At 52.8% G+C, this 57,671-nt stretch carries 50 protein-coding genes and 2 pseudogenes (1 of these 52 running past the window's edge); 30 read left to right on the forward strand and 22 right to left on the reverse strand.

Translation table 11 applies throughout. The features are described 5' to 3' along the window. The 4 genes from FCN15_RS08310 to FCN15_RS08325 all read left to right on the forward strand — a co-directional run. Positions 1-596, forward strand: a 596-nt coding sequence (locus FCN15_RS08310; RefSeq protein WP_203232108.1) for an IS256 family transposase, incomplete at its 5' end; no start/stop codon positions are given. 208 nt (positions 597-804) lie between these two features. Further along, positions 805-2,130, forward strand: a complete 1,326-nt coding sequence (locus FCN15_RS08315; RefSeq protein WP_138494552.1) for a hypothetical protein — start codon at positions 805-807, stop codon at positions 2,128-2,130. A 4-nt stretch (positions 2,131-2,134) separates the two neighbouring features. Continuing rightward, the gene (locus FCN15_RS08320) at positions 2,135-4,159 is read left to right on the forward strand and encodes an McrB family protein (protein ID WP_138494553.1); all 2,025 of its coding nucleotides are present in this window, start codon (positions 2,135-2,137) and stop codon (positions 4,157-4,159) included. Next, positions 4,143-5,990: a DUF2357 domain-containing protein gene (locus FCN15_RS08325; RefSeq protein ID WP_138494554.1), complete on the forward strand. Its 1,848-nt coding sequence runs from the start codon at positions 4,143-4,145 to the stop codon at positions 5,988-5,990. Before FCN15_RS08320 ends, FCN15_RS08325 begins: the two co-directional genes overlap by 17 nt. A 270-nt stretch (positions 5,991-6,260) precedes the next feature. Here FCN15_RS08325 and FCN15_RS08330 read toward each other — a convergent pair whose 3' ends face one another. After that, on the reverse strand, positions 6,261-6,458 hold the full coding sequence (locus FCN15_RS08330) for an IS3 family transposase (protein WP_138494555.1): 198 nt from the start codon (positions 6,456-6,458) through the stop codon (positions 6,261-6,263). Positions 6,459-6,568: 110 nt separating this feature from the next. Between FCN15_RS08330 and FCN15_RS08335 the strand changes: the two are divergent. The 3 genes and pseudogenes from FCN15_RS08335 to FCN15_RS08345 form a co-directional block, all read left to right on the forward strand. Further along, a pseudogene (locus tag FCN15_RS08335) lies at positions 6,569-6,880 on the forward strand (RNA 2'-phosphotransferase); the annotation flags it as partial. A gap of 266 nt (positions 6,881-7,146) precedes the next feature. Continuing rightward, on the forward strand, positions 7,147-8,430 hold the full coding sequence (locus FCN15_RS08340) for a carbohydrate-binding domain-containing protein (RefSeq protein ID WP_138494557.1): 1,284 nt from the start codon (positions 7,147-7,149) through the stop codon (positions 8,428-8,430). A gap of 245 nt (positions 8,431-8,675) precedes the next feature. After that, positions 8,676-9,497, forward strand: coding sequence for a nuclease-related domain-containing protein (locus FCN15_RS08345; RefSeq protein WP_138494558.1), 822 nt, complete (start codon positions 8,676-8,678; stop codon positions 9,495-9,497). A gap of 163 nt (positions 9,498-9,660) precedes the next feature. Here FCN15_RS08345 and FCN15_RS08350 read toward each other — a convergent pair whose 3' ends face one another. The 8 genes from FCN15_RS08350 to FCN15_RS08385 form a co-directional block, all read right to left on the reverse strand. Continuing rightward, on the reverse strand, positions 9,661-9,864 hold the full coding sequence (locus FCN15_RS08350) for a DUF2536 family protein (protein WP_138494559.1): 204 nt from the start codon (positions 9,862-9,864) through the stop codon (positions 9,661-9,663). Positions 9,865-9,948: 84 nt separating this feature from the next. Then, a complete protein-coding gene (locus FCN15_RS08355) occupies positions 9,949-10,629 on the reverse strand; it encodes a DUF4956 domain-containing protein (RefSeq protein WP_138494560.1) in 681 nt (226 codons plus the stop codon). Positions 10,630-10,645: 16 nt separating this feature from the next. Further along, a complete protein-coding gene (locus FCN15_RS08360) occupies positions 10,646-11,356 on the reverse strand; it encodes a polyphosphate polymerase domain-containing protein (protein ID WP_138494561.1) in 711 nt (236 codons plus the stop codon). Between the two features lies 1 nt (position 11,357). Then, entirely contained in the window at positions 11,358-14,504 is a 3,147-nt protein-coding gene (pelG, locus tag FCN15_RS08365; protein WP_138494562.1) for an exopolysaccharide Pel transporter PelG, read from the reverse strand. Then, a complete protein-coding gene (pelF, locus tag FCN15_RS08370; protein ID WP_138494563.1) occupies positions 14,480-15,922 on the reverse strand; it encodes a GT4 family glycosyltransferase PelF in 1,443 nt (480 codons plus the stop codon). Before pelF ends, pelG begins: the two co-directional genes overlap by 25 nt. A 4-nt stretch (positions 15,923-15,926) precedes the next feature. Further along, the gene (locus tag FCN15_RS08375; RefSeq protein WP_162515324.1) at positions 15,927-17,744 is read right to left on the reverse strand and encodes a DUF2194 domain-containing protein; all 1,818 of its coding nucleotides are present in this window, start codon (positions 17,742-17,744) and stop codon (positions 15,927-15,929) included. Positions 17,745-17,769: 25 nt separating this feature from the next. Further along, positions 17,770-18,660 (reverse strand): hypothetical protein, encoded by an 891-nt coding sequence (locus tag FCN15_RS08380; RefSeq protein WP_138494565.1) that lies wholly within the window; start codon positions 18,658-18,660, stop codon positions 17,770-17,772. After that, positions 18,653-20,836, reverse strand: coding sequence for an NAD-dependent epimerase/dehydratase family protein (locus FCN15_RS08385; RefSeq protein WP_138494566.1), 2,184 nt, complete (start codon positions 20,834-20,836; stop codon positions 18,653-18,655). The genes FCN15_RS08380 and FCN15_RS08385 overlap by 8 nt, the downstream gene beginning before the upstream one ends. A gap of 128 nt (positions 20,837-20,964) precedes the next feature. On the opposite strand from FCN15_RS08385, the gene FCN15_RS08390 reads away from it, so the two are divergent. Continuing rightward, positions 20,965-22,365, forward strand: coding sequence for a DUF4832 domain-containing protein (locus FCN15_RS08390; RefSeq protein WP_138494567.1), 1,401 nt, complete (start codon positions 20,965-20,967; stop codon positions 22,363-22,365). A 179-nt stretch (positions 22,366-22,544) separates the two neighbouring features. On the opposite strand, the gene FCN15_RS08395 is transcribed toward FCN15_RS08390, so the two are convergent. The 7 genes from FCN15_RS08395 to FCN15_RS08425 form a co-directional block, all read right to left on the reverse strand. After that, a complete protein-coding gene (locus tag FCN15_RS08395; protein WP_138494568.1) occupies positions 22,545-23,438 on the reverse strand; it encodes a carbohydrate ABC transporter permease in 894 nt (297 codons plus the stop codon). An 18-nt stretch (positions 23,439-23,456) separates the two neighbouring features. Beyond that, positions 23,457-24,347 (reverse strand): ABC transporter permease, encoded by an 891-nt coding sequence (locus FCN15_RS08400; RefSeq protein ID WP_138494569.1) that lies wholly within the window; start codon positions 24,345-24,347, stop codon positions 23,457-23,459. A gap of 103 nt (positions 24,348-24,450) precedes the next feature. Then, a complete protein-coding gene (locus FCN15_RS08405; protein WP_138494570.1) occupies positions 24,451-26,196 on the reverse strand; it encodes an extracellular solute-binding protein in 1,746 nt (581 codons plus the stop codon). Between the two features lie 200 nt (positions 26,197-26,396). Further along, positions 26,397-27,977: a response regulator gene (locus tag FCN15_RS08410; RefSeq protein WP_138494571.1), complete on the reverse strand. Its 1,581-nt coding sequence runs from the start codon at positions 27,975-27,977 to the stop codon at positions 26,397-26,399. Continuing rightward, positions 27,974-29,743 carry a sensor histidine kinase gene (locus FCN15_RS08415; RefSeq protein WP_138494572.1) on the reverse strand — a complete coding sequence of 590 codons (1,770 nt, stop codon included), beginning with the start codon at positions 29,741-29,743 and terminating at the stop codon, positions 27,974-27,976. The genes FCN15_RS08410 and FCN15_RS08415 overlap by 4 nt, the downstream gene beginning before the upstream one ends. A gap of 209 nt (positions 29,744-29,952) precedes the next feature. Further along, a complete protein-coding gene (locus tag FCN15_RS08420) occupies positions 29,953-30,813 on the reverse strand; it encodes a WYL domain-containing protein (RefSeq protein WP_138494573.1) in 861 nt (286 codons plus the stop codon). After that, positions 30,800-32,110: a helix-turn-helix transcriptional regulator gene (locus tag FCN15_RS08425; RefSeq protein WP_138494574.1), complete on the reverse strand. Its 1,311-nt coding sequence runs from the start codon at positions 32,108-32,110 to the stop codon at positions 30,800-30,802. The genes FCN15_RS08420 and FCN15_RS08425 overlap by 14 nt, the downstream gene beginning before the upstream one ends. Before the next feature lie 611 nt (positions 32,111-32,721). Here FCN15_RS08425 and FCN15_RS08430 point away from each other — a divergent pair. Further along, the gene (locus tag FCN15_RS08430; protein WP_138494575.1) at positions 32,722-33,837 is read left to right on the forward strand and encodes a slipin family protein; all 1,116 of its coding nucleotides are present in this window, start codon (positions 32,722-32,724) and stop codon (positions 33,835-33,837) included. A 64-nt stretch (positions 33,838-33,901) separates the two neighbouring features. After that, positions 33,902-34,696, forward strand: coding sequence for a nucleotidyltransferase domain-containing protein (locus FCN15_RS08435; RefSeq protein WP_138494576.1), 795 nt, complete (start codon positions 33,902-33,904; stop codon positions 34,694-34,696). Between the two features lie 187 nt (positions 34,697-34,883). On the opposite strand, the gene FCN15_RS08440 is transcribed toward FCN15_RS08435, so the two are convergent. After that, positions 34,884-35,687: a PaaX family transcriptional regulator C-terminal domain-containing protein gene (locus FCN15_RS08440; RefSeq protein ID WP_138494577.1), complete on the reverse strand. Its 804-nt coding sequence runs from the start codon at positions 35,685-35,687 to the stop codon at positions 34,884-34,886. A gap of 121 nt (positions 35,688-35,808) precedes the next feature. Between FCN15_RS08440 and FCN15_RS08445 the strand changes: the two genes are divergently transcribed. Both FCN15_RS08445 and FCN15_RS08450 read left to right on the forward strand, forming a co-directional pair. Next, complete coding sequence (locus tag FCN15_RS08445; protein WP_138494578.1) at positions 35,809-36,318, forward strand: MBL fold metallo-hydrolase; 510 nt, start codon at positions 35,809-35,811, stop codon at positions 36,316-36,318. A 30-nt stretch (positions 36,319-36,348) separates the two neighbouring features. After that, positions 36,349-37,275 (forward strand): AEC family transporter, encoded by a 927-nt coding sequence (locus FCN15_RS08450; protein WP_138494579.1) that lies wholly within the window; start codon positions 36,349-36,351, stop codon positions 37,273-37,275. 74 nt (positions 37,276-37,349) lie between these two features. On the opposite strand, the gene tlp is transcribed toward FCN15_RS08450, so the two are convergent. Then, positions 37,350-37,562 carry a small acid-soluble spore protein Tlp gene (gene tlp / locus FCN15_RS08455; protein WP_138494580.1) on the reverse strand — a complete coding sequence of 71 codons (213 nt, stop codon included), beginning with the start codon at positions 37,560-37,562 and terminating at the stop codon, positions 37,350-37,352. Positions 37,563-37,719: 157 nt separating this feature from the next. Between tlp and FCN15_RS08460 the strand changes: the two genes are divergently transcribed. The 12 genes from FCN15_RS08460 (at position 37,720) to FCN15_RS08515 (ending at position 50,268) form a co-directional block, all read left to right on the forward strand. Next, complete coding sequence (locus tag FCN15_RS08460; protein WP_138494581.1) at positions 37,720-38,172, forward strand: HEAT repeat domain-containing protein; 453 nt, start codon at positions 37,720-37,722, stop codon at positions 38,170-38,172. Positions 38,173-38,388: 216 nt separating this feature from the next. Then, complete coding sequence (locus FCN15_RS08465; RefSeq protein ID WP_138494582.1) at positions 38,389-40,221, forward strand: PAS domain-containing protein; 1,833 nt, start codon at positions 38,389-38,391, stop codon at positions 40,219-40,221. Between the two features lie 217 nt (positions 40,222-40,438). Continuing rightward, complete coding sequence (locus FCN15_RS08470) at positions 40,439-41,326, forward strand: LysR family transcriptional regulator (protein WP_138494583.1); 888 nt, start codon at positions 40,439-40,441, stop codon at positions 41,324-41,326. Positions 41,327-41,481: 155 nt separating this feature from the next. Next, the gene (locus FCN15_RS08475; RefSeq protein ID WP_138494719.1) at positions 41,482-42,330 is read left to right on the forward strand and encodes a transporter substrate-binding domain-containing protein; all 849 of its coding nucleotides are present in this window, start codon (positions 41,482-41,484) and stop codon (positions 42,328-42,330) included. Positions 42,331-42,446: 116 nt separating this feature from the next. After that, the gene (locus tag FCN15_RS08480; RefSeq protein WP_138494584.1) at positions 42,447-43,244 is read left to right on the forward strand and encodes an amino acid ABC transporter permease; all 798 of its coding nucleotides are present in this window, start codon (positions 42,447-42,449) and stop codon (positions 43,242-43,244) included. Next, positions 43,241-43,951, forward strand: a complete 711-nt coding sequence (locus FCN15_RS08485; RefSeq protein WP_138494585.1) for an amino acid ABC transporter permease — start codon at positions 43,241-43,243, stop codon at positions 43,949-43,951. Before FCN15_RS08480 ends, FCN15_RS08485 begins: the two co-directional genes overlap by 4 nt. Beyond that, entirely contained in the window at positions 43,948-44,700 is a 753-nt protein-coding gene (locus FCN15_RS08490) for an amino acid ABC transporter ATP-binding protein (protein ID WP_138494586.1), read from the forward strand. The genes FCN15_RS08485 and FCN15_RS08490 overlap by 4 nt, the downstream gene beginning before the upstream one ends. 36 nt (positions 44,701-44,736) lie before the next feature. Then, positions 44,737-45,771 carry an LLM class flavin-dependent oxidoreductase gene (locus FCN15_RS08495; protein WP_138494587.1) on the forward strand — a complete coding sequence of 345 codons (1,035 nt, stop codon included), beginning with the start codon at positions 44,737-44,739 and terminating at the stop codon, positions 45,769-45,771. A gap of 68 nt (positions 45,772-45,839) precedes the next feature. Further along, complete coding sequence (locus FCN15_RS08500) at positions 45,840-47,027, forward strand: amidohydrolase (protein ID WP_138494588.1); 1,188 nt, start codon at positions 45,840-45,842, stop codon at positions 47,025-47,027. 157 nt (positions 47,028-47,184) lie between these two features. Beyond that, positions 47,185-47,658: a DinB family protein gene (locus FCN15_RS08505; protein WP_138494589.1), complete on the forward strand. Its 474-nt coding sequence runs from the start codon at positions 47,185-47,187 to the stop codon at positions 47,656-47,658. Between the two features lie 82 nt (positions 47,659-47,740). After that, positions 47,741-49,099 (forward strand): LLM class flavin-dependent oxidoreductase, encoded by a 1,359-nt coding sequence (locus FCN15_RS08510; RefSeq protein WP_138494590.1) that lies wholly within the window; start codon positions 47,741-47,743, stop codon positions 49,097-49,099. Positions 49,100-49,413: 314 nt separating this feature from the next. After that, positions 49,414-50,268: a sugar phosphate isomerase/epimerase family protein gene (locus tag FCN15_RS08515; RefSeq protein ID WP_138494591.1), complete on the forward strand. Its 855-nt coding sequence runs from the start codon at positions 49,414-49,416 to the stop codon at positions 50,266-50,268. Between the two features lie 141 nt (positions 50,269-50,409). Here FCN15_RS08515 and FCN15_RS08520 read toward each other — a convergent pair whose 3' ends face one another. Next, positions 50,410-51,267, reverse strand: a complete 858-nt coding sequence (locus tag FCN15_RS08520) for a sugar phosphate isomerase/epimerase family protein (RefSeq protein WP_138494592.1) — start codon at positions 51,265-51,267, stop codon at positions 50,410-50,412. Continuing rightward, a complete protein-coding gene (locus FCN15_RS08525; RefSeq protein ID WP_138494593.1) occupies positions 51,264-52,322 on the reverse strand; it encodes a Gfo/Idh/MocA family protein in 1,059 nt (352 codons plus the stop codon). The genes FCN15_RS08520 and FCN15_RS08525 overlap by 4 nt, the downstream gene beginning before the upstream one ends. 124 nt (positions 52,323-52,446) lie before the next feature. Between FCN15_RS08525 and FCN15_RS08530 the strand changes: the two genes are divergently transcribed. The 4 genes from FCN15_RS08530 (at position 52,447) to bshB2 (ending at position 54,869) form a co-directional block, all read left to right on the forward strand. After that, positions 52,447-53,373, forward strand: coding sequence for an AraC family transcriptional regulator (locus FCN15_RS08530; RefSeq protein WP_138494594.1), 927 nt, complete (start codon positions 52,447-52,449; stop codon positions 53,371-53,373). A 46-nt stretch (positions 53,374-53,419) separates the two neighbouring features. Continuing rightward, positions 53,420-53,596, forward strand: coding sequence for a YjfB family protein (locus tag FCN15_RS08535; protein ID WP_138494595.1), 177 nt, complete (start codon positions 53,420-53,422; stop codon positions 53,594-53,596). 203 nt (positions 53,597-53,799) lie between these two features. After that, positions 53,800-54,150, forward strand: coding sequence for a YojF family protein (locus FCN15_RS08540; RefSeq protein ID WP_138494596.1), 351 nt, complete (start codon positions 53,800-53,802; stop codon positions 54,148-54,150). A 59-nt stretch (positions 54,151-54,209) separates the two neighbouring features. Continuing rightward, positions 54,210-54,869 (forward strand): bacillithiol biosynthesis deacetylase BshB2, encoded by a 660-nt coding sequence (gene bshB2, locus FCN15_RS08545; protein WP_138494720.1) that lies wholly within the window; start codon positions 54,210-54,212, stop codon positions 54,867-54,869. A gap of 108 nt (positions 54,870-54,977) precedes the next feature. On the opposite strand, the gene FCN15_RS08550 is transcribed toward bshB2, so the two are convergent. Further along, the gene (locus FCN15_RS08550; RefSeq protein ID WP_138494597.1) at positions 54,978-55,814 is read right to left on the reverse strand and encodes a YitT family protein; all 837 of its coding nucleotides are present in this window, start codon (positions 55,812-55,814) and stop codon (positions 54,978-54,980) included. A 258-nt stretch (positions 55,815-56,072) separates the two neighbouring features. Between FCN15_RS08550 and FCN15_RS08555 the strand changes: the two are divergent. Both FCN15_RS08555 and map read left to right on the forward strand, forming a co-directional pair. Beyond that, a pseudogene (locus tag FCN15_RS08555) lies at positions 56,073-56,318 on the forward strand (helix-turn-helix domain-containing protein); the annotation flags it as partial. 417 nt (positions 56,319-56,735) lie between these two features. Next, entirely contained in the window at positions 56,736-57,482 is a 747-nt protein-coding gene (gene map / locus FCN15_RS08560; protein ID WP_138494598.1) for a type I methionyl aminopeptidase, read from the forward strand. A 91-nt stretch (positions 57,483-57,573) separates the two neighbouring features. Here map and FCN15_RS08565 read toward each other — a convergent pair whose 3' ends face one another. Next, positions 57,574-57,671: the 3' portion of an alpha-L-fucosidase gene (locus tag FCN15_RS08565; protein WP_138494599.1), read on the reverse strand. The gene runs 1,402 nt beyond the window's last position; only the last 98 of its 1,500 coding nucleotides appear in the window; its start codon lies beyond the right edge, outside the window; it ends in the stop codon at positions 57,574-57,576.

Here is a 57,671-nt window from a genome sequence, read left to right on the forward strand (position 1 = left end):
CCATTGCTCCAACAGAGTCTGCTTACCTATGGAATGATCTCCTTCAAGATGTGAAAGCACGCGGCACCGAAGAGGTTTTGCTCTTTATCTCCGATGGTTTAAAGGGCATTGTGTCTGCCATTGAGCAAGTTTATCCTAAAGCGAAATACCAGTCTTGCTGTGTCCATGTATCACGCAGCATCGCCCACAAAGTACGTGTAACGGACCGGCTTGAGATCTGCCATGATTTTAAAGCCGTATACCGTGCGGAGAGTGAAGAACAAGGAAAGGCCGCTCTAGAAGAGTTCTGTACCAAGTGGAAATCCAGCTATCCCAAGGTTGTAAAATCTCTGCAGGAAAACCCCTATATCTTCACATTCTACCGCTTTCCAAAGTCCATATGGAGAAGCATTTACTCTACGAATCTCATCGAGTCGTTTAATAAGCAGATTAAGAAGTACACCAAGCGCAAAGAGCAATTTCCACACGAAGAATCACTGGAGAAGTTCTTAGTTGCTCAGTTTGAAGATTACAACCAGCAATTTGCAACTCGTTGCCATACCGGCTTTGACCAGGCACGCGCTGAACTTCTAGCAATGTTCACAACCACCGACTAAACAACGGCATCTACAAGAAATGGTTTTTCTATTTACACAAATTTCTTGACGCTACCCCAGCTCGTATGGAGATTTAAGTTTTTTCTTATAAATAGAATGGTTAAATTTACCCATAAGAAGAGGTATACTAGTCTAAGGAGATGATTAATTTGAGTTAATATATTTTAAGAAGAAAAAAAACGAGGTGGAATTGAAAGGGTGGTATTCGTTGTCAGAAGCAATAGATTTTTATGTTAGCCTCTTGGATGATAAAAGTGCAGATGAAATTCTTCAGAAATTCAAGGAAACAGTTCCGGGGTTTTCAAAGCAACCTCCATTAAAATTGAAAAAGAATCACATTATTCAAATATTTAAACGTCAAACACTTAAATCAAAAAGACGAAAAGTCGATCCATTTTTACAACACTTTTATAATGGACAAGATCTTAATGATTTATCAGAAGCTACTTCAAATGAAGACTTTTTAGCAAGATTATCTTGTAAGAATATACCTGATCATTTGAAAGTAGCTTTGATTATTAAATATGATATCAAGCTCGCTGAAGAGATATTACCGGAGTTACAAAGGAAATTAGAAAACAATGAAAAACTCTTCGATTATACTTTAGAGATTCAGACAGATGAGGAGGCGCTTAGGTTATTAAACCAAAATCTTTATCTTTATGCTCACCAAAAAGAGTCTCTTTTTAAATCAGCATTATTATTACTATCTAATGAACAAATTAAACAATTCAAGATAGAACATAATAAAGTGAAAACATTATCACCCAAGGAATTCTACGTTTACTATCAGAGTGCTCTGGAGTATGGTTTATCCTCACTTGCTTATGCAATTCAACGTGACAATTTAGACTACACTACAAGGTACGGGTTAGTATTAAATTTCCTATATGATTTAGCTAGAAAAGGAAAAGCAGCAGTAGATGAATTAGAGAAATCACAAATTCATAAAGTTAAACTTCAGGAGGTAGAAGGTTCATTAAAGGAACTTAAATTAAAACTTAAATCAGCGGAAGAAAGTAGCAAAGAATTGGCTGCCGCACAAAGATCAGTTAACAACCTTCAAAAAGAGATTAGGGATATAAAAGTTACGCTTACAAATAAAGAACTGGAAAATCGGAAGTTAGGTGAAATAAATACGTCAAAAATTGAGGAACAAAAGACTTTATATCAGACCATAATCCGAGAAAAAGATCAAGAAATTCTTAATCTTCGTCATCAATTAGAGAGCTGGAAGGTCGATATAACAGAAAAAATTAATAGCTTTTGCGTGCTATATGAGTCCTCTGACGTATCACTCGCCCAATATCTATTTCCAGAAGTAATATTTGTTACCTTTAAGGATTGGGAAAAACAAAAAGATTCTCTTATTAAGAACGGACTCACCAGAATATATATTCAGCAAAATGGCATATCTTCGAAAAAATTATTTGCATTACAAAAGTCGCTAAATGGAATTCAGTATTCAACTTTTGTAATGCATGATCATAAATCTTTAATTGAACTTTTATCTATTTGGAAGCGGGGAGAATAATCGAATGTTTAGACTAGATCCAGAAGAGAAAAAAATATATGCGAATATATCACAATGCTTAATGCTGGGTACATTGACAAGTAAAGATAACTTGAATGGTTCAATAGACGAACCAGTCGTGCCAAGAGGACAATCTAACAATCCGCAATTTTTTATTAAACCAGTATCTCCAGAACCTGTCCCTTTACTAGAATTAAATGTAATGTTACTAGAACGTAACATAAATCCTTTATATATCGGGTTGACTGATAATAACCTCAGGTTTCCACGTAATTTTTATCCAGCAGGATATACCTATACTTATGATTTAGATAAACGCATTGAGGCTTTAAGAAATCGATTAGAAAACAAATTAATTGTATTCCGGCCCCAGGTTAATTACATGATGGCTGCGGATGGGTACTCCGAGAAAATATTCAAGAATCTAGAGATAAAAAATATAGATGATGGATATAAAGAAGGTTCCGAGTATATATCCGTTCCTAAGTTAACAATGGGCGTAAGCTCTTGGGAATCGTCTCTTCAGTCAGGCAAGGCCCTTCGCTTTCAGGATTATTACTATCATGCAGAAGGACCAAAGTATGTTATTTGTGGAGAGTATCTATATAAGCTAAATGGTTCTTGGAAAGATTCAGTGGATCAAGGATGGGCTTACGAATCTTCACTAGAAACCGTAGAAAGAGTTAAAATTGATCCTGATGCAATTTCTGAGTATCAGATTTACGGTAGTGATTATTTAGTTTTCCTTGATAAGCAGTATTTACATGAAGCAAACTTTAGTTTCACTCAAGTTGGAAACTCAGATAAGGAACGCCTAGAAGTAAAACAAGACATCATAATTAGCACTTCCCCTCAACAAAATAATGAGGATGAGGTTGATCAAGATGAAATTAACTATGATGACTTAGAAAGTCAGTTTCTAGAGCACTTAAAAACATTAGGAGAGTCAAAGGGACTATTCTATCAAATGAATGACCTTGTTAATTTCCATGTAAGTGTGAAAACTAACCCTATAACCGTTCTTGCCGGCATGTCAGGGACAGGGAAATCTCAATTAGCTTTACTTTATGCAGAAGCCATGGGACTTAAACAAGAGAAGAATACCCTTCTGGTCTTACCTATTAGTCCGAGTTATACAGAACCCAGTGATTTACTAGGATACCTTAACTCTTCTACAGGTCTTTATGTTCCTTCAGACACAGGTTTTGTAGAATTTTTGAAACATGCTAAAGATTATCCTGAACAAATGCACATGATTGCTTTTGACGAAATGAATTTGAGTCAAGTAGAATACTGGTTTGCCCCATTTATTAGTATTTTGGAATTGCCAGAAAACCAAGAACGAAAGTTGAGATTGTATAATAAAGAAACAGCTACCTGTCACAATCGCTCATATTATCCTGATTCAATTGAAATAGGGGATAACATTGTATTTATCGGTACTGCTAATATAGATGAAACAACGAAAAACTTTTCAGATAGATTTCTAGATCGAGCTAATGTAGTAACACTGCAAAAACTATCCTTTAGTTCTTTATTGGCAAGAGAACTTGTCGAACCTACTAAACCTCTTATTTCATTTGGTTCAAAAGATGTTTTTACTAAATGGAGTAGTAAAGATCCAGCGATAAGTGCGTTTAGTTTGGAAGAGCTAAAATTTTTCGACGAGCTTCACGAAACAATACAACAGTATGATTATCAAAAAGGAGTTTCTCACCGTGTTATTCGAAAAATGGGGGAATATTTAAACTCTATTCCACTAAATCAACTAGGTAAACCATACCTTGACCGTAAAATAGTAATTGATCTTCAAGTTAAACAACGTATTCTTACTAAGATCCGGGGTTCTTCCGAACAATTTCAAGAATTAGTCGGAATTGCGAGTGACAACCAAGAGGATGTAAAACAAAGTAAGCTATTTGATCTATTTACTAGCAATAGGGCAAGGGAAATTAGTGACTTCGAATTTACTCTATTGGAAATACATCGTAAAGCTCGGGAGATGGCAATCCATGATTATGCATCCTAAAGTATTCATTGGTAGACGATTTAATCATGAAAATTGGATAGATGCTGAACTTACACTGGTAAAGTATGATTCCCAGAAGTTATTTCCTTCGGTGGAAGTTAGTGAATATCAAGCAATTCGAATTAGCTTCGACTCTTATAGTAGTTCTGACCGATTGTATGTTGATCAATTTGATAGCGATGATATATTAGTTCTTGAACCAGGGAGTGTAAAAGAGCTTGTTCAAATTCGGGATATTGATCATATGCCCGCCCCTGGACATTACATGGTTCGCCTTGAAACACAGCAAGGAATTTATCAAGGTATGTATACAATTAAAGGCAGTAACTTCGACGAAGACCGTTTGTTTTATCTCAGAAGTTATTTAGAACAAAAGGTTTCTGGGCTGTCTTATGATCTTGTAACAAGGCGATTTGGTGCATACATAGACGATGGTCAATCTTCTGTTCATGTACTGAATGTGTACAGGCATATACAAGCGAATTATTCGAAATTAAAGCATGCCCTTGAATCAATAATTGAGACCCCCTCTGAACATATAATGCAGCAGTATAATATACGGTCAGTGTCTAAAAAGCCAGATATAAAAAGTCAACGTTGGCTTGCTATGAAGGGTGGAAGGAATAACACAAACCTAGACCGTCCAGAACATTATTATGAAAGACATGCAGTATTAACAACCAATGTTGTTGAAAATCAGTGGATTAAATGGTTCCTTGTTTTCCTAAAACGCAACCTAAAGGGCTTAGAAAATGGATTTAGAAATCGACTTGAAGGGCAACTGAATAAAGTCAATTACTCGAAAAGTCGCCTTTCCCAAGTAGATGACAGTTTATTTCGGTACGATCAAGCTTTTATAAAATATGGGAATGAGAAAGTGGTGAAACAACTTAGGATTGAACGGGATGGAATTACAAGAACTTTACAACAACAGGAAGATGAAGCTGTAAAAATCCAGAATGAGTTTCATAAAATACTGAAAATGATCGGTATGTTTTCAAGGTATCTAGAAGAAACCTGGTTAAAAGATATAAAGTATAAGCCAGTTTTTAAAAGACCACCGACCTTCGTACTCCGAGATCAACGTTATTCAGTTTTGTATCGTTTATACAAAGAAATCAATCTTCAGATGAAGCGAAACTCCTCAAATAAGCACAGCACATATCCCTACAATCGCTCTTCTAAATTGATGGAAGTTTATTCGACTTGCTTAATAATTGATGTGTTGACTGATTTAGGGTTTAGTTGGGATACCGGATGGCTTGCTGACCATTCACAAGAGAGATTTATTGGTGAATTGTTAACGGGAGAGAAGATGAGCTTTATACAAGATGGTTACAGATTGGATCTAACATATGACCAAGAGTTACCAAGACGTTTGAATGAAGATGAGTATGGTTTTATCGCGAATATCCATAATAGACCTGACATTCGATTGGATATATATGATACTACAGGCAAGCTAGTTCAGGCTTTAGTTGTCGAAGTTAAATATCGTAAGTATAGGTATTTATGGAATACTCAGTTCAACAGGGAGACAGATGATTTTATTCAAATAAGCGATTATAACCGCATTCTGTATCGTTGCCCAATTGATATGAATCGTACGAGTAAAATAAATAAGGTTATTGCGCTATATCCCAGACAATCAAATAGTGTTGCTTTTGAACATAAGCATGATGGAAGTGTAACTTTTATTCAAATTGAACCGGTTGACCCTACTACAAAAGAAGTACCTTTTGGATATGAACATCTAAAGAATGAGATTAGTCAATTTATTAATCAAAATATTTCTTTGCACAAAAATGAAGAGGCGGAAAGGGTTCTATAGTAGTTTTTACTTCAAATTGCAGGGGAAATTAATGGTTTAATATTTGTTTAATGAATTAGATATAAAATAAAGCACATATATAAGAAGTTCCTTAGAGGAATAATGAAAGAACTATTATTGTATATAATTGTTTTGGCGCTAATGAGCTCGTTTATCAGATTATTGCAACACCTCCACTCCAGTGAAGTACCATCAATAATCGTTAGAAGAAGAACTGGAGTTGTCAAATAAAGAGCAGTTTGAAAACACACTCATCCAGAAATCTCATTACTAAGCTGCTTGTGACAGCATTTTCTCACGATAAATAGCTGGCGGCCAGCCACCTGGATTAGAGGTGTAGATCCGCCGCCTGTTGTAGTAGACCATGATGTATCTGAAAATGACCGATTTTACATAGGCCATTGGATAGTGCTCTGTGTGGATCTTGTACAGCTTTTCTTTCTTTAGCGTAGCAAAAAAACTTTCCATTCTTGCGTTATCATAGCAACGGCCTGTGCCACTCATGCTCTGGCAGTCAGGGTAGTCAGGGTAGCAGCGCGGGGCTGAATCCATTGGGATTCAAGCCCTCTTTTTATATTCAAACGAGATGGGCATGGGTAGGGCAGAAGGATATCGAGCAGGTGGTCTGCAATTCGGAGAAACAGCGGTTTGAAATTAAAGGTGATCATATAAGCGCAAGATACGGCCACAGCCATGATAAAGTACAGTATCCGGCAGGCGAACCTCCGGCTGTTTTATATCACGGTACGAATAACAAGGCCCTGGCGGCAATCCTGAAGGAAGGCTTGAAGCCGATGGGCCGGCAGTACGTGCATTTGTCGGAAGGCACTCATTTTGCATCGTTTGCGGGAAGCCGCAGAGGAGAGCTGGTTCTGCTGAGGATCGACACCTCTATAGAGCTGAGCTCAAAGTTCGTGCAGATTTCTTGATCAGCCTTAAAAATTTGCTTCATATTGCATTTCATATTGCGCTTCATATTTCTTGCATGTTCCCTCAAACGGGTCGTTTGGGGGATTTTTTTATTCCTGACTTTAAAAATTTCTCCACCATCCATTCTTTAAGTTTGATTTAAGCTCCAGCCCTCATGATGTAACTATCAGGAAGACATCATGCTAACCATTCAACAATAAATACCAATCATTTAAGGAGTGTTCATATGAAATCCAAAAAACTTATCAACGTAAGCGCCATTATGATGGCCTTATTACTCAGCGTATCTGCTGTGGGGTGCTCTAGTTCACAGGACAGCAGCGGGGCTGCAGCGACTCAAACTTCAAGTACAGCAGTGACATCAAGCGCTGCAGCAGCTTCAACAGACACAGCGGCTTCAAGCACTGCAACGGATTCAACTACTGCTGCAGCGGGTTCCACAAACGGAACTTCAACTGAAACTGCTGCTCTGGACACCACAGACATGTTCAGTGACCGGGATTTGGAGCAGACGGCGGACCTGACAGCGGCCACACAAGTTACATTGGAGAGCAATAAGGATGTGACGCTGAGCAAGGAAGGTGTCTATGTTTTGAGCGGTGATGTAACCAACACAACCGTTGTGGTCGATGCTCCTGAGGATGCTAAAGTTCAAATCGTCCTGGACGGCGCCAGCATTACGAATGAGGATTCGCCGGCCATTTATGTGAAGGCTGCGGATAAAGTGTTTGTGACCTCTACGGACAGTGAGAACCATATGGAAGTTACCGGAAGCTACGTTGCGGATGGGGATACCAATCTGGATGCGGTTATTTATTCCAAAGCGGATCTGACTCTGAACGGAAAAGGAACCTTGGAGATTGTATCTAAAGCAGGGAACGGGATCTCTTCCAAGGATGATCTAAAAATCACTGGAGGCGTCTATACGATCAACTCTTCTTCAGATGCTATTGAAGCAAATGACGCCATTCTGATCAATGAGGGGACGGTTACCATAGATTCGGGTAAAGACGCCCTGCAAAGCGAGAACGATGAAGATTCCTCTCTGGGATACATCTACATTAAAGGCGGCACCTTAAATATCTCTGCTGCAGATGATGCGATCCGGGCGAACAGCACTGTGCAGATCGATGGCGGCACGATTAACATCAAGACCTGTGAAGAGGGCATCGAGGCAACGAATATCAAGATCAATGACGGCAAGATTACGATGTATGCGAACAATGACGGCATCAACGCCGCACCAAAAGTCAATTCGACGGTGGCTATTGAAGTGAACGGCGGTACGATTGATGTAAGCATGGCCAGCGGCGATACGGACGCCTTCGACTCGGACGGCGATCTGTATGTCAACGGCGGCACGATTAACGTAGAAGCTTCCTCTTCCTTTGATGCTGACGGTACGGCGCAGCTGAATGGCGGCGACGTCACGGTCAACGGGGAGAAAATCACCGAAATTACCCAGTCACGCGGCGGCGGTGGCGGCGGAGGCCGGGGCAAGCGCGGATAAGGAAGGATAGGAGTTAACGTGAATTAAGGAGTGCAAGTGTGGAAAAAGGAGTTTAATTGTGGAAAAGTATCCCTCAAACGAGTTTGTTTGGGGGATTTTTTTTGTGAGGGCGGAGCGAGGGCTGTCTGGGTATGGCCCCACTAACGGTCCAGAATTGACGCGGGAACGCGGAGTTAAACGAGCGGGAGAAGCTGCCGATAAAGAAGGTAGAGTTAAAATTATCCAAAAGGGAACGGAGAATCTCTATGCTGAGCAAACTATTTTCCTTATTTAACAAGCCCAAACCTGGCAGCCCGCCGCAGAACATGAATACAGCCTTCCCGCAGCCCCGCAACCAAACTGCACCCGCCTCTCAGCACACGCAGCCCCGCAAAAAAATCGAAGCCTCACGCATTGGCGAACTGGGCGAGTATAAGATCAATATCCAGCTCGATCAGCTGCCGAAGGAATGCAGGTCCTTGAGCGATCTGATGCTGAGAAACCCGAAGTCCCGCACCGGCTATTCCCAGATTGACCATTTGGTGATCACGCCTTATGCCCTCTTTGTGATTGAAACGAAGAACTACAACGGCGAAATCAAAGGCGGGCGGTCTGACAAGCAGTGGTCGGTCAGCAGCCGGTTTAAGATGTACAATCCTTTGATGCAGAATTACGGGCATATCAAAGCTGTTGAAGGTGTACTTGCGGATGGGCCGAATGGACCGGACGCGTTGCAAGTGCCGCAATTGCAGCAGGTGCCGCAATTGCAGCAGGTGCCGAAGCTGCGGTTTGTGTCGATGGTTTCTTTTACGATGAGATGCCGGTTCAGCATTGACCCCGAGCTCCGCAAAATCCATTCGGACGAGCTGGTCGTCTACGATACCGAGCTTTCCGAGTTTATTAGCAGGAAGCTGGTCCGGCTGAAGACGGAGCACCCGGAACCGCTGTTCTCTCAAGAAGCGATGCAGCGCATTTATGATAAGCTGAGCCAGGCGAATATTACCGATCCGGCTCTGCGGGCCGAGCATATTGATGGAATTAAGACGGCTCAGAAGCCTTCCGGACATGGTCAGAAAAATATCAAATAGGCGTCTCAAAATAGAGCCTTATTAAAGAACACAAGAAGACCGCTCCCTCCCGGGGCGGTCTCCTGATTTTTCCGGCGTTATACCGGGCAGCGCCTTGCCTATCATCTATCATCTATCATCTTTCATCTATCATCTATCATCTATCATCACGCCCGCCCAGCCCTCAAGCCTTAAAATGAACCGCCGCGCTGTACTGCAGCTGGTTGCGGACCGGATCAAAGACGGCCTGATGCTGAACGGAATGCACTTTGAGCAGTAGCGCTTTGTTGATCTCGATCCGCTCCTCGATGGTTCTCTCCAGAGTCTTGAGATCATAAGCCTGGAAGAACTCTACTTTATCCTGAATCGTATCCAGTGTAATGCCCACACGATCACCTCCTGCACGAAATTATTTAAAAAAAAATTCCCCAGCCGGATTGGCCGGGCCGGGGAAGCAAAGCTCATTGTACAATTACTGCGCGTAATCGCCTGTATAGTTGAGCAGCGAAACGTCCATGACGCCTTCGATGGCCGAAAGGTCATGGAGAAAGGCCGTGTTGTCGTCCCGCAGGCGGAGTTCGACGGTCATTTCCACGTAATCCTTGCGCACAGTCTTGGACTTCAAATTGAACTTCAGGTGCTGCAGCTGGCTGCGCACGGCAGAAGTAGCGCTCTCCGCGTGGCGGATGATGAGCAGAAACGGCTGCTCGCGCATTTTGCGGCGGGCGAGCAGGACCAGCACAGCGCCGATCACCAGCGAACCGAGGACAGCCATCGGATACAGCTTGGCTCCGGCAGCGATGCCGGCGGCGATGGACCAGAACATGTACACAATGTCCAGCGGGTCTTTGACCGCAGTCCGGAATCGCACGATGCTGAGCGCGCCGACCATGCCGAGCGACAGCACGATGTTGGAGCTGATCGTCATAATGATCATACTGGTAATCATGCACATGAGGACGAAAGCGGCATTGTAATTGTAGCTGTAGACGACCCCGCGGAACGTCTTACGGTAGATGTAGAAGATAAACAGGCCGATGCCGAGCGACACGGCCAGGCCGATCAGCACATCGACATACGACACGCTTCCAAAGATGTCCAGGCGGGTGACGCTGTTTTTAAATAAGTCCTGAAAATTAAGATTTTCGTTCATGTCTCGGTGAATCCCCTTATCGTTTGAAATGAAGCATGGCTGCTTCTCGGCAAATTACGTATTTCGAAATGGTCGAACGGTTGCTGGCAGCCGGGGTGGCCGCAAGGCGGATGTCCTCGGCGAGGAATTCGTTGTACTTGATTTCAAGGATGGTCAGAGCCGGGTCCAGCATTTCCGTCAGGATGAGCCCGGGCGCGAACAGGTCTACGCCGTTCACTCCGGCGGCCAGCCGCTTATCAAAGGTGATGCGCACATCGCCGCGGTCGTACACATAAGCTTCACGCAGGTAATCGACAATCGTCACCGGGCGGAAGCCCTTATGGACAAGCGCCAGATAAAAATCCCTCACTAACGGATAGCTGGAGCCGTCAACGGCCGTATATTCCCCGTGGAGCACGGCGTCGTACTGCTCTCTGGTCAGAGGGGCGCTTTCTTTGCTGACGTAATTGCCGTACTTGCTCTTGCGTTCCAGCTTGATCGTTTGGTCCCCGCCGTTATAGATGCGGATCCGGAACTTGTCCCGGGCGAATACGCCGTTGACCTTATCGTACAGCGCATGGTCGGCAGGACTGTCAAAATAAAGGCTGCGGATGCCGTAGCCGTCCGGGCCCGTTGAATTCGGGTCCAGCGGCAGCAGGGACGACACGCGCTGGCGGATCGATAAATAGTCGAAAGCGTGCAGGTAATATTTGTGCTCATGCCGGAGAGGGCGGCCCATAAATTCCATATTAGTTCACCTTAACCTCTCTAACCCCGTAGTAAGGCGTGTTCTCCGAATCGTAGTAAATATCAAACGCGATTTGGGAGTGCCCGTTACCGTCGCTGGCGGTCACCTTCCAGTAATAAGTCCCGGAAGCCAGGCCGGCCACCGTGAGGCTTGTATTTGCCGTGCTGGTCTGCTTGACGATTTTGGTAAAGAGCGGATCTTTAGCAAGGGTGAAGGTGTAGGTCAAATCGTCACCCTGCAGGTCAAACGAAGCATCCCAGCTGAATACCGCGCCTGCGGCTTCCTGCTGAAGATCATTCAGGAAGAACGGCTTCGGCTTCTGCAGGTCTTCCTTGAAACGCTGGATGGAGCGCTCAGGCACCTCGCTGATGGCTTTCATATCCTCCGGAATATCGCCTACAAGCGCCGGGAAGAAATCCCGGTCCGGGCTTTGCGCAGCGTATTTTTCCGTGATTGGACTGTACTTGGCAATGAGGTCCGACACGGTCTTGCTGTTGATATACTTCTTGTAAATTTCGTCGATTTTATTCTCAAGCAGCTGTACATTCTCCTGGCTGCGGAAGAAGCGGTTATGCAGCTTCACGCTCCAGTAGTTGCTGATGCCGCTGTTGTACGGGCCGATACTGTTGATGCTGCGCTGCAGCTCCCAGGCTCCGTCGTAGTCCCAAGGGAGGAAGTACCATTTGTCGGAGTTCAGCGGAGAATACAGCAGGAAATTCTGCGCGTCCGTATCCATATTGTCCATCAGAATGTTGCAGGCGAGCCAGGTCAAGTAATTGTCGAGGTCAAAATGCTTCTCGATCACTTCATTGATCGGAATAGACATATTGTTCACATCGGCCAGCATGTCCAGAAGCTTGGTATGATCCTCGCGTCCCCGGATCTCCAGATGGGTTTCGAACATGGCTTTATCATACTGCGGATCGTCCTGGGATTTCAGGTCATCCGGATATTCCAGGAATTCGAACATGGTCGCTTTGTACAGCTCGCCGTACGGGTCCAGCCAGTGATTTTTAAGGAAAGTCTTGTTCGGCTGCTCGATTTGGGTGTACAGCCCGTAATCCTCATATTTTACACTTGCGGGAGTGCCGCCGTCGCTGAGGTCCTTCACATACAAATGAACAAAACGGGTCCGCAGGCTCGTCATGCCCGGAATGGTCTCGAACAGGTCAAAGCTCAGCTTGTTGCGCAGGCGGGAAGGGTCATAGGAGTGCTTGTTCAGATTGATGGTGCTCTGATCGTTCCACAGTCCGGCCTGGTCGCTTAAATTAATCTTGTAGGAACGCTGGGAAGCGTAACGTGCTGTGTTCCCGCGCAGGGAAATGGTGCCGTTGGAGCCGTTGGCCGAATAGCCGAAGGAGCCCTTCGTTGGTCCACTCCCGTCAGCAGCGCCTTCCTGAAAAATAATCTTGAGGCTGCCTTCATCCATTCGGCTTGTAATCCGGTTAAGCTGGTACCAGTCCAGGTCTGCTTGATCTCCGGATTGTTCCTGCGGCAGCACTGTCATATACAGCGTATCCACCTCGGAATCGTTGTCCCGTTCATAGATCCGCTTGTCTTCGGTCAAAGTGCTGGCGGACGTGCCGGAAGAAGAAGCTGCTGCTGTCTGGCCGGAGCCTGAGGAGCCTGACGTACCGGACGCGCCAGCCGAGTTAGTAGAACCGGACGAACTGCTGGAGCAGGCCGAGAGCAGCACCACCGCCGCGATCAGGCCTGCTGAGAGAGAGGCAGATTTGGCCAGCATTTTGCGGGAACGCTTCGGGGCCGGAGGCGTGAGCGGCTGGGCACAGAACGTATGGTAATCAATATTGCGCACGTACCGCACCATCCGTGTCAGAGCGAGCACCAGAACGGCGAATGAAGCAATAAGCATGCCGTAGCCGTGGTAGTCCATCCGCATGCTTAAAGCCGAGAATGCAAGGTTAAGCAGTACAAAAATTCCGCTGATCATAATAACACCTTTCCGGTCATCGTAGTAGAGCAGGAGAAGCAGGATCACAAACGTAATGATGAACATGTAGTAGCCCAGCAGCAGTACGATGTAGACATCGAGCTGCTCCATGCTGAAGCCGATTAAGGGCAGCAGCTTGATGCCCAGTGCCAGCGCGAGGATGGTGAACATCAGCTGGATTTCCATCAGGAAGGTCAGCTCTTTGACGAGGGAACGCTGCATTTCGCTCCGCGCTGCCGAAATTTCCTCCCAGGTGCCGCGCTGCCGGATCAGATCGTAATAGCTGCGGAATTTATCGTAAAAGTTCGTTTCCACGGCCACCGTAAATACAATAAGCGACGGTATGACGCTGATGTATGCGTAGAAGACCGGAGTATCGTAGAACGGCGACACGAGATAACGGCCGGCAATCAGGTTATGGTAAGGGCCAAACCAGTACACAAAGCTGTGAATGTACACCCCTGCGTACAGAAACGTCCCGATTCCCATCAGGGAAGGATACTTCCGGAAATAGGAGATGAAGCTGAAATACAGCTTGGAATCCCGCACCGGGAACACCTCTTCAAAGTGCCGGTTGGTCATGAGCAGCACGGTTAAGAAACCGGCATCAACAGCAGCCAGCATCCACGCCGCTGAAGGAGAATCTATAAAGGCACTGACCGCCCAGGAGCCGCCGACCGCGATCAGGCCGCTGACCAGAAAGCTGCGGAAGATGCGCTTGTAATCCTTCAGAGCCGAAAGGTGAACGGATTGAATCCACAGGAGGATCAGCTCCATAAACAGCAGAAAGGCCGCTGCTTTGTAAGCAAAGCTTGCCTCTACGCCCTCCAGGAACAGCAGCGCCGCTCCTGCCCCGACAGGCAGGCAGATTGCTGCAGCGCCGTAATAGGAGGACAGGGCGTGCTCGTATTTTTTCTGAAACAGCATGTCCGCCAGGAACCGGGTCAGCACCATGGAGACGCCGCCGGTGATGAGTACGGAGAAGATAAAGGCATAGACAATCGTGGACAAGAACAATTCGCGCTCCAGATAAGCCGCATCCGAGATGCTCATCAAGTACTGGATGCCGGCCACCATGCCTATGCACAGCGCCATCGGGCCGACGGTCGACATTGAGGAGTAGGCGTATGCCCGCAGATGACGAAGGAGCCCGTGCTCACGGTATAACTTTCTTAATTCAAAGCCGATGCCGGCCATGCTCCAGCCTCCTTGTAGTGATCGTATAGTTCGCGGTAGCTTCGGATAAATGCGGAATGGGTATAGAGCGCTTCAGCCCGCGCCAGTCCGCTGGCCCCCATCTGCTCCCGCAGCTCCCGGCTGTGTCCAAGCTTCACGACCGCTCCCGCCATGCGGTCATAGTGCATGACAGGGACGGTGAAGCCGGCAGGGCCGAAGGGATCGCCCCGGCCATCCAGCAGCTCGCGGCAGCTTCCGACATCGGTCGTTACACAGGGCTTGCCGGCAGCCATCGCTTCAAGGATGGCCAGCGGCATGCCTTCGCTGATGCTGGACAGGACGATAATATCCAGCTTGCCAAGGTATTCCCGGATATTAACCTGACCTGTAAAGGTGATATCCGATATCCCCAGCGTGTCTGCCAATTCAACGCACTCGCGGAAGTAATCTTTGTCTTCGTCGGTCGGTCCCATGATGTGAAGCTCTGCCTCAGGCAGCTCTCTCTTCACAAGAGCAAAGCTTTGGATCATGGTCTTGATATCCTTGATCGGCACAAGCCGGACAATCGCGCCGATCCGCAGCGGCCCGCCTTCGGGAGGAGGACCGGCGACACTTGCATAATCGGCAACGTTTACCCCGTTCGGGATAATCTTGATTTTGCGTTCGTCGCAGCCGATTTCCATTTCAATCTCTTTGTTGCGGCCAAACAGCGTGATAACTTCATCGCTCATCGTGTAAGCCGCTTCTGACAGGCGGTAGAAATAGCGGATCCAGAGGTCCTTAAAATAACCCTGCACCCAGTCGGCCTTGATGATTTCTTCCTCGCGCTCGCGGGAATAGATACCGTGCTCCGTCAGAAGAAACGGCTTGCCGTACAGATGCTTGCCGAGAGCGCCCAGCACGCCGGCGTAACCGGTCGAGACGCTGTGATACAGATCGGCCTCCGGAATGTCGCCGCGGATCGTCAGCAGCAGCGGCAGCATCATCGAACGGACGGTCCAGTACATCTCGGTGAATGGAATATGCGCATAATCCTCGCGGCAACGCTCTGTAAGGACTTGGAAAAACTCCCGGCTCATCAGCAGATGACCGGCGGTGGCGACCCGGTCCGAGCGGATCAGGTCGAACAGGCAAGCCCAGTTCAAGGCCTTGCCGCCGCCGAGAAGGGCGCTGAGCGCTTCCCGTTCTTCTGCGCTCAGACGAAGGCGGTCCCTTGCAGGCGGAGCATCTTTCATAAAGCTGTTCAGAAAAACTTCCTTCACCTCCACGATATTGGGAGGAAGAGTGTAACGGAATTGGCCCCGCTGCTTCTCATCTGCCCCGATAGCCAAAATAACAAATTCATGCTTCGGCATATGGGTGGCGAGTGAGTGAATCCAGCTGGAGACCCCGCCGGTGATATAGGGATAAGACCCCTCTGCAATCATGCATATTCTCATAGGATCATGCCTCGCTAAGGTGGATAGTGAATTCCGATTTCGTCACGGTGACGAGCAGGATGCCGTCTCCGATCTTCTTCACGGTGCAGCCGGACAAGTTGGCGGCCGTTTTGCGGGTACGCAGGATAAAGGACGCTTCGCCTTGAAGCGGAGTCACTTTGCCCTTGATCACGTCACCGCTCTGGCTGAGCTCGATATCGCTGGACAGCAGATTTTTCATATCGATTGCAGCCTCTGTGGCCGTCTTGGCCTGCAGCCATGGATAATTCTTCTGCAGGCGGGACATTACCGTGCTGTAATTCTTATAGAGCTCCTCCCAGGTCATTCCCATGCTCCGCTCACTGTCAAGTACGTCGTCCGGATGGACGAAATGAGAGAAGAAGCCGTAGGAGGTCAGCACGCTTGCCGCGGTCCACCGTTCAAATGCTTCATCATCATATCCCGAGGTCACCCGGGGCATTTCCAGAATGCCGTCCTTGGCCTGCTCAAACTCTTGTACATAAGAGATACCCGCAGCGTCCTCTGCAAAGACGGAGGAGATGACGGCCAGGTTATTCCAGCTCTGCTTAAGGGCTTCGCGGCCGCCCGGATCGAGTACATTGGAAGGCGGCACATACGTAAACAAGGAATAATTCGGGAAGCTGCGCTTGAAATAGCTCAGCGCTTCCTGCACCGAGAGGGCCATATCGCTGGTGCTGTTCCAGGTCTCGTAATCATAATAGCTGCTCTTGTCCGGATCGGTCGTGAGCGACTGGTGATTATAGCCGTGCAGTCCGATTTCGCCGCCGCTCTTGATAATTTCCCGTCCGTAGCTGATCAGGCTTTCAGGATCGGCATCCGATGGGGAGGCGAAAGGAGGCACCACCTGATTGTGATACGATTCAATCAAAACGGCCGTGAATTTCAGACCATAACGTTTGGCGGCCTTCAGCATATCCGGCCACCAGATTTGTTTAAAGAACTCCTGGCGGTTCAGCTGGTAAATCTTGTAGATGTCCGGATCAATCGAGCTGCCGTACGGCGCCGGCCAGTCATCAATATACATCAGCTTGGAGTTATAGATCGGATAGATGAAATCCGGCATCATCATCGAGACGGCTCCTGTAATAATTCCGCGGTTAATCTTCTCCTGGAGCATCGTGCCGTTGAAGACCATGACGGAGCCTTTGCCGGTATCATAGCTCCACAAGAGCGGCATGCCCGACGTGGCTGTGGCATGAACCTGTGCAGACGGATCCAGTTCCACCTGCATGACGGTATTCGTCATAAACTCATCATCGATTTCAAGACCTTTTTCGCCGAGCAGGACCTCGTCCTTCAGATGAATTCCCTGCTCGTCGGAATAGTCGCCCGCGTCAATAATACCGAATTTGCGATACAGTCTAAGAAAGGCGTCGCTCTGCTCCGGCATCGTAGCCAGGAACAGGTGACCGCCCTGGTCCAGATAGCCGGCGAGCGTGTCCGGGTCCTTCACGAGCGTGAGGTCGGTCAAGGCAGATATAACGGCTCCGCAGCCGGACAGATTGAGCGTCTCCTTGCGAAGATCCACTGAGACCGCCGCTTTGCGCATATCGGTCAGCACCCGCTGGGCCTGCTCCTGAATGCGGACATTATAGTCGTCTTCGCCGTCATAAATCACGCAGAATTTGGCGCCGGTTACGTTCGGAGCAGCGGGCGGTTCGTTCTTCCATTCTGCAATCTTCGTCTGCAGATTGCGGTTATGGCTGAACTGCTGAAAATAGCGGGTATGCGTCAGAATCAAAACTGCGCCGATCAGGACGATACCGGCCAGAATAATGTAGATGCGGGGATTGAGTTTCATGGGCTGTTCGTTCATAAATGGGTTGTCATGCTCCTTCCGACCAGAACCTTACAGATTTGAGTCCTTCGCTGGACAAGCGCGCGCCCGACTGCTTCAGCCGAAGCAGCGCATTCCGGAACAGTTCCGGGGAGCGGGACGTATAGTATAAATTCATGAGCAGCAAATAAGGCTCTTCCCGGTCTGGAAAACGATCCGCATACTGCAGGGCCGCATGCTCTGCGGCGGCGAAATTGCCAAGCTCCAGCTCGATATCCGCTTTCTCTTCATAAACGGTGAAGGCAACCGGATCGGCGTCAATCCGGCTCTGGAGCACTTCAGCCAGCGTATATTTCAGCCTCTGCAGCGTGCCGGCATCCAGAAAGCCGCTGCGGATATAATTGCGCAGGACCTCGGAGTAGCCCTCGAGGAATTCGGCGTCACTTCGCGACGTTTCATACCGGACGGACAGCTCCTGCAGGGAGCGGTTCAGCTTTCGCTTCAGCTCAACCAGGGCACTGACGGCATAATGGGACGTTTCGGTATCCTCGTTGGCGACAGCCAGCCGCAGCACCTCCAGATAATCGGTGGCGTCCTGGTTCAGCAGGTCAATCATCGTCCGCCTGCGGGTGCCGAGATCTCCGACCAGCAGCGCTTCCTCAAGGGGAACGACGTTGAGCTCCTTCTCGGTGTCCCGGATACGCAGAACCCGATAGGGGTCGTCCTGGGCATCATGACGAAGATACGACTCCAGCTTCTCCGCCCGGTCAGACCGGAAGGAGGATGTTTTGCGCCAAAACAGCGGAAACAGCAATCCGAGCACCGGAAAGGCGGCGGCAAATACAAATTTGACCACAGCTTCCCTTGGCGAACGGCGGTGCAGAATTCCGAACAGGACGGCACAGAGCGCCGCGTAGAGCAGATAAACCGCTTCAAGCATAATGCTCCGTCCCTTCCGGCGGCATGAAGGCGAATTGTTCTCTCAGGCGCCGCGAGATGCGTTCCGCATCTGCCTGACTGGAATTGCTCAGCAGGATCAGAAGCTCTCCGTCCGTCCCCATCCCGAGATAATCCGTTTCCCTGAGCGAAGTATGGATGCGCTCAATCTCATCGCCCGATGCATTGCGCAGCCCGGTGTGCAGCACTGCGAAGTCCGTGCCGATCTGTTCGCTGGCGGCCTGCTTGCTCGCCAGAATCTCCATGAACGCTTCTGTGCGTAGCACGCGCCGTTCATCGGCATCCACATACCGCTGGGCTGCGGAGGCGTCGATGTAGGCGTGAGCGCGGGACAAAGAGGAGGAGATCAGCTCCACTGCGGTCTTGAATAAATTCTGGTAGTACAGAGTAAAGCGGCGGAATTCGACAGAATGAAGGGAAACAACGGCCACGACCTCTCCCCGGCTGACAACCGGAGCAGAGAGCAGAGGGGCCTCCGGATTCAGCTGTTTGTTGACGTACACCTGCTGGTCTTGGAGCACCTGGATCAAATATTCGTAGTCGTCCACCTTTAAAGAGCGCGGAACCACAAACAGCTCATTGGATGAACGGCCTGCAAGCCGCAGATAGTTCCGGTTCTTGTTCACCGTATAAATCGTTACTTCATGGGTCTTCATAATATTCTCCAGCACGCCGATGGCTGCCAGGAAGATCCGTTCGGGCTCAAGGCTGTCCAGCTCCCGGGTGACGGCGTGCATTTTGCCGAAGCTGTCTTCGGTATTTAGAATCTGCTGCTGAAGCTCGTCCTTGACCGAGCGCGTTTCTTCATAGACTTCATATAGAAAAGCGTACTTCTCCTCCGACTGCTTGAGTTCCGCCTCGGCCTGCCCCAGGCGGGTAATCCGCCGTTCGACACTGTATCCGACAATGAGGCCGACCAGCAGGTAAAGAGCCAGCTGGAAGAACAGGGTCGAGTCGTACAGCAGCGAGACCGCGTCCCGTCCGCTTTCCGTCTGTTCCTGGACGAAGAAGGCGATTGACAGCAGGGCGGCCAGCATGGATTGGCGGCTTCCGTAGAACAAACCCATGAAAATGATATACACAAGCTTAAAATCAATCCCCGCGTAGGCGGTCCGCTCCAGCAGTTCGCTCAGCGCATATACGGCTGCAAAGGCAGCCAGGTTCTCGGCATAAGGAAGGAGCGTCTTAAACCGGCTTCGAAACGGCGAAGGCTTGTCTTTAACCGGCTTCGGCGAAGGGGAGCCTGCCATCTCTTTAACTGTCCGCTCATACATCCGCTGCAGCCCGGTTTTCAGATTATATTTGGGAGCCCAGTCCAGGTCCTTCATAATCCGGCGGTTATTGAGCGTCGAACGGTAGATATCGCCTTCACGCGGCGGACCGTAGGTTACGGCCGTTTCGCCATACAGCTGCTGGAGCTCCTGGATAAGGTCGTTAACGGAAGCCTCCGCTGCTGTCGACAAATTGTATACCCCGGTCAGCGAGGAGTAGGAGGCCCGGTAGATCGCATCGGCCACATCCTCTACGTAAATGAAATCGCGCGTCTGGCCGCCGTCGCCGTTGACGGTAATCCCTTGGTTCTTCTTCATCTGATTAATGAAGATCGAGATCACGCCGCCTTCGCCGCTGCTGCCCTGCCGGGGGCCATATACATTGGAGAAGCGGAAGCACAGCGTATTGAGGCCGTACATTTCGGACCATTTGGCGCAGTAGGTTTCGCCGATCATTTTATTGATGCCGTATGGTGAGATAGGGGCAAGCGGAGTAGTCTCGGGAATCGGAACTTCTTCGGTCGCTCCGTAGACGGCTGCAGAGGAGGCAAAGAGAAATTTGCGGACCCCATAGCGGCTTGCCAGCGTCAGGATATTTGTCAGGCCAAGCACGTTGGACTGCGCATCCTGAACAGGATTTTTCATCGAAGTGGATACATTGACTTGGGCAGCGAGATGCACTACGGCATCGAAACGGTTGCTCCGGAATACTTCCTCGCATGCAGGGTCTTCGACGGACAGCAGATAGCTTTTGTGCTTAAAATCGATATTTTTCTTGTTTCCTGAGGTCAAATTGTCGATAATATAAACGTCGTAGCCCTCTTTGTAAAATCTTTCGGCCACAAAAGAGCCAATAAAACCATAACCGCCCGTAACAAGCACTTTCATTCCGTTTCCCCGTCCTATTTGTTTATTAATGACCTAAATGTTTAGTTAAGTAATTCATATTTAAGGGCTTTTGGACTAGATAATCAATGTATATTTTTCCATTTATTAAAATTGAAAGGTAGATTTAGATGAACAAGAAGCCCCAAATATTGGCTGCCAAGCTGCTAAAAATAAGCCTCCTTCTGCTGCTGTGCGCGAGCGCTGTCAGTGCAGCATCACCGCAGCCTGCCCTGTCGGTCAATTTTCCTGTCGAAACCGGCGACGTTCTTTATAATCCGTATATCGGATTTGCAGCGGATGCTCGTGAGCCTGAAGAGGTAAAACAAAAAGTAACGCTTGTCCACGCCAATTTGACATGGAAGGATCTGGAGCCTGAAGAAGGGGTTTATGATTTTTCGGCGATTGAGGAGAATTTCAACTTCGAGTATTGGAAGAGTTACGGGGCCCGGATCATTCTGAGGGTCGTGCTGGACTACCCGGGGGAAGAGAGCCATATGGATATCCCGGACTGGCTCTACGAGAAAATCGGGGAGAAGGGCACCTGGTATGACAATGATTACGGAAAAGGCTTCAGCCCGGACTACACGAGTACAACCTTGATTGCCGAGCACAAGAAGCTGATAGCCGCTTTGGCTGACCGGTATAACAACGACCCGTTCGTGGCCTTCATCCAGCTCGGAAGCGTCGGGCACTGGGGGGAGTGGCATACGATGGACAGCGAGCCTGGATACATTCCATTTCCCAAACGCCAGGTGACCGACCAGTATGTCGCGCCTTATGTGCAGTACTTTACGAATAAGCAGCTGCTGATGCGCCGGCCGATGCAGGCTGCCGCGAAATATGGCATGGGGCTGTTTAACGATGCTTTCGGCAAGCACGATTCCACGATCGACGGCTTCCTGAACTGGTATACAAACGGGTATACATCCTGGCTGACGCAGGAGCAGGAGCCTGCAATGCCGGACTTCTGGAAGACGGCGCCGAGCGGAGGCGAATTCTCCGGGTGGGAGCAGTTTATGCAAAATTCTGCACTGACCGAGACTCTGGCGCAGGCCAAGTCGACGCATGTATCGTGGCTGGGTCCGGATGCTCCGTGGAACGCGGAGCAGGGGGGAGCACTCCAGGCGAACATTGACAAATTTTTGAAGACCATCGGCTACCGGTTCGTCATCCAGAAGGCCGTGTACGAGAAGGAACGGAAGCCGGGCGAGACGCTGCATGTTCGGATGATTACGGTCAACCGGGGCGTCGCGCCGTTCTATTTCAAGTGGCCGCTGGAGCTGTCGCTGGCTGATGCGCAGGGGAACGTGAAAGCATCCGTCCGCAGCTCCACGGACATCCGCAAATGGCTGCCGGGCAGCAGCACCACTACGGTGTATTTGACAGTGCCGAAGGGGCTGCCGGCTGGCACCTACACGGTGCAGGCCGCTATTCTTGATCCGGATACCGGCCAGCCCGGCGTCAACCTCGCCATTCAGGGGCGCGGGGAGGACGGGCGCTATAAGCTGGGGAGCTTGGTGGTTCGCTAGTTAAGGGGTTAATTAGTGGTTCGTTAACCTAATCAGCAGATCCTTATTTGCAATCTTCATAGCTAACAAGGCCGGCGGAACTTCCGCCGGCCTTTCTCATAACCTCTGTAATTTCAACCTCCTGCTATTCAGCCTCCTGCTATTCATCCTACATCTAATCCTGCACCTATTCCTTTCCCTTACTCCTTCACCGACCCCAGCGTAATCCCGTGAATGAAGAACCGCTGAATGAATGGATAGATGAGCAGGATTGGAATCATGGAGATGATGATTTTTGCCGCGTTAAAGGTGCGGTTGGAGACCGCCATCGCCTGGGCGAGCTGCTCCGGGGACATGGAGGTCATGGCCTGCGCGCTGAGCTGGGCGACCAGTGTCTGGATGTACGTCTGCAGCGGGTAATGCTCCTGCTTGTTCATCAGCACCAGGCCGTCGAAGAAGGAATTCCAGTGGAACACGATGCTGAACAGCGTCACGGTGGCGATGGCCGGCAGGGACAGCGGAACGAACAGCCGGGTCATGATGTACCACGGGCCGGCGCCGTCGATTTCGGCGGCTTCGCTGAGCTCTTTGGGCAGGTTGCGGAAGAAGTTCATGAGCAGAATGACGTTAAACACCTGCACGGCGTGCGGCAGCACCAGCGCCCAGATGGAATCGAGCATGCCGTAGGATTTGATGGTCATAAACCAAGGCACAATGCCGCCGTTGAACAGCATGGTGAAGACCAGGAACCACATATATACATTGCGCATCCGGAACTGCCTGGAATCCTTCGACAGCCCGTACGCCATCATAATCGTCAGCACAAAATTAAGCAGACCTCCAAGCAGTACCCGCTCCACGGAAATGAGAAACGCGCCGAAAAATTTGCTGTCCTCCAGCACCTTCTCATAGCTCGCCGTGGTCGGCTTGATCGGCGTGAGCAGCACCTGGCCGGCGTCCGCCGCCGTCTTGTCGCTGAACGAGACAGCTACGGTATGAAGGAGCGGGATCAGGCAGGCGAGGGTAACGAGGATCAGCAGCGTGAGAATGGTACGGTCAATGATCCGGTTCTGAAGACTATCTCTTCCCACCATAGGGGTTCACCTCATTCGTCAGAAGATGCGGTAATTGGCAAAACGGCTCGCCATCACGTAAGAGACAACGACCAGGATGAAGCTGACAACTGACTTCAGCAGGCCTACTGCGGTAGCAAGGCTGTACTGGAGATCGTTCAGGCCCACCCGGTACACATAAGTGTCGATAATGTCGGAGGACTGGTAGACGAGCGGATTATACATGTTAAAAATCTGGTCAAAGTTCGCGTTCATCACATTGCCCAGGGCCAGCGTCGCCAGCAGCACGATCGTTGTCCGGACGCCGGGCAGCGTGACATGCCACAGCTGGCGGAACCGGCTGGCCCCGTCGATGCTCGCTGCTTCGTACAAGACCGGATTAATGCCGGTCAAGGCGGCGAGATAGACGATGGCGTTGAAGCCGAATTCCTTCCAGACATCCGTTGCGACGATAATGGCGGGGAACCACTTGTTGCTCGCATAGAACAGTACGGGATCAATGCCGAACAGGCCGATAAATTTGTTTGCGATGCCGTCGAGCGAGAACAGGTCGAAGAAGATGGTCGCCAGCAGCACCCAGGACAGAAAGTGCGGCAGGTATACGATCGTCTGGATGGTCCGGCGCATAAACCGCTGACGGAGTTCGTTAAGCAGCAGGGCAAAGACAAGCGGTACGATGAGGTTGGCGATGATTTTTAGAACGGCCAGGAAAATGGTGTTAAAGAAGATTTGCCGGCTGTCAGGCAGCTGGAACATGTAGGTGAAATTTTCGAGCCCGATCCACTCCGAGCCGGCCACGCCGCGGGCGGGCTTAAAATTTTCAAAGGCCATGGCGGCGTAGTAGATCGGGACGATGCTGAACAGGATGAGAATGAGGATGCCGGGCAGCACCATCAGGTTATAATGAAGCTCATTTTTCCGGGAGCGCATCGGCTTTCACCGCTTTTCATAGTATTTTGAGCAGAAGGGCCCCCGGCGGTTCAGGCAGGGAGCCCCGCTTACACTGCGCGTACTCGTAAAGGATGTTTCGGGTTTACTTGTCGTTTACGGCATCCGTCACTTCCTTCGTAATCTGGTCCCCGCCGAGCTGCTTCCATTGGGCGACAAAGTCGTCAAACGCATCAAGAGGCAGGTCACCAACGATGATCTTCAGGAATGTTTCGTTCTCAAGCTTCTCCAAAGTGGTCCACTTGGTTTCCATGGTGCGGGTCATGCCGTAGAAGACGCTGTACACTTTCTCCATGTCCGTCTCCGCCAGAACTTTGCCGCCGTAAGCATAGGCAGTGGCCGGCTTCCAGGCGTCCATGTTTTTCTTCGGATTTTCTTTATCCAGCACGGTAAAATCATAGACCAGCTTCGTATCCGGATCGAAGGTATTAGGATCAATTTTGCCTTCCAGCGCCTGCTGCACATCGTTGTAGCGCTTCACGACAGCATCGGCGTAGTCGAGCAGCAGGTCGAACGGATAGAAGTTGCGGATGTGAACGCCGGTTTCGGCGGCGTAATCATCAAGCTTTTTCGCGTCGGCACTGTTGTCCTGTCTGCGTTCGTAGCGGGTGAACACGTTCAGCATCTTGACGGCCGCCTCCGGATGCTCATAGCCCTTGCGGACAACAATGTAGCGGTCGGTGACCGGCGCCATATGGGTGACAAATTTGCCGGAGGCGTCGGCAGGAGCAGCGTAAGCGCGCCATTCAGCTTTTGTGTCATTCGTAACGGAATCGGCAAGCGGCCAGTAAGGCATCCACCACGGACCGAAAAAGATGCCCGTCTTGTTCGCCACAATCGGCTCCTGCGTCTCCTTGTAGAGCGCGAACTGCTTGTCGATCAGTCCGCGTTTATACCAGTCGGCCAGCTTCGCAAGCGCCTCTTTGTTCTCCGGCGTAATGGAGCCGTAGACGATATTGCCGTCCGCATCCTTGATCCAGTTCTTAGGGAAGGCGTGGAACGCACTGAAGATCGAGTCAAAGCCGTTCGGATTCGGCTTCTGGCCGTAGACGACCTGCTTGTCGCCCGTGATGCCGACGGTGTCGTTCTTCCCGTTGCCGTCAGGGTCCTGCTGGACGAATGCCTGCGCGATCTTCTCGACGTCATCCATCGTCTGCGGAGCGGGCAGCTTCAGCTTGTCGAGCCAGTCCTGGCGCACCCAGAGAAGCGAAGGCGCGTCCGCGTCAATCGCGACGTTCGGCAGGCCGTACACTTTTCCGTCAAACGTGGCGTCTGCCAGCGCTCTGCCTTCCGTCGATGCGTAGATGTCTTTAACGAGCTTGGAGCCGTACTTGTCTAGGGAATCGGTGAGGTCCTCGAGCATATCGTTGTCGATCAGCTTGCGGAGCTGGTTGCGGTCGACGACAACGGCATCCGGCAGATCATCACTGGCGATGGCGAGGTTGACCTTCTGTTTGAAGGCGTCGTCGCCTTTGGCTTCCCAGGCGTGGACGACTTTGATGTTCGTAAGGCTTTCGAAATAACGGGAGACGATATTGTTGTCGTTGGTGTCGCCGTCCTTGAGCTTGTCGTCAGGAATTTTGAACCCGATATTGAGGGTGACCGGGTCATTGTACTTCTCGTAGGCGAGATTGTCGCCCGAAAGCTGAGGGGCGGTGCTGCTGCCATCATCTCCGGCCGCGTTTGAGCCGGTATTGGAGCTGGCAGTATTGCTGCCGCCGTTTGCGCTGCTGCTGTTGCCGCCTCCGCCGTTGCCGTTGCTTCCGTTGCCGCACGCACCGAGCACCAAGGCGAGAGCCAGTGAAGCTGTGAGCAGTTTCATTTTCTTCATAACGTTCCCCCGTTTCAATGAATGGCAATTTCAAATGGAATGGTAATCTCAAATGGAATGGCAATTTCAAATGTGTTAACCTGCCGCATTTGGTTACGCTTTCATTTTATGACGGGAAGGGATTCCGCAGGGAGGGAAATCCGGTCTTTCCTGCGGAGGGACTGTCGGCGGTTAGCGAACGAAAATCACCCTGCGCCGGATCAATTTCTACCCCTTGCCCGGTACTCGCTCGGCAGAAGCCCGACGCGTTCGCGGAAGATGCGGCTGAAATATTTTTCGTCTTCAAAGCCGGCTGAGGCAGCCACTTCGTAGACGGGGGCGTCCGAGTTAAGCAGCAGCGATTTCGCCAGCTCGATACGAAGCCCGCGCAGCGCCTCTCCAAAGGGCTGGCCGGCAAATTTGGCGAAGCACTGGCTGAAATAGCTCCGGCTCATGCTGATCACGGCGGCGACATCCGCCTGGTTGATCTTCTCGCCGGCATGGGCGCGCATGTAGAGGAGGGCGCGGATCAGGCTGTACATGACCTCTTTGGAAAAAGACAGTTCGAGCATGCGCCGCTGGACCAGGTCGGCAAAACGGCGGAACCATACCCTCCAATCGCTCCATAGGAGCATATGCTGGGCTTCCGCGGCCAGCAGCGCCGTATCCTGCGGACTCCCGATGAGCGTCCTGCCCCAGTCGCGGAGCAGGGCTGCGGCAAAGCCGCGGATATGCTGGCCGTCCGGACGGAGCATGGCAATCCGCCGCACGAAGTCGTGCCAGTCGGCATCATACAAAGCCCACTTCAGCCCGCTCCACTCGCGGAAGGCCTCGCCCGTCAGCTGCTCTGCTCCCGGCTCTGCGGGCCTTTGCGCCGCCTGGGCCGATTGCAGCTCTGCCGCGGTAACCGCGGCAATCTCATTGGCGCGCTGCAGGCCGTAGAACAGCTGCTTCGGCAGCTGCCTCGCGAGCAGCGCCTTCATCTCGCCGGCCGGCCTGCCGGCGAGCCCCGTTACCAGCGCGGCCAGCCAGCGGCCTCCAGCCGCGCCGCCAAGCCCGGACTGCGCCTCGTCCGGGGTGAGCGGGCGGGGCAGCGGGACCATCCACGCCCCGGCTTCCAGCTCAATCAGCGGATGGCGCTGGAGCAGGGGCAGGCGGAGCAGCTCCGCGTCCAGCTGCGGAGCATCCGGCTTCGGGCCGCCCGGCGGGGGGCTGCTCAGCGGGCTGCCGCTTTGCGAGCAGCCGGCCGTCCCCGCCTTTGGGCCGCCCAGCGGGCTGCCGTCCTGCGGGATGCCGTTTAGCAGACGGCAGTCCGTCCCGGCCTTCGCCCCGCCAGCCGGGACCAGCGCCAGCACGCAGTCCGGCAGCGACTCCCGGCTGCCCGTGCCCGGCATAGCATCCGGGCGCGGACGGCTGCCTTCCTCGAACCGGATGCGTTCCACAATCCGGTTCATGACCTCGTCGATGGTCTCCATCTCCAGCAGCGTCTTCACAATATAATCAATCGCGCCAAGCCGCAGCGCCTCCTGTACAAAATCAAATTCATGATGGCAGGTCAGAATTACGGAATGGATGCCGGGATACCGGAACCGGACCTGCCTGATCAGGTCGAAGCCGGAGAGCCCGGGCATGGTAATATCGGTAAACATCAGCTCTGTCTCCTGATGCTCAAGCAGCTCCAGGGCCGCCCTGCCGTCGGCGGCTTCCCCGACGATCGAGATGCCGTAGGAGGCCCAGTCAATCAGCGAAATAAACCCTTTGCGCACCAGCTTCTCATCCTCAACAACAATCGCCCTGATCATTCTTCCAGCTCCTCCTTCATCTTGGATGGGAATTGAATCGTAACCGCCGTACCGCTGCCGGGCCGGCTCTGGATGTCAAGCAGCGCGGCATCGCCGTAGAAGCGGTGCAGCAGGCGGTTCACATACGAAAGCCCGATGCCAAGGCCGCGGCGTTTCGAAGGCTCCTCCTCCTGAAGCAGCGACATGGCCTCCCGTTCAGCAAGGCCCGGGCCGTTGTCTTTTACCTGCATGAGGATCATGTCCGATTCAGCTCCGGCGGAGCGGATCGTAACCTCAATCCGTCCATTGGCTTCGCTTGCGCCGTGATAGATGGCGTTCTCAACAAGCGGCTGCAGCAGGAAGCGGGGGATTGCGGCATTCAGAACGCCGTCTTCGGCCTTAACATCAAACTCAAATTCATAATCATAGCGGATGCGCTGAAGCTCCATATAGTTCTGCAGCGCTTCGATTTCTTCGCGCATGGTCACGATAATGCTCTGCTTGCCAAGGTTGTAATGCAGCACCTTGACGAGCAGCGTCACTAGCCGGTCGATTTCCTTCTGGCCGTTCATGCGGGCCAGCCACTGCACGGTATTCAGCGTATTGTGCAGAAAATGCGGGTTAATCTGGCTGAGCAGCTTCTCGACCTCCAGCTGGCTTTTCTGCTTCTCGTTGTGCTCTACGGCCGCAAACAGCTCGCTGATCCGGTCCTTCATGTCCTGGAAGTTGCCAAGCAGAAAATCAAACTCCTGGACGTTTGTATAAGAGACCGGGGCTTCAAGATTTTCAGCCATCCGGACAATCTGCCGGTTGACCTTGCGCAGAGGTCCGTAGACTTTTTTCCAGATAGATAAGGCAATCAGGAGGGCAAACAGCAGCGTGGCAACCGCCAGGACGCCGATCCGCAGGAACCAGACCCGGATTTCGCTGTTAAAGCTGGATTTCTTGACCGCGGCAATCAGCTGCCAGCCCTGCACGCTCTCGTAGCGGAACATCAAATAGTTCCTGTAGTCGGCAGAAACCTGTGACGCATCGTTCCATTTTACTTCAGCCAGGCTGGCCGGGGCAGGGGTATCCGGGTTCTCGACATAAGTCACTTGGCCGGCTTCATTAACGAGCAGATGGGACAGCTTGATGCCGTAGGACTGCTGGTTCAGGATTTTTCGAAAGAGATTGTAGTTGGATTCGAGGTATACATAGACCTTCTGCTGTCCGGTGGTTTGAACCGCGCGAAGGGAGGAGAACACGATGTTCTCGCTCTGCCGGTATTTCGTCCGGTGCGGCCCGAAGTAGGTGGCGCCGTTGTAGCGCATGAAGGCGGGAAGGCCGTCAACGGTGAACTCGCTGCCAATGTTAAAGTTCGTGAACAGCACGGGGTCCGGCTCTTCCGGCATGACATAGGCCGTGATTCCGAGGTAAGGGTTCGTGAAATTAACAAGCGTAATCTTATCGTTAATATCCGACATGATGCTCATTTTTCGGTAGACCTGGCCCTCCTGGAGAAAAGCTGACACCTCGCCCACGATCTGCCCGTCGAGCGCAAACTGTTTGGAGGCGAAGTCCAGGTTGTTGATCATATTTTCCAGTGCTGCAGCTTCCTGCTTGAGACTGGCGTTAATGCCGATTTGAATTTTGTTCTGGAGAATGGAGTAGATGGTGAAATAGGTGATGATGCAGATCAGGACCAAGGGCAGAAGGCATGCGGTTACGAGATAGAGGACCAGGGAGCGTCTGAGAGATCTGGCGGCAGGCGGGCGCCCCAGAGGAATGCGGTTCAGGCCGGGCATGTCATCTCTCCCTCACTATTAGGATGGCACTCAAAATGATAGCGTTTTCAAATGGGCTGATTTTGGATGTATTATAGCACAGCGTATGCGGATTCAGGGGAATTATCGCTTCGAAAAATAACTTCTGCAGGCCGTACCTGCGCGCCGGCACTGCCTGCAGACTGAGGGCCTGAATTCTCCGCAGAATTCAGACCCTGTCAGGCCATTCATTATTGTATCTTTGCAGCAGACACTGCTTCATGCTGAGAAGACGGGATGTCCTCTTCGCGCGCACTGGCCCCGTAACGCTCCAATGCCTTCGCCGACGACTCCAGCATCCGCCTCTTTAAGTAATCGCCTTCGGTTACACGAACCCGCTTCCCCAGAAAACGGAGCTTGGAGAGCAGATACTCCATCTCATCTCCGTTTAACGTCACCCTAACCCGGTAGGTATCGTTCTCCGCGTCGTATTCAACCTGTTTCTCGAAGCTGGAGAAGCTGTACAGGATCCGGGACAGCTCTTCATTATAGGAGCGGACAATTTCAATGCAGACCTCACGTTTGCGTGCTTCAAGCGATGTGCCGAGCCTGCTGAGCATGCGGTCCGCGGCTGCCGGATCGAGAGCCTCCGGGGCGGCGGCGTGGATATTTTTCAGCCGGGTGCTCATTAAGGCGCGGTGCCGGGTGTGATACCAGAGCAGATACCATTCCTGTTTGACCATCGAGTATTCAAGTCGGAAAGGGAGACCCGATTGCTCTTCATATACACGGCCGTTCTTCACCTCATAAGTAATGCGGATGCCCGCTTTATCCATGATATACCGGCGCAGAGGCCGGAGAAGCGGATGGTAGACCTGCGGCTGCCGGCTGCGGGCTCTTTCCAGCAAGTGAAGGGAAGTATCCATCCTCTGATCCTGCCCAAGTGCCGCATGCAGCTTCGCCAGAGTGTCTGCCGTGAAGGCGTCTGCCGCGGCGGGATGCTCCAGCATGGTCTTCAGCCACGTCCGCTCATGCGAGGTGACCATGAAAGCGCCGGAATCCTCCAGGCGGGAAAGAATCTGATAATTAAAAATCTTCTCAAACAGATTCATAATAAGCGTGAATCTCCTTCCATTCGGCAATCATCTCCCGGCGCAGCTTAAGCGGCTCCAGAACTTCGCAGCTGGAACCGAAGCTTCGCAGCCAGGGTTTAATTTCTGTAGTTCCGTTTACGGTAATTTCGTAGATAAAGGAATGCTCCTCCTCCGCAGTAATCTGTCCCCACTGTCCCTGCAGCAGCACCCGATCCCTGACGAAGTTGGGCTCCTGGCCCTCCGGATTGTAGAACCTGGCCCGGACCGTTACCGGCCGCCCGGTGTCGACCAGCCAGCTGTATTTTATTTTCTCCGCAAGCTCGCTTTGCTTCTCCTCATACCAGGCCTCATCTACGGATTCGTCCTCTTCGATCTGCGTAATCCCTTCCATACGGTATTTCCGGATTCCCTCCCGGCCGTGGGACAGCAGATACCATCTGCCATATTGATGATCGTAGACCACCTTGAGGGGCAGCGTCCTGTGAACCTTGCCCTCGGTTTCCCGTTCAAACAGGGGGTTGGTGTTTCTGGAGGCGTAACTCTTCTCCGTCTTTGGAGAGAAATACAGAAAATGGACCCTGCGGCGGCAGCGGATGGCCTGAAGCAGCGTGAAGAGATGCGCTTCATCCAGAATTCTCGAATGATAGTGATATTTATATAAAAAGGGTTCCACGGCAGTCGGCTCAGCCTCTTTCCGGAGCAGCCGTTTCTTGAGCCCGTCCCGGAGCAGGTAGCCCTGCACGGAAGGAACCTGCGTATTCGCCATCACATCCACAAAGTCATACAGGTCGATAAGCTCGTCATCTGTTAAGCTGCTCACGAGGTCGTCCTGTATGCGGTAGCGGTAAGGGCGGGGACCGGGCTCCCTGATAATCACCCCCACCTCCTCCAGGTATTTGAGGTCCGAGCGGATGGTCTTCTCATCAGGCAGCGGCAGTCCGGAGGACAGGCTGCTGCAGCAAAGCTCCAGAAGCTCCCTTGCGGTCAAGGCCTGCTCATTCATCGCGGCAAGCAGCAGCGATATTCGCTGGCTTTCGGATTCCTTAACGGATTTGGCGCGGAACAGAAATAACAGCAGCGGGTCGGCGGAGTCGTAGGAGCTGAAGCGCAGCGTTTCGGTTAATTCCCTGTCCTGCTCCTGCGGCAGCTGCGGGTGCAGAGCTTTGGCGACCTCCTTAAGCCGCCGGATTGTTTTATCAAAGGTATGAACGGAAATGCCAAGCCGCTTCGCGAACTGCTGGCGGTTAAAGGCTCCGCGGGTCAGAACCAGCATCCTTAAGAATTGGATTTCTTTATCAAAGCTTTCTTTAGCCAAGGTGAATCCCCCGTTCCCATCAGACATCTTCTTCCATTGTAACAGGGCGGGGCGTTTTGGGGATATTGGAAAACTTTATGCCGTGTCGTAATACTTTCACCATGTTCATCCAGAAGCAAGTAAGCGATGATTAAACCTGTAAGACCTGCTTTCTTGTCCGGCGGCCGTAACGAGGCCGGGATATTGGATTGTCCCGCAGTGCCGCGCCTTCTAGGCTGCGGTATCCTGTGCGGCCGGATTAGAGGAAGCTTGATTGAATGGAGGAAGCTCATTTGGGGTTCGATTCCCCATCGCCTGCGAAGCGATTCTGGTGAAGCCTCGACTTAAAATCGAGCCAATATTAACAACTGTCTAAGACCAACGGATAGAATCCCCGGCGGCTGGTTCAGCGCACTGCAGGAAGGCTATGCAATCCGCGGATACCGGCAGGCGTAATTCCGGGAGGCTTCCAAGGAGAAAGGGCGGTAAGGGCAGCTGATGTCAGGCTGCTCTGTCGTCTCAATGATCCCCGGGGACAAATCCCGGCAGACCGCCTGCCTGAAGCGGGATTCCGCCGCACCTGCAGGGGGATTCTTGATCCATGGTCAAACAAGGAAGGGAGCTGGATTTAGATGTTTAACAAAGTCATTATTCAAGCTGACGAGCGCGGCTTATTGTTTCATAAAGGAAGTTATGTGAAGAAGCTGATGCCGGGGACTTACCGCTTGTTTCCGGGATTTTCTTACAAGGTTGAGGTGCTGAATATCGCCAAGCCGTTCCATTTGGAAGGCAGAGATCTAAAGCTTTTTCTTCACGATGAAGATCTTGTGCGGGAGCTGGAAATTGTGCAGGTTCAGGACCACGAGTACGTGCTGCACTATGAGGACGGTCAATTTGTGCATCTGATGAAGCCTGGAGTCTACGCCTTTTGGAACATACTGAAGAAGCACACCTTCTTACATGCAGACATCCGGGAGCCGGAGCTGCCCGGCGGGCTGGACCGTTCGATTCTGCCGAAGATTGCCGTTTATGTGCAGTCCATTGAAGTTGCGAGCCACGAAGCCGGATTTTTGTTCTATGACCAGGTGCTGCAGCGGGAGCTTCCTCCCGGGAAATACTATTTCTGGAGAGGCCCGGTTTCAGCAATGGTCAAAACCATTGACTTGAGGCAGCAGCAAATGGATCTGATCGGCCAGGAAATGATGACAGAAGACAAAGTGACGCTGCGGCTGAACTTTGTTTGCCAATACAGGATTCTGACACCGTCGCGGGTGCTCGAGATGAAAGGGTTTGACGAGCAGATTCATATCCAGCTTCAGCTTCTGCTCCGGGAATACGTCGGAACACTTAAGCTTGACGATCTGCTGAAACGGAAAGAGGATGCCGCGTCGTTCATCCTGGCCCGTTTGCAGGAGAAGGAGAACGGGTTCGGCGTACAGTTCCTGAGCGCAGGGATTAAGGATGTCATTTTGCCGGGAGATATGAAGGAGATCCTGAGTACCGTCCTGCTGGCAGAGAAGAGGGCACAGGCCAATCTGATCACCCGCCGGGAAGAAACGGCCTCGACCCGCAGCCTGCTGAATACGGCCAAGTTGATGGACGAGAATCAAACCTTGTACCGGCTGAAGGAGCTGGAATTTCTCGAGAAAATATGCGAAAAGATCGGCTCCATCTCTTTGACGGGCGGCGGCGATCTGCTTGAGCGGCTTGGGGCTTTGCTTGGTGACAAGAGAGCGGCAGGCCAGTGAGGCAAGGGGGGAAGGTCAGGCAGCAGAGTTCAAATGATAACGAATCTAAAGAGGAGGGAGATCTATGAGCAGCTATCATGAGAAAATTTTGTTTGAGCTTGAGCGGATAGAACAGGAAGAGGAGGTGCAGATCCTGTTTGCCTGCGAGTCGGGCAGCCGCGCCTGGGGATTCCCTTCCAAGGACAGCGACTACGACGTGAGGTTCCTTTACGTAAGGCCTGTCGAGTGGTATTTGTCCCTGTATGACAAGCGGGATGTCATCGAGCGGCCGATTAACGATCTGCTGGACATCAACGGCTGGGATCTGCGCAAAGCCTTGAACTTGTTCCGGAAGTCGAACCCGCCGCTGCTTGAATGGCTTCAATCCCCGATCATTTACCGGGAGAATCATGCCATCGCCGAAGAGATCCGCCGGCTGTCTCCATTTACTTTCTCTCCAAAGTCGTGCATGTATCATTATCTTCACATGGCCAAGGGGAACTACCGGGATTATCTACAGGGCGAGCAGGTGAAGATTAAGAAATATTTCTACGTTCTCCGACCGATTCTGGCCTGCGCATGGATTGAGAGCCATAACACCATGCCGCCGATTGAATTCGGGCACCTGGTCGAGGCGGCAGCGCCAAGCGGGCTTAAGCCGGTGATCGGTGATCTGCTTGTCCGCAAGAAGGCAGGCGACGAAATGGATTATGAGCCGAGAATTCAGCCGATTAACGATTACCTGGAGGACCGGATCGAATATTATGAGCGGCTGGCACCGGGCATTAAATCGTCAGGCGAATTGTCCGGCGGGGGCCAGGAGCAGCAGCTGGATGAATTGTTCCGCACCGTGCTGAAAGAGGTATGGAAGGACAGGTAACCTGCGAGCGGCATCTGCGTATGCCCCCAGGAGCTGCTCTTGAAAGTCATTCAAGGCATTCAAGGCATTCGAGGCCGGAATGATCAGCGAAAAACAGAGACCCGCAAGAAGAGGCCTGCCAGCCGTTCTTCTTACGGGTCTTTGTGCTCTTGCTCCGTCATCTGGCTTTTGTCTGTTCGCCGCCATCCTACAGAAGGCCGTTCACAAACCCTTTGTAAGCCGATGATGCCGGAATAGCGGAGGCGATCCGGATAAGCGCCTCCCGGACCTCGAGGAGGAAGCTCTTGCCGAGCCAGCCGGACGGCAGCAGTTCGTCGGGCAGCATGGGATCAAGGAGGCCCAGCTCCGAGTTCACATCCCCCAGCTCCAGGAACGCCGCGAACAGGGGGAGGCCGTCCTCCGGGTCTGCCTGAAGGAGCTTCGCCGCTTTAGGCTGGAATTCAGCGCGAAACCATTCCACTCTCTCCCCATAAGTCTGGTGAAGGTGATCCAGCCGCCACAGCTGAACGGCCTGCTCCGGTGTAATTTCATTGTGCAGAATGGAGCCTTCGGTGATCGTCACATAAGACTGCACCTGCGCAGCGGCCGCCAGCTCAAGCGCTTCCCGGGCGTGGTCCCAAGGCGACAGGTAGACGCTCTTGTACAGCGAGGCGTAGCCCAGCTCCAGCAGGCTGCTCCGGAAGACATCACGCCTGCTCCGCTCCGATTCGGGAATCTCGAACAGGACCCAATGCCATTTCCGATCCCAGGGCTGCCCGTATAGGAGGGGCTTCCGGTTGATGGTGCCCAGAAAGGTACGGCCCTGTCCTGTTATGGCATAGCTGGACCTTGCAGGCGACTCGATGTAACCGTCCTTCTTCAATCTAGTCAAGGCATTCCGGATCAGCTGATGGGAGATGCCTCTGGCTTCATATATAGCGACAAGCTGCTTCACGTCAACGCTCTCCCGGCTGGAGAGCAGAAAGAGCAGCTGTTTCTCGACGGATAACATGGATAAACAGAAGACTCCCTTCGGATGATGGAAAGTATTGTTGACAAAAGAACGCTCAAAATATAATGTATACTCCAACGAACGTAAATAAAAATATTATAAATTGGAGGGCGAGGAGATCATGCGCATTCAATATCACGGACATTCCTGCATTCAGGTGACAGAAGGACAGCACTCCTTGATCATCGATCCGTTTCTGACCGGCAATCCGCTTGCCGTTACGGATGTCTCCGGCATCCGGGTGCAGTATGTGCTCGCCACGCACGGTCATTTTGATCATATCACCGATGCGGCTGCCCTGGCAAAGCAGAACGGCGCGGCGGTAATCGCCGTGGAAGAGCTGGCTTCCTATCTGACCGAGGACGGAATACGGACGGAGCCTATGCATGTGGGGCGCTTTGCCATTGACGTGGCGTTCCTGCCGATTGGGGGTCGGTTTACGATGGGGCCTGAAGATGCTCTGACTGCAGCCGTATGGACGAAAGCCCGCTGTGTCGTTCCGATCCACTATAATACCTTCCCGCCCATCCGGCAGGATGCGGCTGCTTTTGTAAGCAGGCTGCAGGGAAGAGGCATCCAGGGCCGCGTGCTTGAGCCCGGAGAAATCCTGACCGTTTCGGCGGCTGATTAGCGGCTGATTAATAGAGAGGAGGCGGGTTCCATGAACATGATCCAAACCTTTTACCATATCATTGTACCTATCCTTATTCCGATCGCCATCGGTGCGCTGCTTCACCGGAAGTTTCGCTTTGACCTGGGCGGCTTCTCCAAAATGATCCTCTACTATTATGTGCCCGCCCTGGCCTTCGTCAAAATTTATGAAGCCCGGCTTCCGTTCAGGGTGCTGCTCTCCGTGTTCGGCTTCCTGATCCTTCAGCTGGTGGTTATGATCTTCATCGGCTTTCTCATCAGCCGCATCATGAGATATTCGCCCGGGATGTCGGCCAGCTTCGCCAACAGCGTGACCTTGACCAATAACGGCAATGTAGGGATTCCGGTCAATAGCATGGCCTTCCATCAGAATCCGGCTGCCATGTCCATTCAAGTCATTGTAGTGGTGTTTGAACTGTTCGTTACCTTTACTTACGGGGTGCTGAATGCTGGCAAAGCGCGGGCGGGCTTGAAGAAATCTCTGGCTGACTTTGCGAGGATGCCGGTCCTTTATGCGATCCTGGCGGGAACGCTCTTCCATACCTTCAATATGACCCTGCCGGAGCCGCTGCTAAGTCCACTGGAGGGCATTGCGGATGGGATGCTGCCGTTTGCGCTGGCAACGATCGGCGCCCAGATTGTCTCCTCGAAATGGCACCGGGATACCGCCCGGGCGGTGCTGCTCAGCAGCTTCACCAGGCTGATTCTCGCCCCTTTATGCGCGTATGTCATCATCCAGCTGCTTGATCTGCACGGCCTTACGGCACAGGCATTATTTATCGCGAGCGCCATTCCGACGTCACGCAACAGCGCAGCACTGGCACTGGAATACGACAACGAGCCCGGGTTCGCTGCCCAGGCGGTGCTGGTCTCTACGCTGCTCAGCAGCCTGACGCTGACCGTGGTCATTGATCTGGCCGGTGTCTGGTTCGCATAGCTTTTCAGGCACAAGCGGCCCATTTAAAAAGAGGAGCCCTTTCCTCCAGGGAAAGACAGCTCCTCTTCATTAATTTACGGTCTTTCTTCTTTAATTTCTCTGCGGAAGCCTCTGAGGCTCATCTTGCGGTTCTCGTTCTTCTCCTCAATCGCATGCTTGTCGGCAGCGGTAATTTCGTCCGCGTGCTCGTCAAGATACTCCTCAGCCTCGTGCAGGTTGGCCAGCGTATGGTTGATGTGCTGCTGCAGATGAACGGCGTTGTCATTACGGTTATCCGGTTTAGCCACTTTAATCCCTCCTCTTGGATGACAGAATCAACATTAGAATGCTTGCCGGAAGGCAAAGCTATTCACGAAAGGGCTGCCAAATTCATCAAGCATTGAATCCCGCCCGCCGTTACGGTAAAATTGCACTATCTGTTCTTAGGAAAAGGGGATTGTTTCGTTGAATAAGGAAGAATTGTTAAGTGAACTGCCTGAGAATTACAACGATCTGAAGAAGGAAGCGGGCCGGTCGTCGAATTGGAGAGCGCGTCTTGAAGCGGTAGAAGGGCTTGGAGAAATCCACCATCCGCAGGTTGTGAATATTTTGTCCCGTATGATGGAGAATGACCCGGTTTACACTGTCCAGCATGCTGCTTATGAGAAGCTTAAAGCTTTCGGATACGACGTCAAGGCACCAACGCCAAACAAGCCGGAACCGGTAAAAGGGTTGTCCAAGCTGCTGCTGCGCATTAAGAAGAGCCTTCCGCGCGATCACTCTTATGAGGATTTCAAGGAGAAATTCAAGAAAATGCGCGTTGACGTTTATGACACCTATGAAGGCGAGAAAGGCGAAGGCTTCGACCAGTGGCTGATGAAGCAGTGGGAAGCAGCCGGACAGCGGCCTGAACGATAATCCTATTTGCGAAAAAGAATAAGCCTCCCTGGCGGCGCATCCCCCGGCGGTTAGACTCCCTAACCGTCTGAAGGGTGAAGCTTGAGCCCGGGAGGTTTTTTTATCGCCTGTTCTCCTGGAGGTTAAATCTTTATCTTATCTTTATCTTAAATGTAGTTCCCCCTGCACGTCCTGTTTGTTATGATCATATTTAAACAGTAATCTAGGAGAGCCTTAATGACAACGAACAACAAGACTTTAGCACCAGACGGGGAACAGCGGCCGGATTCTGTGTTTGGAACAGCTGCTGGAGCAGCATTAATGGACAGTCAGGGAATCCTGATCAAGATTAATCCTGCGCTGTGCCGATTTCTCGGGTATGAGGAGCATGAGCTTCTGGGAGAACCTGCGTATCAGTTTATTCATCCTGAAGATGTGCTTGCCGTACAGAAGGATTTCCGCAGCTGGGCTGCAGAAGATTCAGATCCGATGCAGATAGAAAGCCGATACTTACATAAACAGGGACATATTATACGGGGCCTGGCCCGCCTGTCAAAAATGCCGGTAATGGACCCGTTTCTGGTCGTAATTCACCTTACCAACATGACAATTGAGGGTCCGGACGAGAGGGACAAGACCGGATGGGAGTTCAGAAACGCGCTGTACCATCTGAATTCGGACGCCGCTGCCGTCTTCAGCCTGGAAGGGCGGGTGCTCAAGCTTAATGCGGCATTTGAGAAGATGTTTGGTTATCAGGAATCCGAGGTAATCGGCGATTTCCTCCCGGCATTTCCACTGCCGAAGCTTCAGGAGATTTTAAGCAGCTTTAACGAGCAGGGGGAGAAGATCTCCTCCGGGCAGAAGCTCGAATACGAAACGATCCAGCGGACCAAAGACGGGAAGCTGATTTCGGTCTTTATCAAGCATTTTCCGATATGCGGCGATTCCGGCCGGATGGAGGCGCTGGGCGCAATCCTTAAGGACATAACGGAAAAAGGCGCGCTGACCAGCCAGTTTCATGATCTGTTCGCTTTTAACCTTGATCCGATCCTGATCTTTGACCGGGGCGGATACGTTATTCAGGCGAACCGGTCCTTCACCGATCTGCTCGGCTGGCCGCTCTTGCAGGTGCTTGACTGCCACTGGAGCCGGCTGCCCTGCATAAGAGCGGACCAGGAAGCCGATTTGAGGCAGCTGGCCGATAAGGTCATCCGGGAGCATACCGTTACCGGGTTTGAGACCATTTTTATGAAAGAGGATGGAACACCGGTCCATATTTCGCTAACCAGCTTCCCGCTGAAATACGGGCGGAACGAAACGGGAGGAATGGCGCTGTTCTTCAGGGACATCACGCCGATCAGGAAAGCGGAGCAGCTCATGATGGAGTCAGAGAAGCTGTCCCTGACCGGCCAGCTGGCGGCCGCCGTCGCGCATGAAATCCGGAACCCGATCACTTCGATCAAGGGCTTCCTGAAGCTGCTGCAGAATTCGGAGCGCAAGCAGCAATATTTCGAAATCGTCAATACGGAGATCGACAGGATTGAGCTGATTCTGAATGAAATGCTGGCACTCGCCAAGCCTCAATTATCGAAATTTGAATCTAAAAATATCCGGCTCCTCCTCGATCAAGTGGTATCTCTGCTTGGCGGCGAAGCCAATATGAACAGCATCGAAATCTGCCTGCAGGACTTTACGGTTACGGAATCGCCTGAGGTGCTCTGTGATGAGAACCAGATCAAGCAGGTGTTTATCAATTTTATTAAAAATGCTATTGAAGCCATGCCTGACGGCGGGACGCTGACGATCAGCCTGCATCCTCCCGATTCCGTCCATTCCCGTGGCTTGCGGATTTTATTCACAGACACCGGGACCGGAATTCCGCCGGAGCTGCTGGAGAAGATCGGCGAACCCTTTTTCACCACCAAAGACAGCGGTACAGGCCTCGGGTTTATGACCAGCAGAAATATTATCGAGCAGCACAAAGGGAAGCTGGGCATCACAAGCAGGGTCGACGAAGGAACAACCATTGAAATTGAGCTTCCGGCAGGCAGCGCCTTGGAGCGCTATTAACTTCTTGCTGCGGCTGCCATGGCCGGAACATTCTGAAGCGCATCTCTTAAAGCGGATATTGGCCTGAGTACGGGCGCGGACTTTAGGAGGTGTTTTTTTTTCTGCTCTCCATTGACATTAAATAGAGAACTGCCTAACATTAAGGTAATTTAAGCCAGTCAGTCTTATCTTAAATCCGACTATTTTTATTGATTATTAGGGAATAGGGAGGGTTAGAATGAACATAGACCATATCGAGGCCTTTATCTATATCCATCACTACGGCAGCTTTAACAAGGCGGCAGACATTCTGTTTATTTCTCAGCCAACGGTAACGGCAAGGATTCAGTCGCTGGAGCGCGAGCTGGACTGCAGGCTGTTTGACCGGCTGGGCAAGCAGATTCAATTAACAGAGGAGGGGAGGCAGTTTCTTCCCTACGCCCAGCAGATTCTTCAGACTTATCAGAAGGGCAAGCATCATCTCCGCTCCGACAAGTCGCTTCCGGGCGAGCTGCGGATTGGCAGCACCGCTTCCGTGTCCAATTATTTAATGCCTGCCCTGCTCAGCGGCCTGCACCGCAAATTTCCCGAGACCAAATTCAAGCTTGTCACGGCCCCGACCGACGTGCTTGCCGCCAAGCTTGCTGCCAGGGAGCTCGATCTCGCCTTCGTGCGCAAAATCGTGAATCCTAGCTTCCAATCCTATTCCTTCCTGAAAGATCCCATCCGATTGTATGTATATAAAAATCATCCCTTAGCCTCGGCCAAATCGGCCTCCATTCAGGACATCAGCCAGGAGAAGCTGATCTTCTTTGAATGCGGCTCCCTCGACTGGATGAGCATTCAGCGTGCGTTTGAAAGCTTGAAGCAGCCGCCGGACATTTTGTACCAGGTGGATAACTCCGAGACGGCCAAGAAGCTGGTCCTCAGCGAGGCCGGCATCGCCTTTCTGCCCGGGGTAAGCGTCAGGCAGGAGGTGGAGAGCGGCGAGCTGATTCCTGTAGATATTGCGGAAACGGCCGGCATCGCGCTGCAGACCAGCCTGATCTCCCTGAACGGCGAGCATCTGCCGGTCATTCAAACCCTGCTGGAATTAGGGGAGGAGCTGAACCTGGCTCCGATTTGATTTTTGCATAGTTAAATAGAAAAACTCTATTAGACGCCTGACTGAAATCAAGGTAAAGTTAGTATCAACTTAATTCTTACTAATCAGATGGGTTTTATGGAGTAAAGAATCATTTTCGATTAAACAATAATTTGATTCAGAGGGGGATTCAAATGATGAGAAGAACGAGCGCTGCCTTATTCGGAATTTTGTTGACGGCCGGGGTGATCGCCGGGTGCGGGAATGACAAGAACAGTGCTGCAGGCAGCGTCAAAGCCGCCGCGGCAAACGATAACCAGACCGTGACCAAAATTATCGTCGGCACAGGAACCGGGTTCCCGCAGGTGTGCTTCCTTGACGAGAACGGCAAATTGACCGGCTTTGATGTGGAGCTGGTGAAGGAAATCGACAACCGCCTTCCCCAATACGAATTTGAGTTCCAGACCCAGGAATTCTCCAACCTGCTGCTGAGCCTGGAGACGAAGAAGATTGATTTTGTCGCTCATGAGATGGAGAAGAATCCGGAGCGGGAGGAGAAATACTTGTTTAACAAAGAGCCTTACGCCCACTGGAGAAACAAAATTATTGTGGCGAAGGACAACAACAGCATCCAGTCGCTGGATGACCTGCAGGGCAAGAAGGTGCTGACCAGCGCGACCAGCGCGGAAGCGCAGATTCTGGAGAATTACAACAAGACGCATAATAATGCGATCAATATCGTGTACCAGAGCGGGGCGGCCAATGATACGGTGAGCCAGATTACGAGCGGCCGGGTTGAGGCTACGCTGGGGGCTGATTTTACCCGCTCTCTGATTGATCCGCAGAACAAGCTCAAGACGACCGGAGATGATCTGTCCGAAGCCGACATCCTGTTTGTGTTCCGCAAGGACGATCCGGCTGAACAGAAGCTGGCCGATGACATCGACGGGGCGATTAAGGAACTGAAGGCCGACGGAACGCTGGGCAAGCTGAGCAAGGAATGGCTGGGCGAAGATTTTACCTCGGATTCCGCTTCAGGCAAGTAAGCTGCCGGATCTTCAGATTCTAAACCGAGTCCACTCCAAGACCGCACCAAGACCACACCGGCCCGCGCCGGGCCCAATCCATTAATCGTTATTCTGCAGAAACGGAGGGAACCTCTATGGGAGCGCCGTTTGACCTTTCCTTTATCTTCCGCTTCTTCCCCAAGCTGCTTGATACGCTTGGCCTTACGCTGCTGATTGTCGCCGGTTCGCTGGCCGCGGGGATCTTCGCCGGTTTCCTTGTTGCGCTTCCACGTATGTACAACGTACCCGTCTTAAAAAGATTCTCCCAGGTTTACGTTTCTTTCTTCCGGGGCACCCCGATTCTGATTCAGCTGTTCCTGTTCTATTACGGCTTGCCGGAGATTCTGAAGCTTGCCGGCATTGATATTTCCAAAGCGCCGGTGCTGTTCTTCGTTATCATCACCTACGGGCTTAACACCGGAGCCTTTCTGTCCGAGACGATCCGGGCCTCGGTAACGGCCGTTAACCGCGGGCAGATCGAAGCCGCTTACGCGGTAGGCATGACAGGTTATCAGGCATTCTCGCGCATCGTCTGGCCGCAGGCGCTGGCGGTAGCTGTGCCGGTCTTCTCGAATGTCGTGCTGGCCCTGCTCAAGGATACCTCGCTCGCGTTCACGCTGGGCGTCATGGAGCTTACGGGCAAGGCGCAGACGCTCGGCGCGCTGACCCAGCATTTTGTGGAAGCTTATATCTCGCTGGCTTTGATCTACCTGGTCATCAGTCTGGTGCTCGAACGTCTGCTGAAGCTGGCGGAACGCAGGCTGCTCCGACACGAACAGCCGGTGAGCACAGGCGGCGGGCGGTTCCGGCTTTGGTTCAGGCTTCCGAGAGCCCGCTCTTACCGTCAGCTGATTGCAGATGCTAATGCAGGCAAAGGAGGCGCTGAGCTGTGAAAATCGACCTTACTTTTATCTGGACGGCGTTCCTGCAGATCCTGCCGGCGATCCCGACGACCCTCGTTATTACACTGGTTTCCGTTTTGGCCGGATTCGTCATCGGACTGCTGGCGGCTCTGGCCCGGATCTACAAGGTGCCTGTTCTGGGGCAGGCGGCTTCCGCTTACGTTACCTTTATCCGCGGCACCCCGATGCTGACGCATCTGCTGCTGATTTATTTCGGGCTGCCGGTTCTGCTGGATGCTTTATCGGCCCAATTTGGCTGGGGCTTCAAATCGGCTTCCATTCCGATGATCGGGTTTGCCTTTATTTCATTCTCTATTACCGCCGGAGCGTACATGTCGGAAGTGATCCGCTCGGGACTGCTCGCCGTTGACCGCGGACAGCTGGAGGCGGCTTATTCCGTCGGCATGACCACGCCGCAGGCGCTGCGCCGGATTATTTTTCCACAGGCTTTGTCGGTCAGCATTCCCAACCTGTCCAACTCGGTGATCGGGATGCTGCACGGCTCCACGCTGGCCTTCACGGTTTCGGTGGTCGACATCAATGCGAAGGCGCAGATCGTTGCTTCGACCAACTGGAAATTTTTCGAGGCCTATATCGCTGCTGCCCTGATCTTCTGGGGGCTTACGCTCCTTATCGAGCGGCTGACCGCCGTTATTGAGAAACGCATGAATCTGTACAACCGGGGTGGTATCGTATGATCAAGCTGAAGAACATTCACAAATCCTTCGGCAGGCAGCAGGTGCTGAAGGGGATTGATCTGACCGTGCAAAAAGGGGAGGTTGTCGTCATTCTGGGCCCGAGCGGCTCCGGCAAAACGACGCTGCTGCGCTGCGTGAATTACCTGGAGAAGCCGGGCGACGGCGAAATCCTGATCGGGGATTATCATTTGAACTGCAGGCATGCCGGCAAAAAAGAGATCCACGCGCTGCGCCAGAAATCGGCCATGGTGTTCCAGCAGTATAATCTGTTCCGCCACAAAACGGCGGTGGAGAACGTTATGGAAGGGCTGCTTGTCGTCAAGAAGCTGTCCAAAGAAGAGGCTTACCGGCGCAGCGCGGAGCTGCTGGAGAAGGTGGGCCTCGGCTCCAGGCTGGACGCGTACCCGAGCCAGCTGTCCGGCGGGCAGCAGCAGCGTGTCGGCATAGCCCGTGCACTGGCCTTGGAGCCGGAAGTCATCCTCTTTGATGAGCCGACCTCGGCCCTGGACCCCGAGCTGGTGGGCGAGGTGCTGGAGGTGATCCGCAGGATTGCGGCAGAAGGCATCACCATGATTGTCGTTACGCATGAGATCGGCTTTGCCAGGGATGTGGCGAATCATATTGTTTTTATGGACGGCGGGGTCATAGTCGAGGAAGGCAGCCCGGCCGAGGTGCTGAGCCGTCCGAAGGAAGAGCGGACCCGGCAGTTCCTGAAGCGGATTACGCCTGAGCCGAACTACAGCATTTAAATGATCTTAACTTTAGCCTGAACAGGGGGAATGTATATGGCAATCAAGATCAGCGTACTGGATCAAAGTCCGGTCTATCCCGGTGAAACCTGCGAGGCAGCTTTGGCTCACACGGTTGAGCTGGCGCAGAAAGCGGAAGAGCTGGGGTTCGGGCGCTTCTGGGTCTCCGAGCATCACGACTCCAGCCAGGTAGCCGGCTCATCGCCGGAGGTGCTGATTTCGCATCTGCTGGCCAAGACCAGCACGATCCGGATCGGCTCGGGAGGAGTCATGCTTCAGCATTACAGCCCGTACAAGGTCGCGGAAAATTTCAACGTGCTGGCCACCCTCGCACCGGGGCGCGTAGATCTCGGCATCGGCCGGGCGCCCGGCGGCCTTCCGCGCAGCACGCAGGCGCTGCAAAGAGGCGGCGGGGATAACGAGACCCTTACGGAGAAGATCGCCGAGGTCGCCCAGCATCTTGGCGGCGGGCTGGCCGAAGATCATCCGCTTGCCGGTCTGCGGGCGACACCGCTGCCGCTCACCGCGCCGCAGCTGTATGTTCTCGGCGCAAGCACCGGCAGCGCCGCTATCGCCGCCGAGCTCGGACTGCCATATGTGTTCTCCCTGTTCATCAACGGGGATGAAGCCCAGGCGGCCGAAGCGGTTCAGGCTTACCGGGATGCTTTTGCCAGGTATGCCAGGGAGAAAGCTCAGCCCGGCCTGAAGCCCGAAATCATTGTGGCCCTTTCGGTTGTCGTCGCGGACACGGAGGAGGAAGCGGCGGAGCTGGCCGGCAGCTACAAGCTGGTCAAAATTCATTTGTCCAGCGGGAAGACGCTGACCGTCGGCACGATCGAGCAGGCGGAGGAATTTGCCCGGCAGTCCGGCGAGCCATATACGATTGAGGAGCTGGAGCCTTCCGTGGTGAAGGGCACCAAAGAGACGGTGCGGCGGAAGCTGCTTGAGCTGCAGGAAGCTTGCGGCGTAGAGGAATTTGTCTTCACGACCAACATCCAGCCGTTCGCCAAACGGCTCCGGTCCTTTGAACTGCTGAACGAGGCATTGGCCGGGGTGCCGGCCGAGGCTTGAAGCTGGAGCGAAGAGGATAGTACAGATAGACAGAACAGCTGCTGATCCGTACAAGGAGGTGGATGATTATGGCTGACCAGCCTTTACATACCGAAACCGCCGCTGAGCCCGGCTTCGGGCAGTGGGTGAAGATCCGCAGGCATCTGCACCAGTACCCGGAGCTGTCCGGCGAAGAGGTGGAGACGACCGCTTATATCCGGGCGCGGCTGGAGGAGCTGGGCATCCGGATCGCGGATGCCTTCAAGCTCCGCACCGGGCTCGTTGCGGAGGTGGGCGGACTGCGGCCCGGTCCGGTCATTGCGATCCGGGCCGACATTGACGCCCTCCCCGTTACGGAGGACACGGGATTGCCCTATGCTTCCGCGATCCCGGGCAGCATGCACGCCTGCGGACATGATTTTCACACTGCGGCGCTGATCGGGACCGCGCACGCCCTGAAGCTGCGCGAGCAGGAGCTTTCGGGCACGGTCCGGCTGATCTTCCAGCCGGCCGAGGAGAAAGCGAAAGGTGCGCAGCAGGTGGTCGGCAGCGGAGCGCTGGAGGGAGTAGCGGCCATCTTCGGGATGCACAACAAGCCCGATCTGCCGGTCGGCACGATCGGGATCAAGGAGGGCCCGCTGATGGCGGCCGCCGACGGCTTTGTGGTGCAGGTGCGCGGCAAGGGCACGCACGCCGCCGTACCCGAAGCGGGCCTCGACCCGATCGTGGCCGCTTCGCATATCGTGACGGCGCTGCAGTCCATCGTGAGCCGGAATGTCGGCTCGCTGCAGAGTGCAGTGGTCAGCGTCACGAAGTTCAACAGCGGAACGATCTGGAATGTCGTTCCGGAGCTTGCGGTGCTGGAGGGCACTATCCGCACCTTTGAGGAAGGCGTCCGCCGGCGCGTGCTGGACCGCTTCCGCCAGGTGGTGGAAGGCACGGCGGCCAGCTTCGGCACGGAGGCGGAGCTCCGCTTCATCGAGGGGCCGCCGCCGGTGCACAATGACGCCGCGCTTGCGGCGCTCGGCACACAGGCCGCCCGGGAAGCGGGTTACACGGCCATCGTGCCGGTGCCTTCGCCGGCAGGCGAGGATTTTGCCGTCTACCAGCGGCATGTGCCGGGCTTGTTCGTGTTTATGGGCACAAACGGAACCGAGGAATGGCATCATCCCGGCTTCAATCTGGACGAAGCGGCGCTGCCTGTGAGCATTGCCTTCTTCTCGCGGCTTGCGGAGCTTGCTCTTGAGCAGCTTGCGAAAGGCGGAGAAGGGCTGTGACTCCGGAGCGGGCAGGCAGTCCTCCTGTGAACTCAGTCCTTCTATGATCTCAGTCCTTCTGTGATCTCATCCTTACTTTAATCTCAGCCCTTTTGCGTTATCCCGCTTTCACCGCTCTGCGGTCAAAGCTTTATTTTTATAACCGGGAGGAATTGCAATGAGCGAAGCTCGGATTCAGGCTTTATCAGAGGCTTATAACCAGCTGAAGGAAGCGGTGGAAGGCTTAAGCCCGCAGCAGCTGGCGTGGAAGCAGTCGCCGGAGGTTTGGAGCGTCAAGGAAGTGCTGACTCACTTGGCCGACCACCTCATCGTCGTATCGTTCCGCATCCGCGACATTCTGGCAGGCACCGGCAAGACGCTGCCGGTCTTCAGCCAGGACAGCTGGATTACCGGCCAGCATGCCAATGAGGGCGAAACGGAGGACGTGTTCGAGGCATATGGCGCCCTGCTTCGGTATAACGCCCGTCTGCTGCAGCGTTTAACGCCGCAGGACTGGGAGAAGAAGGGCATCAACGCCAAAGGCGAGGAAGTGAGCATAACGGAGATTGTGCGGCTCTTTGCCGCGCATGTCCAGAATCACCTGGGCCAGATCGGTCGTATGAAGCAGGCTTTGGCCGCGGCTGCCGTATAGGCGGGGGGTGCGAACCGGCGCTATTTGCAGAGTCTTTTCCGCAGAGCATTCTGCCCCAATCAATTAAAGGAGGATTATAATCATGGCCAAACCAAAACAATTAAAGCTGGGAGCACTGCTGCACGGAGTAGGGGGAGGTACGTCGATGTGGCGCCACCCGGACGCGAAGCCGGACGCAAGCGTGAATTTTGAATTGTATAAGCAGTGGGTGCAGAAGGCGGAAGCCGGGAAGCTGGATTTGATCTTTATTGCAGACGGTTTGTATATCACGGACAAATCCATCCCGCACTTCCTGAACCGGTTTGAGCCGATTACAATCCTCAGTGCGCTTGCAGCGGTTAGCAGTCATATCGGTCTTGTCGGCACGCTGTCGACGTCCTACAGCGAGCCGTTTACCGCAGCCCGCCAGTTTGCTTCCATTGATAGGATCAGCGGAGGGCGCGCAGGCTGGAACGTGGTGACTTCTCCGCTGGAGGGCTCTGCGCTCAACTATGGAAAGAGAGAGCATCCTGACCACGACAAGCGGTACCGGATTGCCACGGAATATCTGCAGGTCACCCGCGGATTGTGGGATTCCTGGGAGGATGACGCGTTTGTGCGGAACAAGGAAACCGGGCAGTTCTTCGATCCGTCAAAGCTGCACACGCTGAACCACGAAGGCGAGTTCTTCTCGGTCAAGGGACCGCTGAACATCGCCCGTTCCAAGCAGGGGCAGCCGGTGATTTTTCAGGCAGGGGCATCCGAGGTCGGCAAAAGTTATGCGGCCAAAGAGGCGGACGCCGTCTTTACCGGCCACGAGACGCTGGCGGATGCGGCGGCTTTCTACAGCGACGTGAAGCAGCGGGCAGCGGCAGCCGGACGCAATCCGGATGAGGTGCTGATCTTCCCGGGCATTGCGCCGATTATCGGCGCCACCCCGGAAGAGGCGGAACGCAAATACCAGGAGGTCGCGTCGCTTGTCACCATCGAGAATGCCCTCGATTATTTGGGCCGCTTCTTCGAGCACCATGACTTCTCGCAGTATCCGCTTGACGAACCGTTCCCTGAACTGGGCGATCTGGGCCGGAACAGCTTCCAAAGCGGCACGGATAAGATTAAACAAGACGCCAAAGAGCGCGGCTTGACGCTCCGTCAGGCAGCCCTGCAGTCGGCGACGCCGCGCAGCAGCTTCATCGGTACGCCGGAGCAGGTGGCGGACCGCATTCAGGAATGGTTCGAGAACGGCGCCGCGGACGGATTTATGATCGCTTCCGCGGTTCCAACCGGGCTTGAGGATTTCGTAGACCAGGTGGTGCCGATTCTGCAGGAGCGCGGGCTGTTCCGCACGGAATATGAAAGCGATACGCTGCGCGGCAATCTGGGGCTGCCGGTGCCGGAGAACCGCTACACGGCGGAGCGCAGAGCGGCAGCAGCCGCCAGCGGAACAGCCGCAGGCGTTTAAGCGGCTGATGGCGCTGGAAGAGGTGCGATGGCGATGGCTTACCCCGGAGGCCGCAACCGCCGAACGGCCAGCATGCGCCGGAATGGCCGAACGCCCGCCTCTCATCCCAGGCGCATAACGAAAATAGTAATCCCCGAGTGAAGCGCGAGCTTCGCCGGGGATTTTTTGGCATGCCGGAAATTTTTCAACGGGACAACTTCAATACCGGAATTTTCAACCAACAGGCATACCGTATCATTTTGGACGTAAAAATAGGCTGAATAGGCGGTTGATTCTCAGGCTGGAAAAATAGGAATCGGGGAGAGGGGAGCGCCATGAGGTTTCGAAATAAGATTGGAGTGATTGTGGACAGCTTCGGCTTGGGGCTGCAGGAGGGGCTGCTCAAAGCCAAGGAGGCCGGTGCTGACGGCGTGCAGATCTGGGCAACGCAGGGCGAGATGGACCCGGCCCGTATGACGGCGCAGAAGCGGGCGGAGCTCAGCCGCAGCCTGCGGGGGCTGGGACTGGAAATTTCGGCGTTGTGCGCGGATTTCGGCGGCAACGGGTTCAAGGATCCGGACCAGAACGGCTGGAGAATTGAAAAATCGAAGCGGGCGCTTGACCTCGCGCTCGATTTGGGCTGCCGGGTTGTCACTACGCATATCGGCATCGTGCCCGAGGATGAGAGTGACCCGGATTACAAGGTCATGCAGGAGGCCTGCAGCGAGCTTGCGGTCTATGCGCATTTGCTTGGCGGCTATTTTGCGATAGAGACCGGGCCGGAGACAGCGGTAAGGCTGAAAGCTTTTCTGGATTCGCTGGGCACCAAAGGGATTGCGGTTAATTTTGATCCGGCCAATATGGTGATGGTGACCGGGGATGATCCGGTGCAGGGGGTTCGTACGCTGAAGGATTACATTGTGCACACTCATGTGAAGGACGGCGTGCGCCTGCGCGAGGTTAACCCTTACGATGTGTACGGGGCGCTTGACCATGAAGCTCTGGGAATGGAGCCCGGCTTTAAGGAGGTTCCGCTCGGCGAGGGGAGCGTTGATTTTGACGCCTATTTCGGTGCGCTGCAGGAGATCGGGTACACCGGCTATCTGACCGTCGAGCGGGAAGCCGGCGAGCAGCCGGAGGCGGATATCCGGAAGGCTGTGGAGTTTATCAAACGGTACCGGGGTTATTAGGGAGCGAAGGGCAGCGGTGTAAAAAAGTATGGCAGAACAGGCAAAGGCGGCTCCGATACCAGAGGCCGCCTATGTTCGTTTCCTGCTTTAATTCTCTATCAAATCTCTACTAAAATTCTGCTAGCCTTTGCTAAGCCTCTGTTACACTTCCTCCAGCAACCGCCGGAGATTCTGCAGGCCGATCCGGGCTCCATCCCGGCAGGGCTCCATCCCTTCGAATTCAAGGGAGATATACCCGTCATAGCCGGACTGCTTGATCAGCCGCAGCGCTTCGCGGCTGTTTAAATCTCCCTGGCCGAAGATCGAGCCGCGCAGGTATTTGCCGGCTGTGGATCTGAACCAGCCTTCGCCGGGATCTTCAGCCGCCGGGCGGATATAGAAGTCCTTGGCGTGAACGATGGAGGCATAAGGCAGATTGTTCCGCACTGCGGCAAGCGGGTCTTCATCCGCACAGACGAAGTTGCCCATATCCAGCGTGGTCCGGAAATTGGGCTCGTTCACGGCCTGAACGAGCGTCTGCACGCGGTCGCTCTGCTGAATGAAATAGCGGTGATTTTCCACGCTCGTTGTAATGCCGTACTGCGCCGCATACCGGGCGATTTCCCGGCAGGCGTCCGCCAGCCGGCTGACCACGGCGTTAAAGTGGCCGATGGAGACGTCCGGGGAGGAGGCGACGTCGTGGCGCATCAATTTGACGCCCAGTCCAGCGGCGATGTCGACCTGCCGTTTGACCCGCTCAATCTCGCTGTGCAGGGCTTCTTCATCCTCCAGCAGAAAGTCAGCATCAATCGCATAGTTGGATAGCTCGAGCCCGTTCTGCTCCGCGCGGCTGCGGATGGATGCAATCAGCTCGGGGTTATCCGTCAGGTCATAACCCAGCGGTACAATTTCAACATGCTCGCCCCCGATTTCGGCGATATAATCAATCACGTCCAGGACGGTCATTTCGCCCGCTTCCAGGGCGCCAAATAAACTATAAGTGCTTATTCCAAGCTTCATAAATAAATCTCCTTTCCCGCTGCGGCGGACTCATATACGGCGTTTAAAATTTTCATGATCTCGACCCCGTCTTCAACCGGGCTGAGCGGCTGCTTGTTCTGCTGCACGCATTCAATAAAGTGGGCGATTTCATTGGCAAAAGCCTGTTCAAACTGGAACCCGGAGTCGTCGGTCTGTGGCTGGATGTTCAGGATGGTATCGTGCTTCTCCGTGACGATGCACACCTCGGGATCGACCTCGAAGCCGCCTTTGTCGCCGTACAGCTTGATGATCCCTTCATCCCCTTTGGCATGCAGCGTGAAGCTGACATCGACCATCAGCGAGGCGCCGTTCTCAAAGCGGATCAGGGCGTTGGCCATATCCTCCACATCGTTATACCGGGCGTCGTAATCGGCCGCCTTGTAGCTGGAGAGATTTTGGATATGGGCCCGGTTGCCGAGCCTGCTGTAGGTGTTGCCGCTGACGGATACAGCCTTTGGCCTTCCCATCAGATACCAGCACAAATCAATGACGTGGACGCCGATGTCGATCAGCGGCCCTCCACCGGAGCGGCTTTTGTCGCTGAACCAGCCGCCGGGGTTGCCGAGCCGCCGTATGTAGGAGGCTTTGGCGTAGTAAATGTCGCCGAATTCGCCCTGATCGGCGAAGCTGCGCAGCAGCTGGGCGTTGGAGTCATAGCGGCGGACGAAGCCGACCTGCAGCAGCCTGCCGGAAGCCTTAACCGCTTCCTGAATCTGCAGCGCTTCCTGGACAGTCCGGCAGAGCGGCTTCTCAATCAGCACATGCTTGCCTGCCTGGAGCGCAGCGATGCAGATCTCGGCATGCGTGTTGTTCCAGGTGCAGATGCTGACGGCATCAATTTCCGGATCAGCGAGCAGGTCCCGGTAATCGGTATACGCCTTGGCTGCGCCATGAGCGCCGGCAGCAGCCTGCGCCCGGGCTTCATTCAGGTCGGATACGGCGTAAACCTCGGCCTCGGGGTGAGCGGCATAGGCTTTGAGATGGAAGTCCGATATCGAGCCGGTGCCGATGACGCCGATTTTAACGATAGACATCTTGAACTGCTCCCTTCAATTTGAGAAGATTTACCTGTATTGTGAAGCATGAAGCGGCTTAAAGCCATGCAGAGGCTTGCTGATTGTTTGAACAAATGTGCGGTCCGGGAAGGAGAAATTCGACATGAACAAGCCGATATCGCTGCGTGAACCGATGGATATGCCGGACCCTTATTTTCAGGTGAAGCTGCATACCTGTCATCACAGCGGAGCTGGAGGGGAGATGTTCCCGCCGCATTGGCATGAACATCTGGAGGTGCTTTATTTTACAAAGGGAGAGGCGGTTATCGAATGCAATTCGGTTCCTGTCCAGGTGCGTCCGGGAGATGTCCTGATGCTCAACAGCAACGATCTGCACCAGGGAAGAGCACTTTCGGAGCGGGTGGAGTATTATGCGCTGATTGCCGATCTGTCGCTGCTGAAGAGCCCGTCGCCTGATGCGCTGGAGATCAAGTTTATCGCTCCCGTCGCGCAGAACCGCCTGCTGTTCAGCCATCTGATCCGTGAAGACGGGGCAGTGAGGGCCGTACTAGAGGACATTGTTCAGGAATTTGCAGAGATGAAGCTCGGCTACGAACTGTCGGTCAAGGCGGCGATCTTTAAGCTGCTGGCCCTGCTGGTGCGGAATTATGCGGTGGCAGCGCCGAAGACCAGCTCCGGCGAGAATACCCGGAGGCGGAATCTGGAGCGCTTTGATCCGATTTTTGCCTATATTGAAGCCAACTACTTGGGAGAGATCAGCGCCGCAGAGCTGGCCAGGCTGGCGGGACTCAGCCGGTTTCACTTCAGCAGGCTGTTCAGCGAGCTGACCGGACGGACCGTCACCGAATACGTCAACCAGCTGCGGATCTTCAAGTCGGAGGAGCTGCTCCGGAGTACCGGAATGACGGTTTCGGAAATCGCTCTGGCAACCGGGTATCAGGACTTGTCTTATTTCAGCCGTACCTTTAAGCGTTATAAAAATGTTTCCCCGTCCGAGTTCAGAACCTCGGCTCCGGCCGCAGAAGAGAACGGGCATTTCTATAAGCTTTTTGATCCAAAGGTCAACTAAACCGCCTTTCCGTCCGATAACAAGGACATAGGGAAGGAGGTGCGGGATGGATATTGCAGCAGTGTCCATGTCTTTGAGCCAGAGCCGGCTGTCCCAGGCTGTCAGTGTTCAGGTGCTGTCTTTGGCGAAAGGCCAGGCGGAGGCCCAGGGCCAGGATTTGGTGAAAATGATGGAGAAGAGCGCGGACCCGAATTTGGGAAAAAGCCTCGACATCTCCATTTAAGAGCGGCTGTTACAGGACAAAATGCTTAAGAGACAGGCATGCCTTTGGGCATGTCTGTTTGTTTTCCGGCGGTCCGGCGGCCTGCGGAAGGAAATCCCGCGCTTAATATGATAAAATGATTAGGTTGTTAGAGATTTAGCCGCGAACAAGCCTGATGTGCACGAATGGCTGGACATAGATGGCTATAGATGGAGGGATATCCTATGCTGCCGATTGATCTGGAATACATTCAGCAGAGAATCGATCAGATGAAAGACCAAGACTTATATATACATCTTGAATTGACCAACGGGGCTTATGCCGCACACAACGATGCGTCCCGTCATCCTGCCGCGAATTTTATTAAAAATGCGGTCATCCGCTATGCCCATGGCGGCATTTCCGGTGTCAGCCCTTATTACCGGGTCGGGCTCAAGATGGAGCACGGCTGGATTTATTCCGAGGGCTTGACCCATTACGAGGAGACAGAGAATGACCGGCTGATTATGGCGGGACATGACAAGGACGGCAAGCTGGTGGTTGCGCTGCAGCTCAGCCCGTACCCTTTTGAATGATGCAGAAATACGAGATGTAGAAATGCGATAGGAATGGAGATGGGGAGATGATCACGGATATGGAACGTTTTGATAATCAGCGTGTGCTGGTCGTACTGCCTCACCCGGACGATGAGAGCTTCAGTGTATCCGGAAGTTTGGCTAAATATTTGAAAAATGGCTCCCAGGTGACCTACGCCTGCCTGACGCTGGGTCAAATGGCCCGCAACATGGGCAGCCCGCTGTTTGCAAACCGCATCACGCTGCCGGAGATCCGCAAGGAAGAGCTGGCGCAGTCCTGCCGGGCCATCGGGATTCAAGATCTGCGGATGCTCGGCTTCCACGATAAGACGATTGAATTTGAAGATCGGGAGCTGCTGGACGGCGCAATTTCTGCCTTGATCGAAGAGCTGAACCCCACTGTCATATATACGTTCTACCCGGGTTATGCGGTTCACCCTGATCATGATGCGACAGGCGCTGCTGTTGTCCGCTGTGTGGAGAACCTGCCGGCGGAGCGGAGACCGGTGGTCCGTGCGATGGCCTTCTCCAGAGGCTGTGAAGAGATCCTGGGACCGCCTGACGTCCGCGTGGATGTCAAAGATTTTGTGAAGCAGAAGGCGGCGTCCATTCAGTCTCACAAATCGCAGTTCTGGGTGCCGGAGCTGAAGAAAGCCAGCCAGAAGGATCTGGAAAGCCGCTTCGGCACGGAACGCTTCTGGACGATCAAGTTTGATTAAGCGTAGAATAAACAGGATTGGCTATGGAAAATCCATGCAAAAACCCGGGACAGCGGCGCAGCGCCGTACCCGGGCTTTTTTTTCGTGAATCGTGCTTATGAATCGGACTTATTTCGAAATATCCAGAAATCCCTCGCCAAACACGTCGCGTACTTCATGGATGGTAACAAACGCTGACGGGTCGACGTTTTTTACAATCTTCTTGAGAGGGGATACCTCCTGTTTGCTGATGACAATATACAGGACTTCCTTCGGATTCTTGGTGTAGTAACCATGGCCGGACAGCACCGTAACGCCGCGGTCCATTTGGGTGATCACCCTTTCGGCGATGTCGTCCTGCTTCTCGGAAACAATCGTCACGGCTTTCTTCGGATTCAGTCCCTCGATAATGAAGTCCATGACCTTTGTGCCGACGTACAAAATCACGATGGTCAGCATCAGCTTCTCCGCGCCGATAATGAAGTAGGAGGAGAAAGCTACGATCAGATCAAAGAACAACAGCGCGTAGCTGATATTCCAGTCCAGATACTTGTTGGCAATGCGGGCCAGAATGACGGTTCCCGCCGTGGTGCCGCCGACCCGGACGATCAGGCCGATGCCCAGCCCCACAAGCAATCCGGCGAAGATCGCATTAATGGTCGGTTCATCGGAATGGATGCGCCAATCGGCCGTCAAATGCAGAAACAGGGAATTGAAAGCAACGGCTATGACCGTGTACAGCGTCGTTTGGCGGTCCAGAAATTTGTAGCCGACAATCAGCAGGAAGCCGTTAATGACGATGTTGACGATCGAAGGCGACCACTGGAACACATAGTACAAAATAATAGTGACCCCTGTTACACCGCCCTCGCCAAACTCGTTTGGGATGACGAACAGATTAACGGCAAGCGCGAACAGGAAGGCCCCTGCAAGGATGAATGCGATATCTGCAGCTCTCTTTTTCATAATCCGCTCTAGTCCTCTCAGCAGCATGTCTCAACTTTACAACCAGATCATCGTATCCACTTCCCTCTATAATGTCAATATGACTTTAACACATTACCTAGCTGTCTAATTCACTCGAGAAAGGGCTGAAAGGGCGTATAAAGGAAGCACAAAAAAGGCAGTCCAAGACATTATATGTCCAGGCTGCCGTTTTATTTTTATCCAGCAAACTATTCGGTTCTGGATTCAGGTCCATTTCCGCAAGAATGTCATTGACATGAGATCTGCCAAGAGCTCCAATTATCGAAGTTTCAGTTTATCCGATTGTTCAAGGCGCATACCGGGATTTCGCCCTACCCATACTTTCTGAATGCCAAAATCTTACGGGCGAAGCGTTTGATTGTGCAGAGCAAAGATATTTATTCAGCAATCGCGGCCTGCGGATTTGTTGATCTGACCCACTTAAATAAACATTTTATAAGTGTCTACGGTACGACGGCATTTGATTATATAGCACACCTTTAGTGTGTGTTGGGAATGAAATCAGGCTGTTTCATCTCCCCCGTTAGAGGTTAATAATGAACAAGTGGGAAGTGGTCAACATCAATTAACACGTAGGAAAGGCATGTTAACCGTGTATTCCGAAAGGTAGTTGATTATCCATGAACACCCGTATAAGAAAAAATAACCGAAGGCTTCGGAGGTTATTTTTAGGCAAAGGGCCCTAGCGGCTGGAACGCAAGGGATTCTGGTAAGTGGAAAATAGCATAACGGTAATCGTTCTTTCATAACGCTTCCCACTCTAAAAGACTCTGCGGCAGATGCCGCAGGGTCTTTCCATGTTTTTTGGGGAAAATAGGCAGAAGGGGAATGCGGGCAGAATTGTGGAATCTCCCTTCATTAAGAGTAAAATATGAATAGACGAGAATTGGAGGGGCTGTTATGACTGTAGGATCCGAGAACGACATCCAGAGTCTTAAGAAGATTGGCAAAATCGTGGCCATGACGATAAATGAAATGAAACGCCAAACACGCGCCGGGATGACCACACAGGAGCTTGATGAGATCGGCGGCAGATTGTTGACCAGGCATGGTGCTGTATCGGCGCCTAAAGCGGTTTACAATTTTCCCGGCAGCACATGTATCAGCGTTAACCATGAAGCAGCCCATGGAATACCGGGAGACCGAATCCTCCAGCCTGGTGATTTAATAAATATCGATGTTTCGGCAGAACTCGAGGGTTACTATGCGGATGCAGGGCATTCTTTTCTGATCCCGCCCTATCATCCCGCCTTGCTGCGCCTTTGTGAGCATACGCACCAGACGATGATGAAGGTTATCTCCTCCCTTAAGCATGGGGTCAAATTGAACGAAATCGGCAGAATCATCGAATCGGAAGCTGCCAAAGGCGGCTATAGTGTAATTAAAAATTTGTGCAGCCACGGCATCGGCAAATCCCTGCATGAAGCTCCGTCAGAGATTCTTCCTTTCTACAACAAGCACGATAAACGTACGTTGAAAGCGGGTCAGGTCATTACGATCGAGCCATTCTTGTCCACAGGCGCCGATTATGCCGCCCAGCAGCCGGACGGATGGACGTTATGTCTGCCGGGAGGCGGCTTTGCCGCCCAGTACGAGCACACGATCATTATTACAAATGATCGGCCGATTATTTTGACGTTGGCGTAAGGGTAATTGAAAGATAGCAGGCAGATAAAACAGCGTCGGTCCCGGGACTATTACGGTTCAGGGCTGGCGCTGTTTTCATTATTGAGGCAAATCAGATTTCGTCAGGCTGAAAGTCATAATGGTACACTGCAAAATTCTGCAGCGCCGGACACCAGCGCGACTGCTCGATCACGAGGCGGAGGTGCCGGG

This window comes from Paenibacillus pinistramenti, assembly GCF_005869875.1.
GTDB lineage: Bacteria > Bacillota > Bacilli > Paenibacillales > Paenibacillaceae > Fontibacillus > Fontibacillus pinistramenti.

Bases quoted from the DNA above. Each gene is read 5' to 3' on its own strand.
- FCN15_RS08355 (WP_138494560.1), bottom strand. From the start codon at position 10,629: ATGAACGAAAATCTTAATTTTCAGGACTTATTTAAAAACAGCGTCACC.
- FCN15_RS08475 (WP_138494719.1), top strand. From the start codon at position 41,482: ATGAGAAGAACGAGCGCTGCCTTATTCGGAATTTTGTTGACGGCCGGG.
- FCN15_RS08520 (WP_138494592.1), bottom strand. From the start codon at position 51,267: ATGAAGCTTGGAATAAGCACTTATAGTTTATTTGGCGCCCTGGAAGCG.
- FCN15_RS08535 (WP_138494595.1), top strand. From the start codon at position 53,420: ATGGATATTGCAGCAGTGTCCATGTCTTTGAGCCAGAGCCGGCTGTCC.
- FCN15_RS08495 (WP_138494587.1), top strand. From the start codon at position 44,737: ATGGCAATCAAGATCAGCGTACTGGATCAAAGTCCGGTCTATCCCGGT.
- FCN15_RS08400 (WP_138494569.1), bottom strand. From the start codon at position 24,347: ATGCGCTCCCGGAAAAATGAGCTTCATTATAACCTGATGGTGCTGCCC.
- FCN15_RS08510 (WP_138494590.1), top strand. From the start codon at position 47,741: ATGGCCAAACCAAAACAATTAAAGCTGGGAGCACTGCTGCACGGAGTA.
- FCN15_RS08550 (WP_138494597.1), bottom strand. From the start codon at position 55,814: ATGAAAAAGAGAGCTGCAGATATCGCATTCATCCTTGCAGGGGCCTTC.
- FCN15_RS08420 (WP_138494573.1), bottom strand. From the start codon at position 30,813: ATGAATCTGTTTGAGAAGATTTTTAATTATCAGATTCTTTCCCGCCTG.
- FCN15_RS08410 (WP_138494571.1), bottom strand. From the start codon at position 27,977: ATGATCAGGGCGATTGTTGTTGAGGATGAGAAGCTGGTGCGCAAAGGG.
- FCN15_RS08540 (WP_138494596.1), top strand. From the start codon at position 53,800: ATGCTGCCGATTGATCTGGAATACATTCAGCAGAGAATCGATCAGATG.
- FCN15_RS08465 (WP_138494582.1), top strand. From the start codon at position 38,389: ATGACAACGAACAACAAGACTTTAGCACCAGACGGGGAACAGCGGCCG.
- FCN15_RS08385 (WP_138494566.1), bottom strand. From the start codon at position 20,836: ATGAAAGTGCTTGTTACGGGCGGTTATGGTTTTATTGGCTCTTTTGTG.
- FCN15_RS08330 (WP_138494555.1), bottom strand. From the start codon at position 6,458: ATGGAAAGTTTTTTTGCTACGCTAAAGAAAGAAAAGCTGTACAAGATC.
- FCN15_RS08530 (WP_138494594.1), top strand. From the start codon at position 52,447: ATGAACAAGCCGATATCGCTGCGTGAACCGATGGATATGCCGGACCCT.
- FCN15_RS08470 (WP_138494583.1), top strand. From the start codon at position 40,439: ATGAACATAGACCATATCGAGGCCTTTATCTATATCCATCACTACGGC.
- FCN15_RS08490 (WP_138494586.1), top strand. From the start codon at position 43,948: ATGATCAAGCTGAAGAACATTCACAAATCCTTCGGCAGGCAGCAGGTG.
- FCN15_RS08405 (WP_138494570.1), bottom strand. From the start codon at position 26,196: ATGAAGAAAATGAAACTGCTCACAGCTTCACTGGCTCTCGCCTTGGTG.
- FCN15_RS08505 (WP_138494589.1), top strand. From the start codon at position 47,185: ATGAGCGAAGCTCGGATTCAGGCTTTATCAGAGGCTTATAACCAGCTG.
- pelF (WP_138494563.1), bottom strand. From the start codon at position 15,922: ATGAGAATATGCATGATTGCAGAGGGGTCTTATCCCTATATCACCGGC.
- FCN15_RS08440 (WP_138494577.1), bottom strand. From the start codon at position 35,687: ATGTTATCCGTCGAGAAACAGCTGCTCTTTCTGCTCTCCAGCCGGGAG.
- FCN15_RS08375 (WP_162515324.1), bottom strand. From the start codon at position 17,744: ATGAAACTCAATCCCCGCATCTACATTATTCTGGCCGGTATCGTCCTG.
- FCN15_RS08320 (WP_138494553.1), top strand. From the start codon at position 2,135: ATGTTTAGACTAGATCCAGAAGAGAAAAAAATATATGCGAATATATCA.
- FCN15_RS08345 (WP_138494558.1), top strand. From the start codon at position 8,676: ATGCTGAGCAAACTATTTTCCTTATTTAACAAGCCCAAACCTGGCAGC.
- pelG (WP_138494562.1), bottom strand. From the start codon at position 14,504: ATGGCCGGCATCGGCTTTGAATTAAGAAAGTTATACCGTGAGCACGGG.
- FCN15_RS08340 (WP_138494557.1), top strand. From the start codon at position 7,147: ATGAAATCCAAAAAACTTATCAACGTAAGCGCCATTATGATGGCCTTA.
- FCN15_RS08450 (WP_138494579.1), top strand. From the start codon at position 36,349: ATGAACATGATCCAAACCTTTTACCATATCATTGTACCTATCCTTATT.
- FCN15_RS08480 (WP_138494584.1), top strand. From the start codon at position 42,447: ATGGGAGCGCCGTTTGACCTTTCCTTTATCTTCCGCTTCTTCCCCAAG.
- FCN15_RS08445 (WP_138494578.1), top strand. From the start codon at position 35,809: ATGCGCATTCAATATCACGGACATTCCTGCATTCAGGTGACAGAAGGA.
- FCN15_RS08525 (WP_138494593.1), bottom strand. From the start codon at position 52,322: ATGTCTATCGTTAAAATCGGCGTCATCGGCACCGGCTCGATATCGGAC.
- bshB2 (WP_138494720.1), top strand. From the start codon at position 54,210: ATGGAACGTTTTGATAATCAGCGTGTGCTGGTCGTACTGCCTCACCCG.
- FCN15_RS08390 (WP_138494567.1), top strand. From the start codon at position 20,965: ATGAACAAGAAGCCCCAAATATTGGCTGCCAAGCTGCTAAAAATAAGC.
- FCN15_RS08415 (WP_138494572.1), bottom strand. From the start codon at position 29,743: ATGCCCGGCCTGAACCGCATTCCTCTGGGGCGCCCGCCTGCCGCCAGA.
- FCN15_RS08515 (WP_138494591.1), top strand. From the start codon at position 49,414: ATGAGGTTTCGAAATAAGATTGGAGTGATTGTGGACAGCTTCGGCTTG.
- FCN15_RS08395 (WP_138494568.1), bottom strand. From the start codon at position 23,438: ATGGTGGGAAGAGATAGTCTTCAGAACCGGATCATTGACCGTACCATT.
- FCN15_RS08500 (WP_138494588.1), top strand. From the start codon at position 45,840: ATGGCTGACCAGCCTTTACATACCGAAACCGCCGCTGAGCCCGGCTTC.
- FCN15_RS08325 (WP_138494554.1), top strand. From the start codon at position 4,143: ATGATTATGCATCCTAAAGTATTCATTGGTAGACGATTTAATCATGAA.
- map (WP_138494598.1), top strand. From the start codon at position 56,736: ATGACTGTAGGATCCGAGAACGACATCCAGAGTCTTAAGAAGATTGGC.
- FCN15_RS08380 (WP_138494565.1), bottom strand. From the start codon at position 18,660: ATGCTTGAAGCGGTTTATCTGCTCTACGCGGCGCTCTGTGCCGTCCTG.
- FCN15_RS08435 (WP_138494576.1), top strand. From the start codon at position 33,902: ATGAGCAGCTATCATGAGAAAATTTTGTTTGAGCTTGAGCGGATAGAA.
- FCN15_RS08360 (WP_138494561.1), bottom strand. From the start codon at position 11,356: ATGGAATTTATGGGCCGCCCTCTCCGGCATGAGCACAAATATTACCTG.
- FCN15_RS08430 (WP_138494575.1), top strand. From the start codon at position 32,722: ATGTTTAACAAAGTCATTATTCAAGCTGACGAGCGCGGCTTATTGTTT.